The sequence below is a fragment of the Escherichia sp. Marseille-Q3837 genome (assembly GCF_916618735.1).
Taxonomy (GTDB): Bacteria; Pseudomonadota; Gammaproteobacteria; order Enterobacterales; family Enterobacteriaceae; genus Escherichia; species Escherichia ruysiae.
This window is the reverse complement of the sequence record NZ_CAKAKC010000001.1, coordinates 2,129,075-2,186,745: the sequence shown is the minus strand read 5'-3', so window position 1 is coordinate 2,186,745 and position 57,671 is coordinate 2,129,075. Positions and strand designations below refer to the sequence as shown.

The 57,671-nt window shown below is 51.6% G+C and carries 52 protein-coding genes (1 of these 52 cut by a window edge); 18 read left to right on the top strand and 34 right to left on the bottom strand.

The features are described 5' to 3' along the window. Positions 1 to 197: the start of a tRNA (cytosine(32)/uridine(32)-2'-O)-methyltransferase TrmJ gene (gene trmJ / locus LG381_RS10240; RefSeq protein WP_000940019.1), read on the bottom strand. 544 nt of this gene lie to the left of the window's left edge; only the first 197 of its 741 coding nucleotides appear in the window; its start codon is at positions 195 to 197; its stop codon lies beyond the left edge, outside the window. A gap of 118 nt (positions 198 to 315) precedes the next feature. Here trmJ and suhB point away from each other — a divergent pair, with 118 nt between their 5' ends. The 3 genes from suhB to csiE all read left to right on the top strand — a co-directional run bounded on the left by suhB (position 316) and on the right by csiE (position 3,573). Further along, entirely contained in the window at positions 316 to 1,119 is an 804-nt protein-coding gene (suhB, locus tag LG381_RS10235; protein WP_000553455.1) for an inositol-1-monophosphatase, read from the top strand. Positions 1,120 to 1,263: 144 nt separating this feature from the next. Then, complete coding sequence (locus LG381_RS10230) at positions 1,264 to 2,124, top strand: alpha/beta hydrolase (protein WP_225762373.1); 861 nt, start codon at positions 1,264 to 1,266, stop codon at positions 2,122 to 2,124. Between the two features lie 174 nt (positions 2,125 to 2,298). After that, positions 2,299 to 3,573 carry a stationary phase inducible protein CsiE gene (gene csiE, locus LG381_RS10225; RefSeq protein ID WP_000983033.1) on the top strand — a complete coding sequence of 425 codons (1,275 nt, stop codon included), beginning with the start codon at positions 2,299 to 2,301 and terminating at the stop codon, positions 3,571 to 3,573. Here the strand turns inward: csiE and LG381_RS10220 are convergent, their stop codons facing one another. Beyond that, on the bottom strand, positions 3,574 to 4,713 hold the full coding sequence (locus tag LG381_RS10220) for a 3-phenylpropionate MFS transporter (RefSeq protein WP_000244207.1): 1,140 nt from the start codon (positions 4,711 to 4,713) through the stop codon (positions 3,574 to 3,576). Positions 4,714 to 4,969: 256 nt separating this feature from the next. Between LG381_RS10220 and LG381_RS10215 the strand changes: the two genes are divergently transcribed. Beyond that, complete coding sequence (locus tag LG381_RS10215; protein ID WP_085461019.1) at positions 4,970 to 5,392, top strand: DoxX family protein; 423 nt, start codon at positions 4,970 to 4,972, stop codon at positions 5,390 to 5,392. 47 nt (positions 5,393 to 5,439) lie between these two features. Here LG381_RS10215 and LG381_RS10210 read toward each other — a convergent pair whose 3' ends face one another. From LG381_RS10210 to LG381_RS10185, 6 genes are all read right to left on the bottom strand, one after another. Continuing rightward, positions 5,440 to 6,312 carry an aldose 1-epimerase gene (locus tag LG381_RS10210; RefSeq protein ID WP_225762372.1) on the bottom strand — a complete coding sequence of 291 codons (873 nt, stop codon included), beginning with the start codon at positions 6,310 to 6,312 and terminating at the stop codon, positions 5,440 to 5,442. Positions 6,313 to 6,323: 11 nt separating this feature from the next. Beyond that, a complete protein-coding gene (locus LG381_RS10205) occupies positions 6,324 to 7,418 on the bottom strand; it encodes a zinc-binding dehydrogenase (protein WP_225762371.1) in 1,095 nt (364 codons plus the stop codon). A 32-nt stretch (positions 7,419 to 7,450) separates the two neighbouring features. Further along, the gene (locus LG381_RS10200) at positions 7,451 to 8,449 is read right to left on the bottom strand and encodes an ABC transporter permease (protein ID WP_001276660.1); all 999 of its coding nucleotides are present in this window, start codon (positions 8,447 to 8,449) and stop codon (positions 7,451 to 7,453) included. 24 nt (positions 8,450 to 8,473) lie between these two features. Further along, positions 8,474 to 9,985: a sugar ABC transporter ATP-binding protein gene (locus LG381_RS10195; protein WP_225762370.1), complete on the bottom strand. Its 1,512-nt coding sequence runs from the start codon at positions 9,983 to 9,985 to the stop codon at positions 8,474 to 8,476. Positions 9,986 to 10,007: 22 nt separating this feature from the next. Further along, the gene (locus tag LG381_RS10190) at positions 10,008 to 10,991 is read right to left on the bottom strand and encodes a substrate-binding domain-containing protein (protein WP_222680726.1); all 984 of its coding nucleotides are present in this window, start codon (positions 10,989 to 10,991) and stop codon (positions 10,008 to 10,010) included. 96 nt (positions 10,992 to 11,087) lie between these two features. Continuing rightward, on the bottom strand, positions 11,088 to 14,369 hold the full coding sequence (locus LG381_RS10185) for a DUF5107 domain-containing protein (RefSeq protein ID WP_225762369.1): 3,282 nt from the start codon (positions 14,367 to 14,369) through the stop codon (positions 11,088 to 11,090). Between the two features lie 117 nt (positions 14,370 to 14,486). On the opposite strand from LG381_RS10185, the gene LG381_RS10180 reads away from it, so the two are divergent. After that, on the top strand, positions 14,487 to 15,680 hold the full coding sequence (locus LG381_RS10180) for an ROK family protein (RefSeq protein WP_225762368.1): 1,194 nt from the start codon (positions 14,487 to 14,489) through the stop codon (positions 15,678 to 15,680). 63 nt (positions 15,681 to 15,743) lie between these two features. Here the strand turns inward: LG381_RS10180 and glyA are convergent, their stop codons facing one another. After that, a complete protein-coding gene (gene glyA / locus LG381_RS10175) occupies positions 15,744 to 16,997 on the bottom strand; it encodes a serine hydroxymethyltransferase (RefSeq protein WP_000919159.1) in 1,254 nt (417 codons plus the stop codon). Between the two features lie 327 nt (positions 16,998 to 17,324). Here glyA and hmpA point away from each other — a divergent pair, with 327 nt between their 5' ends. Continuing rightward, positions 17,325 to 18,515, top strand: a complete 1,191-nt coding sequence (gene hmpA, locus LG381_RS10170; protein ID WP_225762367.1) for an NO-inducible flavohemoprotein — start codon at positions 17,325 to 17,327, stop codon at positions 18,513 to 18,515. A gap of 43 nt (positions 18,516 to 18,558) precedes the next feature. Here hmpA and glnB read toward each other — a convergent pair whose 3' ends face one another. From glnB to purL, 5 genes are all read right to left on the bottom strand, one after another. Further along, positions 18,559 to 18,897 (bottom strand): nitrogen regulatory protein P-II, encoded by a 339-nt coding sequence (gene glnB, locus LG381_RS10165; protein ID WP_000717694.1) that lies wholly within the window; start codon positions 18,895 to 18,897, stop codon positions 18,559 to 18,561. Positions 18,898 to 18,957: 60 nt separating this feature from the next. Next, on the bottom strand, positions 18,958 to 20,292 hold the full coding sequence (gene glrR, locus LG381_RS10160; protein ID WP_222680722.1) for a two-component system response regulator GlrR: 1,335 nt from the start codon (positions 20,290 to 20,292) through the stop codon (positions 18,958 to 18,960). Further along, on the bottom strand, positions 20,282 to 20,995 hold the full coding sequence (gene qseG, locus LG381_RS10155; protein ID WP_024212404.1) for a two-component system QseEF-associated lipoprotein QseG: 714 nt from the start codon (positions 20,993 to 20,995) through the stop codon (positions 20,282 to 20,284). The genes glrR and qseG overlap by 11 nt, the downstream gene beginning before the upstream one ends. A gap of 164 nt (positions 20,996 to 21,159) precedes the next feature. Then, positions 21,160 to 22,587 (bottom strand): two component system sensor histidine kinase QseE/GlrK, encoded by a 1,428-nt coding sequence (gene qseE / locus LG381_RS10150; protein WP_105290340.1) that lies wholly within the window; start codon positions 22,585 to 22,587, stop codon positions 21,160 to 21,162. A gap of 650 nt (positions 22,588 to 23,237) precedes the next feature. Continuing rightward, positions 23,238 to 27,125, bottom strand: coding sequence for a phosphoribosylformylglycinamidine synthase (gene purL / locus LG381_RS10145; RefSeq protein ID WP_225762366.1), 3,888 nt, complete (start codon positions 27,123 to 27,125; stop codon positions 23,238 to 23,240). Between the two features lie 256 nt (positions 27,126 to 27,381). Here purL and mltF point away from each other — a divergent pair, with 256 nt between their 5' ends. Next, positions 27,382 to 28,938: a membrane-bound lytic murein transglycosylase MltF gene (mltF, locus tag LG381_RS10140; protein WP_085461025.1), complete on the top strand. Its 1,557-nt coding sequence runs from the start codon at positions 27,382 to 27,384 to the stop codon at positions 28,936 to 28,938. On the opposite strand, the gene tadA is transcribed toward mltF, so the two are convergent. Both tadA and yfhb read right to left on the bottom strand, forming a co-directional pair. Further along, complete coding sequence (gene tadA / locus LG381_RS10135) at positions 28,935 to 29,438, bottom strand: tRNA adenosine(34) deaminase TadA (RefSeq protein WP_225762365.1); 504 nt, start codon at positions 29,436 to 29,438, stop codon at positions 28,935 to 28,937. The two genes, mltF and tadA, sit on opposite strands and share 4 nt — an antisense overlap. A 57-nt stretch (positions 29,439 to 29,495) precedes the next feature. Continuing rightward, a complete protein-coding gene (gene yfhb / locus LG381_RS10130) occupies positions 29,496 to 30,131 on the bottom strand; it encodes a phosphatidylglycerophosphatase C (protein WP_225762364.1) in 636 nt (211 codons plus the stop codon). Positions 30,132 to 30,339: 208 nt separating this feature from the next. Here yfhb and LG381_RS10125 point away from each other — a divergent pair, with 208 nt between their 5' ends. Together LG381_RS10125 and yfhL are read left to right on the top strand one after the other, a co-directional pair. After that, complete coding sequence (locus tag LG381_RS10125; RefSeq protein WP_001013782.1) at positions 30,340 to 31,188, top strand: MurR/RpiR family transcriptional regulator; 849 nt, start codon at positions 30,340 to 30,342, stop codon at positions 31,186 to 31,188. Between the two features lie 55 nt (positions 31,189 to 31,243). Next, entirely contained in the window at positions 31,244 to 31,504 is a 261-nt protein-coding gene (gene yfhL, locus LG381_RS10120) for a 4Fe-4S dicluster ferredoxin YfhL (protein WP_001196294.1), read from the top strand. Between the two features lie 193 nt (positions 31,505 to 31,697). Here the strand turns inward: yfhL and shoB are convergent, their stop codons facing one another. From shoB to rseD, 13 genes are all read right to left on the bottom strand, one after another. Next, complete coding sequence (shoB, locus tag LG381_RS10115; RefSeq protein WP_000128779.1) at positions 31,698 to 31,778, bottom strand: type I toxin-antitoxin system toxin ShoB; 81 nt, start codon at positions 31,776 to 31,778, stop codon at positions 31,698 to 31,700. A 441-nt stretch (positions 31,779 to 32,219) separates the two neighbouring features. Beyond that, on the bottom strand, positions 32,220 to 32,600 hold the full coding sequence (gene acpS, locus LG381_RS10110; protein WP_000986026.1) for a holo-ACP synthase: 381 nt from the start codon (positions 32,598 to 32,600) through the stop codon (positions 32,220 to 32,222). Then, positions 32,600 to 33,331, bottom strand: coding sequence for a pyridoxine 5'-phosphate synthase (gene pdxJ / locus LG381_RS10105; RefSeq protein ID WP_001297412.1), 732 nt, complete (start codon positions 33,329 to 33,331; stop codon positions 32,600 to 32,602). Before pdxJ ends, acpS begins: the two co-directional genes overlap by 1 nt. An 11-nt stretch (positions 33,332 to 33,342) precedes the next feature. After that, the gene (gene recO, locus LG381_RS10100; protein ID WP_000399406.1) at positions 33,343 to 34,071 is read right to left on the bottom strand and encodes a DNA repair protein RecO; all 729 of its coding nucleotides are present in this window, start codon (positions 34,069 to 34,071) and stop codon (positions 33,343 to 33,345) included. An 11-nt stretch (positions 34,072 to 34,082) separates the two neighbouring features. Continuing rightward, entirely contained in the window at positions 34,083 to 34,988 is a 906-nt protein-coding gene (era, locus tag LG381_RS10095) for a GTPase Era (RefSeq protein ID WP_000020737.1), read from the bottom strand. Continuing rightward, positions 34,985 to 35,665 (bottom strand): ribonuclease III, encoded by a 681-nt coding sequence (rnc, locus tag LG381_RS10090; protein WP_001068343.1) that lies wholly within the window; start codon positions 35,663 to 35,665, stop codon positions 34,985 to 34,987. Before rnc ends, era begins: the two co-directional genes overlap by 4 nt. A gap of 272 nt (positions 35,666 to 35,937) precedes the next feature. Continuing rightward, positions 35,938 to 36,912 carry a signal peptidase I gene (lepB, locus tag LG381_RS10085; RefSeq protein ID WP_000002532.1) on the bottom strand — a complete coding sequence of 325 codons (975 nt, stop codon included), beginning with the start codon at positions 36,910 to 36,912 and terminating at the stop codon, positions 35,938 to 35,940. A 15-nt stretch (positions 36,913 to 36,927) separates the two neighbouring features. Further along, complete coding sequence (gene lepA / locus LG381_RS10080; RefSeq protein ID WP_000790173.1) at positions 36,928 to 38,727, bottom strand: translation elongation factor 4; 1,800 nt, start codon at positions 38,725 to 38,727, stop codon at positions 36,928 to 36,930. Between the two features lie 197 nt (positions 38,728 to 38,924). After that, positions 38,925 to 39,404, bottom strand: a complete 480-nt coding sequence (rseC, locus tag LG381_RS10075) for a SoxR-reducing system protein RseC (protein ID WP_000589060.1) — start codon at positions 39,402 to 39,404, stop codon at positions 38,925 to 38,927. Beyond that, positions 39,401 to 40,357, bottom strand: a complete 957-nt coding sequence (gene rseB / locus LG381_RS10070) for a sigma-E factor regulatory protein RseB (RefSeq protein WP_000812045.1) — start codon at positions 40,355 to 40,357, stop codon at positions 39,401 to 39,403. The genes rseC and rseB overlap by 4 nt, the downstream gene beginning before the upstream one ends. Further along, positions 40,357 to 41,007 carry an anti-sigma-E factor RseA gene (gene rseA / locus LG381_RS10065; RefSeq protein WP_085461026.1) on the bottom strand — a complete coding sequence of 217 codons (651 nt, stop codon included), beginning with the start codon at positions 41,005 to 41,007 and terminating at the stop codon, positions 40,357 to 40,359. Before rseA ends, rseB begins: the two co-directional genes overlap by 1 nt. A gap of 32 nt (positions 41,008 to 41,039) precedes the next feature. After that, complete coding sequence (rpoE, locus tag LG381_RS10060; RefSeq protein ID WP_001295364.1) at positions 41,040 to 41,615, bottom strand: RNA polymerase sigma factor RpoE; 576 nt, start codon at positions 41,613 to 41,615, stop codon at positions 41,040 to 41,042. Continuing rightward, on the bottom strand, positions 41,612 to 41,767 hold the full coding sequence (gene rseD / locus LG381_RS10055; protein WP_032147913.1) for a rpoE leader peptide RseD: 156 nt from the start codon (positions 41,765 to 41,767) through the stop codon (positions 41,612 to 41,614). The genes rpoE and rseD overlap by 4 nt, the downstream gene beginning before the upstream one ends. A 255-nt stretch (positions 41,768 to 42,022) precedes the next feature. Between rseD and nadB the strand changes: the two genes are divergently transcribed. Then, positions 42,023 to 43,645, top strand: coding sequence for an L-aspartate oxidase (gene nadB / locus LG381_RS10050; RefSeq protein ID WP_001020197.1), 1,623 nt, complete (start codon positions 42,023 to 42,025; stop codon positions 43,643 to 43,645). Here nadB and trmN read toward each other — a convergent pair. After that, on the bottom strand, positions 43,630 to 44,367 hold the full coding sequence (trmN, locus tag LG381_RS10045) for a tRNA(1)(Val) (adenine(37)-N(6))-methyltransferase TrmN (RefSeq protein ID WP_024212358.1): 738 nt from the start codon (positions 44,365 to 44,367) through the stop codon (positions 43,630 to 43,632). The genes nadB and trmN overlap by 16 nt on opposite strands. Before the next feature lie 131 nt (positions 44,368 to 44,498). Here trmN and srmB point away from each other — a divergent pair, with 131 nt between their 5' ends. Further along, positions 44,499 to 45,833 carry an ATP-dependent RNA helicase SrmB gene (gene srmB, locus LG381_RS10040; RefSeq protein WP_000219193.1) on the top strand — a complete coding sequence of 445 codons (1,335 nt, stop codon included), beginning with the start codon at positions 44,499 to 44,501 and terminating at the stop codon, positions 45,831 to 45,833. Positions 45,834 to 46,039: 206 nt separating this feature from the next. On the opposite strand, the gene LG381_RS10035 is transcribed toward srmB, so the two are convergent. Then, complete coding sequence (locus tag LG381_RS10035; protein ID WP_225762363.1) at positions 46,040 to 46,921, bottom strand: LysR family transcriptional regulator; 882 nt, start codon at positions 46,919 to 46,921, stop codon at positions 46,040 to 46,042. Between the two features lie 102 nt (positions 46,922 to 47,023). Between LG381_RS10035 and eamB the strand changes: the two genes are divergently transcribed. Next, positions 47,024 to 47,611 carry a cysteine/O-acetylserine transporter gene (gene eamB / locus LG381_RS10030; RefSeq protein ID WP_225762362.1) on the top strand — a complete coding sequence of 196 codons (588 nt, stop codon included), beginning with the start codon at positions 47,024 to 47,026 and terminating at the stop codon, positions 47,609 to 47,611. Positions 47,612 to 47,671: 60 nt separating this feature from the next. On the opposite strand, the gene grcA is transcribed toward eamB, so the two are convergent. Further along, a complete protein-coding gene (gene grcA, locus LG381_RS10025; RefSeq protein ID WP_000627804.1) occupies positions 47,672 to 48,055 on the bottom strand; it encodes an autonomous glycyl radical cofactor GrcA in 384 nt (127 codons plus the stop codon). Between the two features lie 303 nt (positions 48,056 to 48,358). Here grcA and ung point away from each other — a divergent pair, with 303 nt between their 5' ends. Beyond that, positions 48,359 to 49,048 (top strand): uracil-DNA glycosylase, encoded by a 690-nt coding sequence (gene ung / locus LG381_RS10020; protein ID WP_207516175.1) that lies wholly within the window; start codon positions 48,359 to 48,361, stop codon positions 49,046 to 49,048. A 46-nt stretch (positions 49,049 to 49,094) separates the two neighbouring features. On the opposite strand, the gene LG381_RS10015 is transcribed toward ung, so the two are convergent. Beyond that, on the bottom strand, positions 49,095 to 50,132 hold the full coding sequence (locus tag LG381_RS10015) for a tRNA/rRNA methyltransferase (RefSeq protein ID WP_225762361.1): 1,038 nt from the start codon (positions 50,130 to 50,132) through the stop codon (positions 49,095 to 49,097). A gap of 206 nt (positions 50,133 to 50,338) precedes the next feature. Between LG381_RS10015 and trxC the strand changes: the two genes are divergently transcribed. The 5 genes from trxC (at position 50,339) to LG381_RS09985 (ending at position 56,057) form a co-directional block, all read left to right on the top strand. Next, on the top strand, positions 50,339 to 50,758 hold the full coding sequence (trxC, locus tag LG381_RS10010; RefSeq protein WP_001098726.1) for a thioredoxin TrxC: 420 nt from the start codon (positions 50,339 to 50,341) through the stop codon (positions 50,756 to 50,758). Between the two features lie 70 nt (positions 50,759 to 50,828). Beyond that, the gene (gene tapT / locus LG381_RS10005; RefSeq protein WP_000138186.1) at positions 50,829 to 51,527 is read left to right on the top strand and encodes a tRNA-uridine aminocarboxypropyltransferase; all 699 of its coding nucleotides are present in this window, start codon (positions 50,829 to 50,831) and stop codon (positions 51,525 to 51,527) included. Positions 51,528 to 51,558: 31 nt separating this feature from the next. Then, the gene (gene pat / locus LG381_RS10000) at positions 51,559 to 54,219 is read left to right on the top strand and encodes a protein lysine acetyltransferase (RefSeq protein WP_105290347.1); all 2,661 of its coding nucleotides are present in this window, start codon (positions 51,559 to 51,561) and stop codon (positions 54,217 to 54,219) included. 113 nt (positions 54,220 to 54,332) lie between these two features. Beyond that, positions 54,333 to 55,688: a CDP-diacylglycerol--serine O-phosphatidyltransferase gene (gene pssA, locus LG381_RS09990; RefSeq protein ID WP_225762360.1), complete on the top strand. Its 1,356-nt coding sequence runs from the start codon at positions 54,333 to 54,335 to the stop codon at positions 55,686 to 55,688. 45 nt (positions 55,689 to 55,733) lie between these two features. After that, entirely contained in the window at positions 55,734 to 56,057 is a 324-nt protein-coding gene (locus LG381_RS09985) for a YfiM family lipoprotein (protein ID WP_225762359.1), read from the top strand. On the opposite strand, the gene kgtP is transcribed toward LG381_RS09985, so the two are convergent. Then, positions 56,054 to 57,352, bottom strand: a complete 1,299-nt coding sequence (kgtP, locus tag LG381_RS09980) for an alpha-ketoglutarate permease (protein ID WP_225762358.1) — start codon at positions 57,350 to 57,352, stop codon at positions 56,054 to 56,056. The genes LG381_RS09985 and kgtP overlap by 4 nt on opposite strands. Positions 57,353 to 57,671 lie beyond the last annotated feature (319 nt).

Here is a 57,671-nt window from a genome sequence, read left to right as displayed (position 1 = left end):
AGCGTATCGACGATGTGAGCATTACCAATCACATCGCTGGCCCCTGCTGCCAGGGCAATCGCCTGGGAGTCAGGTTTCACCAGTGGATTAACCAGCCACAGATTGGTTAATCCCATTGTTTTCATGGCACGGGCAACAGAACCCATATTGCCGGTGTGTGACGTCTCCACCAGCACAATTCGAATATTTTGCAGCATTGTCTTTCTTCGTCTAAAGATTATTCGCGCATCTTATCATAAAACGAAGACAGATGCCGATCTCGCTGCTATACTCTGCGCCGTTTTCCCGTTCTTTAACATCCAGTGAGAGAGACCGATGCATCCGATGCTGAACATCGCCGTGCGCGCAGCGCGCAAGGCGGGTAATTTAATTGCCAAAAACTATGAAACCCCAGACGCTGTAGAAGCGAGCCAGAAAGGCAGTAACGACTTCGTGACCAACGTAGATAAAGCTGCCGAAGCGGTGATTATCGACACGATTCGTAAATCTTACCCACAGCACACCATCATCACCGAAGAAAGCGGTGAACTTGAAGGTACTGATCAGGATGTTCAATGGGTTATCGATCCACTGGATGGCACTACCAACTTTATCAAACGTCTGCCGCACTTCGCGGTATCTATCGCCGTTCGTATCAAAGGCCGCACTGAAGTTGCTGTGGTTTACGATCCTATGCGTAACGAACTGTTCACCGCCACTCGCGGTCAGGGCGCACAGCTGAACGGCTACCGTCTGCGCGGCAGCACCGCTCGCGATCTCGACGGTACTATTCTGGCGACCGGCTTCCCTTTCAAAGCGAAACAGTACGCAACCACCTACATCAATATCGTTGGCAAACTGTTTAGCGAATGCGCTGACTTCCGTCGTACCGGTTCTGCGGCGCTGGATCTGGCTTACGTAGCCGCTGGTCGCGTTGACGGTTTCTTCGAAATTGGTCTGCGCCCGTGGGACTTCGCCGCAGGCGAACTGCTGGTTCGTGAAGCAGGCGGTATCGTCAGCGATTTCACCGGTGGTCATAACTACATGCTGACCGGTAACATCGTTGCAGGTAACCCGCGCGTAGTAAAAGCCATGCTGTCAAATATGCGTGACGAGTTAAGCGACGCTCTGAAGCGTTAATGACTCTGGCGGGTGGTATCACTCACCCGCCCTCGCCTTTCAGGCGCTATTCCGAAATACTTCCTCACCACTTTACTTTCTTTCGCCACTCTCCCACCATCTTTCGCCGATTAATGGATTATAAAGAAGTCGCAAGGAAAGGTTATGGCACTGCCCGTGAACAAACGCGTTCTCAAAATTCTGTTTACCCTCTTTGTTGTTGCCTTCTGTATTTATTTAGTACCACGCGTAGCCATCAACTTCTTCTATTATCCTGACGACAAAATTTACGGCCCTGAACCCTGGTCTGCAGAATCCGTCGAATTTACGGCTAAGGACGGTACTCGTCTGCAAGGCTGGTTTATCCCCTCTTCGACGGGTTCCGCTGACAACGCCATCGCAACCATCATTCATGCTCACGGCAATGCCGGAAACATGTCCGCCCACTGGCCGCTGGTCAGTTGGTTACCCGAGCGCAATTTCAATGTTTTTATGTTTGACTATCGCGGGTTTGGTAAATCAAAAGGCACGCCGTCCCAGGCTGGATTACTGGACGATACGCTAAGCGCCATCAGCGTGGTGCGCCATCGCAGTGATGTAAACCCACAACGGCTGGTGCTGTTCGGGCAGAGTATTGGCGGGGCAAATATTCTGGGTGTTATTTGTCAGGGAGAAAGTGAGGGCATACGTGCGGTGATCCTCGACTCCACGTTTGCCTCTTATTCGGCCATCGCCAACCAAATGATCCCTGGCAGTGGCTATTTTCTTGATGAGAGTTATAGCGGCGAAAATTACATCGCCAGCGTCAGCCCGATCCCGCTTTTACTGATTCACGGTAAAGCCGATCATGTTATCCCGTGGCAGCACAGTGAAAAATTGTATGGCCTGGCGAAAGAGCCAAAACGCCTGATTCTGATCCCTGACGGCGAACACATTGATGCCTTTTCGGAACGTCATGGTGATGTTTACCGCGAGCAGATGGTGGATTTTATTCTCAGTGCATTGAATCCCGGGAATTCCCACTAAGAATAAAACAGCAATAAATCACATTAACACATGGTATTAAACTGATCATATCGGTTTAAATCGATAAAAATTCTGTGATGTCTGCCAGCATTTCTGATAATTAGCATTCCATTCACCATTTCCCTAAGCAAACTTTAGCTATTCTTATCAATTATGCTTATGGGAGATCTACAGATGATGCCTACACTTGCTCCACCATCTGTCCTTTCTGCTCCCCAGCGCCGCTGCCAGATCTTGCTGACACTATTTCAGCCGTGGTTGACCGCCACCACGGCCACTCTCAGCGAGCTTAATGGTGTGGATGATAATATTGCGGTTCGCGATATCAGCGAAACAGGACGGGAAATCCTCCGCTATCACCAGCTCACGCTCACCACTGGCTATGACGGTAGCTACCGGGTCGAAGGTACAGTACTTAACCAACGTTTATGTTTATTTCACTGGCTACGACGCGGTTTCCGTTTATGTCCATCATTCATCACTAACCGTTTCACTCCGGCCTTAAAGGAAGAACTGAAGCGCCGTGGGATTGCTCGTAACTTTTACGACGATACCAACCTGCAAGCTTTAGTTAATCTCTGTGCACGACGGTTGCAAAAATGCTTTGAAGCACGTGATGTTCATTTTCTGTGCCTGTATCTGCAATATTGCCTGCTACAACATCACGCCGGGATCTCGCCACATTTTAACCCGCTGCAACGTCGATGGGCTGAGTCCTGTCTTGAGTTTCAGGTAGCGCAGGAAATTGGTCGCCACTGGCAACGCCGGGCACGCCAGCCTGTTCCACCAGATGAACCGTTGTTTATGGCGTTGCTCTTTTCCATGTTGCAAGTTCCCAACCCGCTGCAGGATGCTCATCAGCGCGATCGGCAATTACGTCTGGCCATTGTTCGTTTGGTACAACGTTTTCGTGAGCAGGGAAATGTTCGTTTCTATGATGAACAGGGGTTATGCGATCAGCTTTATACTCATCTCGCTCAGGCATTACGTCGTAGTTTGTTTGCCATCGGTATTGATAACACCTTGCCAGAAGAGTTCAGCCGACTTTACCCACGCCTGGTTCGTACAACTCGCGCGGCGCTAACCGGGTTTGAAAATGAATACAATGTCCGTTTTTCCGATGAGGAAAGTGGCCTGGTAGCGGTGATTTTCGGCGCATGGCTGATGCAAGCAAATGAAATTAACGAAAAAAAGATTATTTTGTTGACGGGCAATGACAGTGAAAGAGAAGCGAATATTGAGCAGCAATTGCGCGAACTTACACTATTGCCACTCAATATTAAGCATATATCGGTGAAGACATTTTTACGAAATGGCGCCCCGAAAAATACGGTGCTGATTATTACCCCTTATACCATCCCTTTGCCGCTCTTTTCGCCGCCGCTGATTCATACGAATCAGATCCTGACCGCACACCAACAGGAGCAGATCCGTAAAATGCTGGAATAATCAGCATGAGGGAACCACTTTCGGGCGCAAAAAAATTGCCGGAAGCGCCACCAGCGCCATCACCCAAAACACGCCATGTCCGAGATATTGATACAGGAAACCGGCGAAGACGGTCATGATAGCGATACTGCCGCCCATCGCGACGGCAGAATAAACCGCCTGTAAACGGATAACCTCGCTTCCCTGACGAGCGGCAATGTAGCGCATGGCGGCCAGGTGGCACACGGTAAAGGTGCCGCAATGCAGAATTTGCACCACTATCAGCCACGGTAGCTCAGTGCTTGCCCCCATAATGCCCCAACGTACTACCCCGCAAATCGCCGAAATCAACAACATATCGCGGGCGCTACAGCGACGGAAAAGTTTGTTACTCAGCGCAAAGATAATGACTTCCGCCACCACACCAAGCGACCATAAATAGCCCACCGCCGAAGCCGAGTAACCCGCCGCCTGCCAGTATATGGCGCTAAAACCGTAATATGCTGCGTGCGCCCCCTGCAATAGACAAACGCAGGCCAGAAAGCGCCAGTTCTGGCGAACCAGCGCCAGCCAGGCCGGCCACCCCGTGCTCTCCTGCTGGCGGCTCTCCCCTTGCGGTTGAATGGTCGGGCGAATCAGAAAACCAAGTAGCATGGATGCCACGCCCAGCGTCAACATCGCGAGAATCACCCGATAATCAAACACGCTGACCAGTTTGCCCGTCAGCGCCGAACCAATGACAAACGCCACTGAGCCCCAAAGTCGCACTTTGCCGTAATCAAGCGGAAACTGCTTTTGCCAGGTATTCGCCAGCGCGTCAGTTAACGGCACCAGCGGTGAGAAAAAGAGGTTAAAACCGACCATCACAAGCATCAGCCACGCCACATGTGCGCCAGCCCAGAAGGCGACGGCAAACAGCAGTGTCAACAACGCCAGTACACGAAGTGCAGAAATCAGGCGAGAAGGATCGCTGACGCGGGGCGCGATGAGCAAACTACCGAGAAAACGGGCAACCAGCCCTGCCCCCAACAACAGGCCGATAGTTTCTGGCGTTAAGCCAATCCCCTTAAGCCAGACGCTCCAGAAAGGTAGAAAAATACCGTAGCTAAAAAAGTATGTGAAATAACCGAGCGCCAGCCAGCGCGTGGATTGCAAAACCATGAGTCCCTCCCGTCAGGAGGCGTAAGTCTGAGGTTAATCGAATGTTGTTGCAAGTTGAAAAATAAGAAAATCAGGGCCACTTCCAGTACACCATTCTGGAAAAAATTATCGTTAATACCGCTAACAAAATATCACCTACAGAAAATGCGCTGGATGCTGACCTGGATAATTACCAAATTTCTCATCTGCTGAGGCGTGGCGAGGTGCGAGTGTGTGTATTACGTTTAAATCACATTATCTTGCAAAGGGATTGGTTATGAACACACTACGTTATTTTGATTTTGGCGCCGCCCGCCCCGTGTTGTTATTAATTGCTCGTATTGCCGTCATCTTAATTTTCATTATTTTTGGTTTTCCCAAAATGATGGGCTTTGACGGTACGGTACAATATATGGCCTCGCTGGGTGCGCCGATGCCAACGCTTGCGGCCCTTATTGCGGTAATTATGGAAGTGCCTGCCGCGATATTAATCGTGCTTGGCTTTTTCACCCGTCCGCTGGCGGTACTGTTTATTTTCTACACGCTGGGCACGGCGGTGATTGGTCACCATTACTGGGATATGACCGGAGATGCGGTCGGACCAAATATGATTAATTTCTGGAAGAATATCAGTATCGCTGGCGCATTCCTGCTGCTGGCAATTACCGGGCCGGGGGCGATTTCTCTCGATCGACGTTAGAAAAGATGCCGGATGCGGCGTGAACGCCTTATCCGGCATCTTATAAATTACAGCAACGCCACCCGCAACGACATCGCTGAGGTTGTCGATTCCCCCGGTGCAAGCGCAATGAGGTCACCACCTTCCTGGCGATGATGGTCATCTGGCGCATGACTCATTGGTTCCAGACAGAAGAAATCAAACGCATAACCTTTATCAAACGCCGGGTCGGAAACAAAGATGAAATAGCATGGCGCAGGTGGCGTCGTTTCCATGATGATGGCGTAACCCTCCTGCGGCTGCTCAATGCATGCCTGACCATTCCAGCCGGCAAAACCATTGTTCACCCACTGGCGCGGCAGCGGCGCGAGCTGGTTGAAATCCAGTTCCTGCGGTAACTGCGCACAAAACTCGCCCGCCAGCCACTGTTCCCGCTCCAGCCAATAACCGCTCGCCTGTGCCTGAATCCGCGTTTGCGGCGACAACGGAAAATAAGGATGCCAGCCCGTACCAAACGGCAAAGATTCTGCCCCTTGATTGGTGACAGAGAGCGTGACCGTCAATGCATCTGCCGTCAAATGAAACGCCTGACTTGCCCGATAGTGATAAATACCACTGCGATGTTCATACACCAGACACAAGCTATCATCACTGCGCGATGCGCATTGCCACTGACCCAGCCAACCATCGCCGTGCAGATAGTGCGCATCCCACTCAACATTCGGTTGCAGTTGATACTCACGCCCCTGCCAGACAAAACGGTTGCCGCTCACCCGGTTTGCAAACGGCACCAGCGGAAAACAGGAGGCATCAGTTGCCACACCGTTTTTTTTACCGGGACGTAGCAGTGGCGTCGTATCGCGCCAGAAACCTTCAATGACACCACCCTGGTCAGAAACGTCCAGCTTTAGCGCCCCGTGAGATAAGGTATAGATGGCCATTCGCTAACTCCTTAATCCGGGAAGTTAATCACGACTTTGCCGCATTTGCCGCTTGCCATCAGCGCATAGGCATCACCAGCCTGTTCCAGCGAGAAGCGGTGGGTAATGGCGTTACGCGGCCATAGTTTCCGGTCGGTCAAATCGTGGGCGCATTTTTCCATATGGAATAAACTGGTTACCCAGGAGCCAATAATCCGCCGTTGATGATGCATCAGGTCGGCGCTAACCTCGAACTCCACTTTTCCGGTTTCTCCGATGTAGACCACGCGTCCCCAGTCGGCAGTGGATTGCAATGCCAGCAAACGACCTGCGGCATTACCGGAACAATCGAGCGCAACATCTGCGCCGCCGTGGGTGAGTTCAGCAATAATCTGCGGCAGACCTTCGGTGGTTGCTAAATAACCGTGATCCATCACGCCTAACTGTTTCGCCATCGCCAGACGTTCCGGCAGCATATCAACGCCGATGATCCGTTTTGCACCGCGACCTTTCGCCAGCATCATCGCCATCATGCCGACAGGCCCCAAACCGACCACCAGCACGTTATCGCTGCCAGAGACTTCGCCGCGCAAGATCCCTTCATACGCCGTGCCAACGCCGCAACTGATAAACGCACCATCTTCGTAGCTCAACGCGTCCGGCAGGAGAATCAGGTCTTTTTCTTCCGCCAGCAGATATTCGGCATGACCACCGTCACGCTGCCAGCCGTAAGCGGCTTTTCCTTCGCCAGTACAAGAAATAGGAAAACCGCGACGGCAGTTCTGGCAAAAACCACAGCCAGAAATGTGATACACCAGCACACGGTCGCCCTCTTTAAAATGGCGGCAACCCTGCCCCATCGCTACAATCTGCCCGCACGGTTCATGACCGTTGATAAATCCCTGGTATAACGGTTTATCGGGCGCCGCCGCCGTGGCGCGGTGTTGATGATAGATATAGTGGACATCGCTCCCGCAAATTCCGGAGGATTTCATTTTGAGCAGTACCTGGTTAATCCCCGGCGTTGGCACCGCAACTTCCCGCAGATCGACGGTGGAATTTCCTGGTAAATAAGCTGCCAGCATCGTTTTCATAAATCCCTCATTAACAATACGATTAATTTTCATCCCTGCCGCACCCGCGCCAGGGGCGTTAAGGTTTAGCGTTTCGCTTTAGTGCTTCGCTGGGTCAGCAAGATATTCGCCAGCACCGCCACCACGATGATTACGCCGCGCACCACCTGCTGGAAAAAGGAGTTAATTCCAAGCAGCACCAGACCGTTACCGATTAGCGTAATCACCAGCACGCCAAGTAGCGTACCGAACAGCGAGCCACGACCGCCGGAAAGTGCCGTACCGCCGACCACGACCGCAGCAATGACATCAAACTCCAGACCGTTTGCGGCGCCTGCGTTACCGGAACCGAGGCGAGCCGCCAGCAAAATCCCGGTGACTGCCGCCAATACTCCCGAAAGAGTAAAGATAAGAATGCGCACCCGACGAACGTTAATGCCGCACAACTGTGCCGCTGTGGCATTACCGCCAACAGCAAACACCGAGCGTCCGAAAGCGGTTTTACGGCTGATGAACACAAACAGCGCAAACAACACCATCATGATCAGCGCGGATACCGGCACGCCGAGAAATTGCCCACCCAGCCAGTCCAGCACCTCGTTTTCATCAATGGGCACGGGCAGTGCGTTCGTCATAAACAAGCCCATCCCGCGCAGGGCGCTCCACAACCCCAGCGTGGCAACGAAACTTGGCACGTTAAATACACCGCGCAGCACCCCGGCCAGCGTCCCCATCAGCGCACCTAACAGCAACACCAGCAGACACGCCACCGCCAGCGGAACGTCAAATTGCAGTAAAAACGCCAGGCACACCGAGACAAAAGCCACCATCGGCCCAACACTGACATCAATTTCACCGGAGATAATAATCAACGTCATCGCCCAGGCAGCGATCCCGATGGTGGCAGCATCGCGCAGAACGTTCATCTGATTATTCAATGAGATAAAGCCAGGCGCGTTCAGGGAGAAGACCAGATAAAGAATGGCAATCACCACCAGCAGACCGATCTCATTAATGTGGCGACTGACAAATTGTTTGAGCGAAACGCTCTTGCCCTGCGGCAATGGTAATGACGAAGCAGACATCTTCAGGTTCCTCGGTAAAATTCATCAGTGCACAGACAGAATGGCGGACATCAGCTCATCCACATTGACCGGTGAGTGAAACTCCTGCGAGAACGTACCGTGCTGTAATAACAAGATGCGGTCGCACACCAGCGGCAATTCCTCCACTTCACTGGAGATAAACACCACGCTTTTCCCTTCGGAGGCCAGCTCGCGGACAATCCGGTAGATCTGCTGTTTGGCTTCGATATCGACGCCGCGCGTTGGCTCGTCGAGCAATAAAATCTGGCTGGCGGCATAGACCCAACGACCAATCACCACTTTTTGCTGATTACCGCCAGAAAGCGTGCCGATGGGCGTTTCGCTACTGGCGGCCTTGACCGTCATCCGCTGCATCACCTCTTCGGTCAGGCGGCGGATGGTGGACCATTGCAGCACACCGTTGGCGCTGATTTTTTGCCGATTGGTCAGCACTGTATTTTCGTCAACGCCCAGCCAGGGAATGATCCCCGCTTCTTTGCGGTTTTCTGGCGTATAGCCAATGCCGCGTTTCAGCATGTCGCCGTAATCGGGGCGCGTGATTTTCTCGCCGTTGATAACAATTTCGCCCTGTTCATACGTCTCCAGCCCAACTATCGCTTTCAACAATTCACTGCGCCCTGCCCCCAGCAGGCCAGCAATGCCGAGCACTTCGCCACGACGCAGGGAAAAACTGATCTCTGTAAGTTTTGGTCTGTGGCGTAACGCGCGAACTTCCAGTACGGTCTGATCCGCAATCTCCTGAGCTGCAACCGGTGCAATATCAACGTGATCGCGCCCGAGCATCAACGACACAATATGGCGAGTTGAGGTGTTTTCGAGCATCACATCGCCCGCCACCTGACCATCGCGCATAACGGTGGCACAGGAGGCAATGCGGCGGATTTCTTCCATCCGGTGGCTGACATAAATCACCGCCACGCCCAGTGCCGACATCTTTTTAACCGCGCTGATCACCAGTTCAACTTCCGCACTGGCAAGCGAACTGGTAGGTTCATCAAGAATGACCACGCGCGGCTCGCCCTTCATCACCCGCGCAATTTCCACCAGTTGCTTTTGCGCCGGGCTTAGCGTTGAAACAAGTTGTTCAGGGCTAACGTCAACGCCCAGCGCCTGTAAGCAACGTTGGGCATCCTGCGCCATTTGCAGGTAATCAATCATGCCGTTGCGGCGAGGCCACTGACCGAGGCAGAGGTTTTCCGCCACCGTCAGCCCTTCAACCAGACTTAATTCCTGATAAACCGCACGTACCCCCAGTTCAGCGGCACGGCGAGTCAGCGTAGCTTCGTCACCTTCCAGTCGCGTCTCGCCAATCCAGATATCACCGCTGTCCGGACGTTCGCTACCGGTAAGCATTCGAATGAGGGTCGATTTGCCCGCGCCGTTTTTACCTAACAGCGCGCGAACTTCGCCTTTATTGAGCGTAAAGTTAACGTTATCCAGCGCAACGACGCCGGGATAACGCTTATTTCCTGCCACCATTTTTGCTACCGGGACTGCCTCTGTTGCCGTGAACATAGGAACCTCTGCGAATCAGCTATTAGGGCAGACCATCAACGTGCGTTGCCAGCCACTGTTTACCGTCTTCCGTTTTGGTATAGAGGTCGATAGGCACCTGAATCACTTTTTCACCGTCGGCTTGTTTATTGATAACTTTCAATGTTTGCGCAAAAACAGCATTGCCCATTTTCTTACCGGAAATATCCACCACCGCTTTCAACACCTGGTTGTTTTCCAGTTCCTGAGCAATTTCAGTGGTCATATCCGAACCGAAAACAGCAATTTTTCCGGTCTGATTTTGATTACGCACCGCTTTTACCGCACCGAGTGTCGCACCGCCCGATTCCCCCATAATGGCGTTCAGATCCGGCGTGGAGATAATCAGTTTTTCACCAACGGAAATCGCTTTATCTAAAACAGTCCCTTCCTGATTAGCGACAATTTGTGCGCCGGGAACCCGGGCTTTTAATACTTCTTCAAATCCTTTACGACGTTGCACACAAACTTCAAAGGCTTCGCAATTGATGACGGCAATTTTCGGCTGGTCAATTTTATTGGCAATAAAATAATCGGCGGCAGCGTTACCCAGTTTTTTACCAAATTCCAGCGGATCACCGACCAGATACGCCGAGACATATTTATCGACACCTTTTTGATTAATACAGGTGTTGTAGCAAATCACCGGAATCCCCGCCTCACTGGCGCGACGAACGGTGCGACTGCTGCCATTTTCAGAAACAGCAGACAAAATAATGGCATCGACATTACGCGCCACAAGCGTATCAACAAAGGTACTTTCTTTCGAAATATCGCCCTGGGCGTTAGTTTCTATTAACTGAACCTGTACTGAAGAATCTTTTGCTGCATCCTGAACACCCTGACGCACACCGGCATAATATCCCTGAGTATCAAGATATATTGCGCCAATGGTCATTTCTTTTTCCTCAGCCCTGGCAAATAGGGCGCTACCTAATAGCGTAGCCATTAAAATTATATTACGGGTTGTTCTCATTTTTTTAGGCATAGAGCCTCCTGTAGGGTTTTTATTTACAACAGCTTATTTTAATTATTTAGTGATGAGCGGCAGCGCGTGCCGCTCAAAGATTACAGTTAATAGGGTTTAGTGAACGTAGTTAAAAATAAAAGGCATCACGGTAGTGAATAATGCTGCTTTCGGCCAGGCCGGATTAATCGCCGTCAATTCAGCGCGAACAGATTCATATTGCGCAATCTCCCCTAATCCCGCTGCCGCCAGCATCGCCACCATCAGGCATTTTTCTTTATGCTGCTGTTGTAAATCGCCATACAGCGACAATAAATCAGGTTGTGAAACAGCGAAGAAATCCGCTTCGATACTGGTTTTCGCCATCTCTTGCGCCCACTGTTTCATTTCAGTAAACAGTTGCTGTGCAGTTTGCTTTTCACCCAGCAGTCGCAGCGCCATCCCTTGCCAGAAGAGATAATCAACTGGCTGATCGTTGTAATAACTGTGGATATTGATGGTGCGATCGCCGGTCGCCGCCAGGCGTAAACAACACGTCGCCTCAACTTCATCACCCTGTGCTTTGGCGCATACTGCCTGCCAGAACCAGATGTCGTTATCAGTTTGCCCCGGTAAACGGCCTTCGCTCAAATTCTCCGGGTAATGCAGCGCGGCATGAAGCAGTTCGCTGGCCTGCTGCGGCTCTCTGGCATCAAGATGTTGCCAGGCGCGTAACAACTGGTTGAGGATAAACTGACTGGTCACCTTCCCTTCCCCACCTTCCCACGGGTGGAATTTGCGCGTGGCGAGAATGTCCGCCGCTTTGTTTGCCTGACCGGTGAGATGCCACAAATTGAGCAGTTCTGCGGTCATGTCGTCGCGTTTCAGGGCAATTGCCAGATTATTTTCCAGACGCGCCAGCCGTTTCTCCGGTGCGGCTCCGATTAACTTATCCAGCATATCCCGTTCGAAAAGCAGACGTGCATCCTGCGGCGCAAGTTGATAAGCATTATCAAGATAACGGGCGGCCTGTTCATAATCATGCTGCTTATTCCACGCATGGATCGCTAACCCGCGCCAGCCGTCGGCAAACTCCGGCGTCATCTCTACGCAACGTTGCCATAACGCTATCGCTTTGCCATAACTGCACTTGTTGTAGTGGAAACAGGCCAGTAAATGACGGGCGAACCAGCACTCTTCAATACTCTCCAGTGCCGCGACTTCTTCCAGCGTATTAGGGAAACGAACAAACTTCGGGAACACGTCAATGGCTTTCGCAATCAATTCGCCGCGCTCAGCTTTCGGCAACAAACTGGCTTGCAGATAAAGCGGCAGCGTTCGCTGGCAGTCCAGAGCGTTCAGCATCTCTGCCGCCAGAGCGGGCATTCCCCAGTTAATCAGTTGCCCGGCGGTCATCAGGGCGTTAACGTCACGCCCCTGACACAGACCACGCCACTGCGTGAGGGCAGACTCGGTACGACCATCGAACCAGTTCAGCCACCACAAGGTGGCGTTCAGCGGGTAATCGCGCAGCAGTTTCTCACGCTGTAAACGCGCATTGTCCTGACGACCGCTTAACACCAGCAGCAGATTATGGAGGCACAGCACTTGCTGATTGGTTGGGCAGGCGCGCAGACTCTGTTGGCAAAAATCCAGCCCTGCATCGAAGTTGCCATTACGCGCCGCCAGCCGTGCCAGACCGTAATAGCCCCCCGCTTTACTGTTGCCGCTCCAGACCGCTCGCCAGAAATCCTCTTCGGCTTGTTGATATTGTCCCTGACGCTCATACGCACTGGCGCGGATCAAACTGGCTTGCCCACACTGCGGGTTTTTGTTCAGCGCATGTGCGCGTTTCAGCGCCTGACTGGCATACGCCACCGCTTGCAGGAAATCGGCACGGTTATATTCCAGCATCGCCAGCGCCAGGTTACAGCGATAATCCAGCGGGTCCAGCGCCACGCCGCGCAGATAGTAATCGAACGGTGAACGGCTGGCGTGATGATATTGCTCCAGATGCTGACCGATAAACCAGGCTTCATCTGTACTGGTAATGTCTTGTGCTGCCAGTGGTGCTTTGGCGACGTCCGGCAGCGGCAACTCTTGTGGCTGATGTTCCTGATAACTCAGTACAATATTGCCATCCGCATCGGAAAGTTCGATGGTCATTCTGTCCGGATCAATACCGTGCAACACACCCTGGATGGCGGTCGCTGGCGTCAGGGCAACGGCATCATCAAGTAACGCCTCGCGCTTGCCTATTTCACGGATCGCCAGTCGGTATCCGTTCAACGGGGAGATGGCATACAGCCCCCACTCAATCCCCCGCTCGCTACGCTGTAATTTAATTACCGCATCGCGGGAGGCGTTTTGCACCATACCTAAAGAATGGTAAGGCAGGAAATACTGCTCGAAACGCTTCTCTTCGTAAGCATCAAGCCAGGTAAAATCGGGCTGGTTATCGGCAAAAATGCCGGTCATCAGCTCGATATACGGGCCGTTATTGTCGGTCAGACTCTTATCCCAGGCCTGACCAAATTCACTGTGTCCCCAGCTCCACTGTTTTTTACCCGGCGCAATGTGGTGGTTGGCAACGTGTAATAAACCGCCATCTTCATCGTGACACCACGCGCCAACAAAATCGTACTGCGATTTTTCAGCCATATATGAGGTAGGAACAGGCACGTTTTTATAACGCGAAATGTCCACGCCGGCGGAGTAGTCCACTTTGTAGTAGGTGCCAGTGGCGATGGGGAAAGCGGAAACTGCGCGTTTGCCGTGATCAAACACCGCTGTCACATCGGGCGGGAAAACGCTCTGATGCCCTTCCCCCCCTTTCACTGCCGGGTTGGCCCACCACAAGAAATGACGCGGCGTGGCGTTGCCGTTATAGACGCGGCTGGCGATTTCCAGCGCCGCACGGTCAGGGCGCAGCGTGAAGCCGGTCATCACCTGTAGACCGTGCATCGGCTCCGTTTCGCCAACCCATACAGTCTGTGCGCCGTCTTCATGGGCTTCGAGAGTGAAATCAACGGGCATAAAGGTCGTCGGGCGATGGTGTTGCGGCCAGTTAAACTCAATCCCGCCGGAAATCCACGGCCCCAGCAGCCCCACCAGCGCAGGTTTAATGACTTCATTGTGATAGACAAAATCGCGCTGTTTCACTTTATCCCACGCGCGATGCACACGACCGCCCAGCTCCGGCAGGATCATCACTTTGATGTAGTCGTTTTCCAGCCACACTGCCTGCCAGGATTTCAGAGTTTTCTGCTCATTCAACGTATCGGTCACGCCGTAGGGATAAACCGCGCCGGACGATCCCTGATAAACGCGATTTTCCAGGAACATGGGATGTATATCCTGCGGCCCGGTTTCATAGGTCGGGATCTCAACGCGCTCTTGCCACACTTTTACTGGAGTCATGGTGCCCTCAATATTAACAAGACATACTGAATTAAAAGATTTGTGGCAGTGTATTGAACAATCTGGCAATGTTTTCGCGGAATAATCACGCAATTAACTAAACAAGGTTTAGTGAAGATGAGAGCCTGCATTAACAATCAACAGATCCGCCACCATAACAAATGCGTGATTCTGGAACTGCTGTACCGGCAAAAACGCGCCAATAAATCGACGCTCGCCCGGCTGGCGCAAATTTCGATTCCGGCGGTCAGTAACATTTTGCAGGAGCTGGAAAACGAAAAGCGGGTGGTGAATATCGACGATGAAAGCCAGACGCGCGGGCATAGTAGCGGCACATGGCTGATTGCGCCGGATGGCGACTGGACGCTGTGCCTGAACGTTACGCCCACCAGCATTGAGTGCCAGGTCGCTAATGCCTGTTTAAGTCCGAAAGGTGTATTTGAATATTTACAGATTGATGCACCGACGCCGCAGGCTCTGCTGTCCGAAATCGAAAAATGCTGGCATCGCCACCGTAAATTGTGGCCGGGTCGTACCATCAATCTGGCGCTGGCAATCCACGGTCAGGTTGATCCAGTGACCGGTGTGTCGCAAACCATGCCGCAAGCGCCGTGGACTACGCCGGTTGAGGTGAAGTATCTGCTGGAAGAGAAGCTCGGCATTCGGGTGATGGTCGATAATGACTGTGTGATGCTGGCGCTGGCGGAGAAATGGCAAAATAATTCGCAGGGACGGGATTTCTGCGTAATCAACGTTGATTACGGCATTGGCTCGTCGTTCGTGATTAACGAGCAAATTTATCGCGGCAGTCTGTATGGCAGCGGACAGATTGGTCACACCATCGTTAACCCGGATGGCGTCGCCTGCGACTGCGGGCGTTATGGCTGTCTGGAAACCGTCGCCTCGTTAAGCGCATTTAAAAAGCAGGCGCGGGTATGGCTAAAATCACAACCGGCTAATACTCAGCTTGATCCCGAAAAACTGACTACCGCGCAATTAATCGCTGCCTGGCAGAGCGGAGAACCGTGGGTCACCAGTTGGGTTGACCGCTCTGCCAACGCTATAGGATTGAGTCTGTATAACTTCCTCAACATCCTCAATATTAATCAGATTTGGTTGTATGGTCGCAGTTGCGCCTTTGGCGAGAACTGGCTTAATACCATAATTCGCCAGACGGGATTTAACCCGTTCGACCGCGACGAAGGGCCGAGCGTAAAAGCGACACAGATTGGCTTCGGGCAATTAAGCCGCGCACAACAGGTGCTGGGGATTGGCTATTTGTATGTTGAGGCGCAGTTACGACAGATTTGATGGCGCGATAACGTAGAAAGGCTTCCCGAAGGAAGCCTTTTTTCAACAGATTAACCGTTTCGCTTATGCGTAAACCGGGTAACGTGCGCAGATGTCGAGAACTTTACCTTTGATACGCTCGATAACGGCTTCATCATTGATGCTGTCCAGCACGTCACACATCCAGCCAGCCAGTTCTTTCGCTTCTGCTTCTTTGAAGCCGCGACGCGTAATCGCCGGAGTACCCACGCGAATACCGGAGGTCACAAACGGGCTCTTCGGATCGTTCGGTACGCTGTTTTTGTTGACGGTGATGTTAGCACGGCCCAGAGCGGCGTCTGCTTCTTTACCGGTCAGGTTTTTATCAACCAGATCAACCAGGAACAGGTGGTTATCAGTGCCGCCGGAAACCACTTTGTAGCCGCGTTCCAGGAACACTTCTACCATCGCTTTAGCGTTTTTAGCGACCTGCTGCTGGTAAGTTTTGAACTCAGGCTCCATCGCTTCTTTCAGAGCAACCGCTTTACCGGCGATTACGTGCATCAACGGACCGCCCTGACCACCAGGGAAAACGGCAGAGTTCAGTTTTTTGTACAGCTCTTCGCTACCACCTTTCGCCAGGATCAGACCGCCGCGCGGACCCGCCAGGGTTTTGTGAGTGGTGGTAGTAACAACGTGAGCATGAGGAACTGGGTTCGGGTAGACGCCAGCAGCAACCAGGCCCGCAACGTGCGCCATATCAACGAACAGGTAAGCACCGATGCTGTCAGCGATTTCACGCATTTTCGCCCAGTCCACCACGCCGGAATATGCAGAGAAGCCACCGATAATCATTTTCGGTTTGTGTTCTTTGGCTTGTTTTTCCAGATCGGCGTAGTCGATATGACCGGTAGCATCGATACCGTAAGGAACGATGTTGTACAGTTTACCGGAGAAGTTAACCGGAGAACCGTGAGTCAGGTGACCGCCATGCGCCAGGTTCATACCCAGAACGGTATCACCTGGTTCCAGCAGCGCGGTGTAGACCGCAAAGTTAGCCTGGGAGCCGGAGTGCGGCTGGACGTTAGCGTAGTCAGCGCCGAACAGTTCTTTCGCACGATCGATCGCCAGTTGTTCAACGATATCAACATACTCGCAACCGCCGTAGTAGCGTTTGCCCGGATAACCTTCAGCATATTTGTTGGTCAGCTGAGAACCCTGCGCCTGCATTACGCGCGGGCTGGTGTAGTTTTCGGAGGCGATCAGTTCGATGTGCTCTTCCTGACGTACTTTTTCCTGCTCCATAGCCTGCCACAGTTCGGCATCATAATCGGCAATGTTCATTTCACGCTTTAACATCCGCATCTCCTGACTCAGCTAACAATAAAATTTTTGGCCTTTATAGGCGGTCCTGTTGGACAACGGCGAACAGTATAACCGAATCATTGTGCGATAACAGGTCTTGACAAAGGAATTTACGCAAACGATTACCTTCAGGCTGCGCAAGGCTTTGGAGAATAAAGAGCTTGCAACCGGAAACGGATTTCTTTTCAGGTTTGTGATGCAAATTTTTCACTTCATCACATTCTTTCTGAAAAACACCAAAGAACCATTTACATTGCAGGGCTATTTTTTATAAGATGCATTTGAGATACATCAATTAAGATGCAAAAAAAGGAAGACCATATGCTTGACGCTCAAACCATCGCTACAGTAAAAGCCACCATCCCTTTACTGGTGGAAACGGGGCCAAAGTTAACCGCCCATTTCTACGACCGTATGTTTACTCATAACCCAGAACTCAAAGAAATTTTTAACATGAGTAACCAGCGTAATGGCGATCAACGTGAAGCCCTGTTTAACGCCATTGCCGCCTACGCCAGTAATATTGAAAACCTGCCTGCGCTGCTGCCAGCCGTAGAAAAAATCGCTCAGAAGCACACCAGCTTCCAGATCAAACCGGAACAGTACAACATCGTCGGTGAACACCTGTTGGCGACCCTGGACGAAATGTTCAGCCCGGGGCAGGAAGTGCTGGACGCGTGGGGGAAAGCCTATGGCGTACTGGCTAATGTATTTATCAATCGCGAGGCGGAAATCTATAACGAAAACGCCAGCAAAGCCGGTGGCTGGGAAGGTACTCGCGATTTCCGCATTGTGGCTAAAACACCGCGCAGCGCGCTTATCACCAGCTTCGAACTGGAGCCGGTCGACGGTGGCGCAGTGGCAGAATACCGTCCGGGGCAATATCTCGGTGTCTGGCTGAAACCGGAAGGTTTCCCGCATCAGGAAATTCGCCAATACTCTTTGACCCGCAAGCCGGATGGCAAAGGCTATCGTATTGCGGTGAAACGCGAAGAGGGTGGGCAGGTATCCAACTGGCTGCACAATCACGCCAATGTTGGCGATGTCGTGAAGCTGGTGGCTCCGGCGGGTGATTTCTTTATGGATGTGACAAATGACACACCGGTAACCTTAATCTCTGCCGGTGTCGGTCAAACGCCAATGCTGGCTATGCTCGATACGCTGGCAAAAGCAGGCCACACAGCACAAGTGAACTGGTTCCATGCGGCAGAAAATGGCGATGTTCACGCCTTTGCTGATGAAGTTAAGGAGTTGGGGCAATCACTGCCGCGCTTTACCGCACACACCTGGTATCGTCAGCCGAGTGAGGCCGATCGCGCGAAAGGTCAGTTTGATAGCGAAGGTCTGATGGATTTGAGCAAACTGGAAGGTGCGTTCAGCGATCCGTCCATGCAGTTCTATCTCTGCGGTCCGGTGGGCTTCATGCAGTTTGCCGCGAAACAGTTAGTGGATCTGGGCGTGAAGCAGGAAAACATTCATTACGAATGCTTTGGCCCGCATAAGGTGCTGTGATTTGATATTGCCGGATGGAAACATCCGGCAACCCTGACGCGGTTTAAATCGCCGCGTCGTCCTCTTCACCGGTACGGATACGAATAACCCGTGCCACGTCAAAGACGAAAATTTTACCGTCACCGATTTTGCCGGTTTGCGCAGTGCGAATAATGGTATCTACACAGGTATCGACAATGTCGTCTGGTACGACAATCTCAATTTTCACCTTCGGCAGAAAATCCACCATATATTCCGCGCCGCGATACAGCTCGGTATGGCCTTTCTGGCGGCCAAAACCTTTCACCTCGGTGACCGTCATGCCGGTAATGCCGACTTCAGCCAGTGCCTCGCGGACATCGTCCAGCTTGAAGGGTTTAATAATCGCATCAATCTTTTTCATGCTATTCCTTGAAAAGGTCGCCTGTCTTCTGATCTGCTAAACGTAACACATTACGCCGATTCATTCCTTGAAATCGTTTGCATCCAGCTCGTGTCGGGAAAGCAGTTTATAAAATTCTGTCCGGTTGCGCCCCGCCATTCTCGCCGCGTGGGTGACGTTGCCTTTAGTGATTTGCAGCAGCTTACGCAAATAGTTGAGTTCAAACTGATTACGCGCCTCAACAAAGGTGGGCAGCGCCGTGTTTTCGCCCTCCAGCGCCTGTTCCACCAGCGCATCACTAATTACCGGGGATGAGGTCAGCGCCACGCACTGTTCAATCACGTTGACCAACTGACGCACATTGCCTGGCCAGCTCGCGGTCATCAGGCGTTTTATTGCATCAGTGGAGAACGCGCGGACAAACGGTTTATGTCGCTCTGCCGCCTGGCGCAACAAGTGATTTGCCAGTAGCGGAATATCTTCCGTGCGCTCCGCCAGTGCCGGAATTTTCAGGCTGACAACGTTGAGGCGGTAATAGAGATCTTCGCGGAACTCCCCGCGCGCCATCGCTTTTGGCAGGTCGCGGTGAGTGGCGGAAATAATCCGCACGTCGATATCAATATCGCGGTTACTGCCCAGCGGACGCACTTTACGCTCCTGCAACACGCGCAGCAGTTTGACCTGCAAAGGCGCGGGCATATCGCCAATCTCATCGAGAAATAACGTACCGCCTTCCGCCGCCTGGAATAAGCCCTCGCGATTGCTGACAGCGCCGGTAAACGCGCCGCGTGCATGACCAAACAGCTCCGACTCCAGCAACTGCTCGGGCAATGCGCCACAGTTAATAGCAATAAATGGTTTGCTGTTGCGCGGGCTTGCGTTGTGGATAGCCTGGGCGAAAATCTCTTTTCCGGTGCCGCTCTGACCGTTAATCAAAACGCTAACATCTGATTGCGCCACCAGCCGCGCCTGTTCCAGCAAACGCAACATCAGTGGACTGCGGGTAACAATCGCCTCACTCCAGCGTTCGTCTGTGGCTGGCGCGGATTGTTCCAATGCATCGTCAATTGCCTGATACAACGCGTCTTTATCAACAGGTTTGGTGAGGAAACTGAACACGCCCTGCTGTGTCGCGGCAACGGCATCGGGAATGGAACCATGCGCGGTAAGAATAATTACTGGCATTCCCGGCTGCACTTTCTGGATTTCAGCAAACAGTTGCATACCGTCCATTTCATCCATCCGCAGGTCGCTGATGACTAAATCTACTTTTTCGCGATTCAGTACCCGTAATCCTTCAGCGCCACTTTCCGCCGTGACCACGCTGTAGCCTTCGCTGGTCAGGCGCAGGCCAAGCAGTTTCAGCAATCCCGGATCGTCATCGACCAATAATAAATGCGCAGGTTTATGGCTCATCAGGGGTGACCTCACTGGTAGATGGTGCGGGCGTTTCGCTCTCGTGCGGTGTGTCCGGCGCGAAATTTCCGGCCGGTTTGCGGGTCGAGAGCTGACGTTCAATATCGGTCAGGTTTTCCAGCTTGCGAGTGGTGAGTTCCAGTTGTTGCTGTAGAAAGTGATGCTGCTGGCGCAAGGTATCCAGTTCGCTGTCGCTGGACTGCTGGAGTTTACTGTAGCGTTGACGCTCTTGTGCCAGTTGCAATTGTAACGCCTGATCGTCGCGCCAGAGTTGATACAGCGGGCGAACCTGCGCCGGGATCTCAGTACTTAACGCGTCTATGCGCGCGACCATCTGGCGACGCTCATACGGCGTAATTTTAGCGTCGGCGAGCAAAATCCCCTGTTTAAAGGTATTTTGCCAGCTGCCATCGCCATACTTACGGGCTTGCTGGCGCGACTGCGCTGGCATTAAACGGTTGGCGCAATCCATCGCCCGTAGCCAGTAAAGAGGATTAGTTTCGGTTGATTTACCTTGCAGCGCCCAGATGTCGCTACATTCGGTAGAAAGATAATCAGCCAGTTGATAAACCGGAATTTTTTCTTGTGCTGACGTATCTATGGCTGGCTTATCGTGACTCTGCACACAACCCAGCAACGCCAGACAAGGCAACCCCGCCAGCCACAGCCGTCGGGGCAATAATCGTTGAAAAATGTGTCGCATATTCACCAGACTTAGAGCCTTTCCCAGTAGGCGTAATCGTTGCAGGCAGTTTGGACACGGACAACGCGGAGAAACCGGAGCGTACACGTAGTACGTGAGGATTTCGAGCACCGCCCGGAGCCAAACTGGCAAATAAAATAGCCTAATGGGATAGGCTCTTAACATTATTTCGTGTTTTTCGACGACGGTAATTCAATGCGGAAACAAACATCTTGCCCGCTCTCGTCGACCAGATACAGTTCCCCCTGCATACGGCGAATACAATCCCTGGCAATGCTTAATCCCAGACCGCTGCCCTTCACCGCCCCTTTTCGCTGGTGGCTTCCCTGAAAAAAGGGTTCGAAGATCATGGCGCGCTCCTCTTGCGGAATGGGCGTGCCTGTATTGATGACATCAATATAAACCCGCGCACCATGTAAACTACTGCGAAGGCAAATGTTACCGGATTCAGCCCCGTAGTGCACCGCATTGGAGTAAAGATTATCCAGTACGCTCATCAGCAACATTGGCGCCGCCAGGCAAGTTGTTGCTTTGAGATCGACGTCGGTATGCATCATTTTAGCCCGTGCTGGCAAGCTGTGAGCGGAAACCACCATCTCTACCAGCGGTGCCAGCTCTACGTTCTCCAGCTCCACCGCGCCGTCCGCCTGTTTACGGTTGTAATCAAGCAGTTGTTCGATCAGTTTTTGCAAATTGCGGCTACTGCTATCAAGAATGCTCACCACCTCTTTTTGCTCTGGCGTAAGCGGCCCGACAACCTGGTCAGCCAGTAATTCCGTGCCCTCGCGCATACTCGCCAGCGGCGTTTTTAATTCATGAGATAAATGACGTAAGAACTGGTGCCGCTGGGATTCCAGCCATGACAGGCGCTCGCTTAACCAAAGAATACGTTGCCCAACCGAGCGTAATTCACTCGGTCCACTGAACGAAACGCTATTGCCCAGTGAGCGCCCCTCCCCCAGACGGTTGATCATCCGTTCAATATTTTTCACCGGGCCGATAATCATCCGCGTGAAAAGCAACACCATCACCAGACTCACCAGAAATAGCACCAGCGACTGCCAACCAAAATATTGCCCACGTTCGGCGATTTCGCGTTGTAACTGCTGCCCGCGAGAGAACACCACAGTGCGAGTGGCTTGTACCATTTCGGTATTGGCACTGGCAAAGGCTTCCAGACGCGCGGCGGCGGCAGCATCAGGACCGCTGTTGTTACACTGAAGTTGAGCCAGATTATTCAAATCCTGACGCAATGCCTGGTAAAGTTTATCGTCCGGCAGCACACCTGCGTGGGCATCGAGCATTTCGCTGTAACGCTTGCGCTGGCTTTGATAAACCTTCGCAAGCGTAGGGTCGTCCAGCACGCAATACTGACGGTAGCTACGCTCCATCTCCAGCGCCGCGTTGGTCATCGCTTCACTGCGCCGGGCATCGATAAGCGTAGTGCGGTTAACCAGCGCCGCCTGATCGCTAAGCGCATTCAGGCTTTGCCAGGCTTGCCATGCCAGTACCAACAGAGGGAGCAAAATGAGCAAGAATGCCAGCATTACCAGTTGTCGTAATGAGCGGGGAAAAACGGGCCAGCGTTTCAAGGTGTTACTCTCGTCAGACGCGAATAGAGTGATGCTAACCGAGGGGACGTTCAGATACAACAAAGCCGGGAATTACCCGGCTTTGTTGTGGAATAAGGCGGTGCCTAACTCGACGTTTCGCCCGATGGTTGATATAGCTAAGCTGATATCAGAAGTTGGACGGCAGGCACCTTGTTGTGCGTCATTCTAATTTTATGTAGCACGTCCCGAAGGGGCTGACATAAGCGGATGAATGAGCCACTGGTTATTATTATGCAGTAACTGTGCCAATAAATAAAATGGTTTGATAACGTACTGATAAAGCGTGAGTTTGATGGATTAATGGCTGCCCCACTGTTTGGCTATAAATCAGCCACCGTGTCGCTTAAAAGAGACACCTGAAGCTAAAATTATTCGTTTTAAATTAAATCAACAAGTTAAGTGTCACCTATAAGCGACACGATAACTCACACATTGTCGTGATTTACAGACACAAAAAAGCTCCCGGAGCTGGGAGCTTATAACTGTTGGCTAAGTGGTTGTGTAATGCCGGATGCGGCGTAAACGCTTTATCCGGCCTACAAAATCTTGCGAATTCAATATATTGCAAACCCATCCGAGCCAACCAGGTAAGCATAGCGCATCAGGCGATGCGCATATTGCCCGATACCTTAACCCAGCTGCTTACGCGCATTGCGGAAAATACGCATCCACGGACCATCCTCGCCCCAGTTTTCCGGATGCCAGGAGTTGCTGACAGTACGGAAAACACGCTCCGGGTGCGGCATCATAATGGTGACACGACCGCTTTCAGTCGTGACCGCCGTAATGCCGTTCGGGGAACCGTTCGGGTTAGCCGGGTAAGTTTCGGTGACCTTGCCGAAGTTATCGACATAGCGCAGTGCCACCAGCCCTTTACTTTCCAGTGCTGCCAGATGCGCCGCATCGCGTACTTCAACACGCCCTTCACCGTGAGAAACGGCAATCGGCATCTGTGAACCCACCATCCCTTGCAACAGCAGCGACGGGCTTTGGGTTACTTCTACCAGGCTGAAACGCGCTTCAAAGCGATCGGAGGTGTTACGCACAAAACGTGGCCACAACTCGCTACCCGGGATCAGTTCACGCAGATTAGACATCATTTGGCAACCGTTACATACCCCCAGCGCCAGCGTTTGCGGACGGTGGAAGAAGGTTGCAAACTCATCGCGTACACGATTATTGAACAGGATAGACTTCGCCCAACCTTCACCGGCACCCAGCACATCACCGTAGGAGAAACCACCGCACGCCACCAGAGCGTGGAAATCCTCCAGGCCAGTGCGTCCAGCCAGCAGGTCGCTCATATGCACGTCGATAGCATCGAAGCCCGCACGGTGGAACGCTGCCGCCATTTCCACATGCGAGTTCACGCCCTGCTCACGCAGTACGGCAACTTTCGGGCGCGCACCAGTGGCAATAAACGGTGCTGCCACATCTTCGTTGATATCGAACGACAATTTCACATTCAGCCCCGGATCGGCGTCATTAGATTTCGCCTGATGCTCCTGATCGGCACACTCCGGGTTGTCACGCAGGCGCTGCATCTGCCAGGTGGTTTCTGCCCACCAGACACGCAACGTAGTGCGGCTTTCGCTGAATACAGTCTGCCCGTTGGCGGTAATCACAAAACGGTCACCGGAAACCGCCTGCCCTACATAATGGACGCAATCCGCAAGCCCATGCTGTGCCAGTACGGACTCGACCGCTTCACGGTCAGCGGCACGTACCTGAATCACCGCACCCAGCTCTTCGTTAAACAACGCCGCCAGGCGATCGTCACCCAGAGTGGCGATATCCGCTTCAATACCGCAATGACCGGCAAACGCCATTTCCGCCAGCGTTACCAGCAGGCCGCCATCAGAGCGGTCGTGATACGCGAGCAACTTACGCTGTGCAACCAGCGCCTGAATCGCGTCATAGAAGCCTTTCAGTTGCGCGACGTCACGTACATCTGCCGGTTTGTCGCCAAGCTGACGATAAACCTGCGCCAGCGCCGTTGCGCCCAGCGCGTTATTGCCTTTGCCCAAATCAATCAGCAGCAGTGCGTTATCTTCGGTAGAAAGCTGCGGCGTGATGGTGTGACGTACATCTTCCACGCGGGCAAATGCGGAAATCACCAGCGACAACGGCGACGTCATTTCGCGCTCTTCGTTACCTTCCTGCCAGCGGGTTTTCATCGACATAGAGTCTTTACCCACCGGGATCGTCAGGCCCAGCGCCGGACAAAGTTCTTCACCCACGGCTTTAACGGCTTCATACAGGCCAGCATCTTCACCAGGGTGGCCTGCCGCCGCCATCCAGTTGGCGGAAAGTTTAATGCGTTTGATATCGCCAATCTGTGTTGCGGCAATATTGGTTAACGCTTCACCGACCGCCAGACGGGCAGAGGCGGCGAAATCCAGCAGCGCAACCGGCGCACGCTCGCCAATTGCCATCGCTTCGCCGTAGTAGCTATCGAGGCTGGCGGTAGTGACCGCGCAGTTAGCGACCGGCACCTGCCACGGACCAACCATCTGATCGCGCGCCACCATGCCGGTTACGCTGCGGTCGCCAATGGTCACAAGGAAGGTTTTCTCTGCCACAGTCGGCAGATGCAGCACGCGTTTCACCGCGTCAGCAATGGTGATCCCTTCACGAGCCAGCGCATCGCCCTTCGCTTTCAGCGTTTGTACATCGCGGGTCATCTTCGGCGTTTTGCCAAGCAGCACGTCCAGCGGCAGATCGATTGGCTGATTATCAAAATGACGATCGTGCAGAGAAAGATGCAGTTCTTCGGTCGCTTCACCAATCACCGCGTATGGCGCACGTTCACGTTTACACAATTCGTCAAACAGCGGTAACTGATCGGCTGCAACCGCCAGCACGTAGCGTTCCTGGGATTCGTTACACCAGATTTCCAGCGGGCTCATGCCCGGTTCATCGCTCAGAATATCGCGCAGTTCGAATTTACCGCCGCGTCCGCCGTCGCTCACCAGTTCCGGCATGGCGTTAGAAAGACCGCCCGCGCCAACGTCATGGATAAACAGAATTGGGTTGGCATCACCCAACTGCCAGCAACGGTCGATCACTTCCTGGCAACGACGCTCCATCTCCGGGTTATCGCGCTGTACGGAAGCAAAATCGAGGTCGGCATCAGACTGACCAGACGCCATGGAAGACGCCGCGCCGCCGCCAAGGCCGATGTTCATTGCCGGGCCGCCGAGAACGACCAGCTTCGCGCCGACGTTGATCTCACCTTTTTGTACGTGATCGGCGCGAATATTGCCGATCCCGCCCGCCAGCATGATCGGTTTGTGATAACCGCGCAGCTCTTCGCCGTTGTGGCTGTTCACTTTTTCTTCATACGTACGGAAATAGCCGTTCAGTGCCGGACGACCAAATTCATTGTTAAACGCCGCGCCGCCCAGCGGGCCTTCGGTCATGATATCCAGTGCAGTAACAATACGTTCAGGCTTACCGAAATCTTCTTCCCACGGCTGTTCAAAGCCAGGGATACGCAGGTTGGATACGGAGAAACCGACCAGGCCGGCTTTCGGCTTCGCGCCGCGTCCGGTTGCGCCTTCATCACGGATTTCGCCGCCAGAACCAGTCGCCGCGCCCGGCCACGGAGAAATCGCCGTCGGGTGGTTGTGGGTTTCTACTTTCATCAGGATGTGCGCCGGTTCCTGATGATAGTCGTAGCGACCTGTTTCGTGGTCAGCAAAGTAGCGGCCCACTTCAGAACCTTCCATTACGGCGGCGTTATCTTTATAAGCAGAGAGAACGTGATCCGGCGTGGTTTCGAAGGTGTTTTTGATCATCTTGAACAGCGATTTCGGTTGCTGTTCACCGTCGATAATCCAGTCGGCGTTAAAAATCTTATGACGGCAGTGCTCAGAGTTCGCCTGGGCGAACATATAAAGCTCTATGTCGTTCGGGTTACGACCAAGCTTCGTGAAAGCATCCTGCAGATAGTCAATTTCATCTTCCGCCAGTGCCAGGCCAAGACGCAGGTTAGCGTCGATTAGCGCCTGACGCCCCTGCCCCAGCAAATCAACGCTGGTAACCGGAGTCGGTTGATGATGAGCAAACAGTTGCTCTGCATCATCTAAAGCGAAAAAGACCGTTTCCATCATGCGGTCGTGCAGTTCAGCGGTAACCTGCTGCCATTGGTCATTGGTCAGCGTACCGGCTTCTACATAGTAAGCAACGCCGCGCTCAAGGCGGTTTACCTGTTGCAGCCCGCAGTTATGGGCGATATCGGTCGCTTTCGAAGACCAGGGAGAGATGGTGCCTGGACGCGGGGTCACCAGCAGGAGTTTACCTTGCGGGGCGTGGCTGGCGAGTGCCGGGCCATATTTCAGCAGGCGTTCAAGTTGTGCGTGCTCATCATCGTTTAACGGCGCATTGAGGTCAGCAAAATGGACATACTCGGCGTAAATAGTGTGAACCGGGAGCCTGGCAGCCTGAAAACGTGCCAGCAGTTTGTTGATTCGGAATGCCGACAATGCAGGCGAACCACGCAGAATTTCCATCATAAGTCTCTCGTCTTCTAAGCTTTCGGTGTACCCAAGGGGGGAAACGGGCGTCATTATAAAGAATCTGATGCGCTGACGAAACCGTTTGCGTGGAAATAAAATCACCATCGTGAATTAGCAACGCGTGCCGCCAATCTCTGTAATAAGTTGCCAACTGGCGCAAGTTTACGCAAAATGCCGCTCATTTATGAGTAAACCTTTCAATAGCATTACGATCTTTCAGGCTGGGACGCGCACGACACAGAGAATTAACTAATTGAAAAAATTAAAGATTAATTATCTGTTCATCGGCATTCTGGCACTGCTTCTCGCGGTCGCTCTCTGGCCATCCATTCCCTGGTTTGGTAAAGCCGACAATCGTATCGCCGCCATTCAAGCGCGGGGAGAGTTGCGCGTGAGCACCATTCATACTCCCCTGACATATAACGAAATCAACGGTAAACCTTTTGGTCTGGATTACGAACTGGCAAAACAGTTTGCCGATTACCTCGGCGTAAAGCTGAAAGTCACCGTACGGCAGAACATCAGCCAGTTGTTTGACGATCTCGATAACGGTGATGCCGATCTGCTGGCGGCGGGACTGGTCTATAACAGCGAAAGGGTTAAAAATTATCAGCCTGGCCCAACCTATTATTCCGTTTCACAGCAACTGGTCTATAAAGTGGGTCAGTATCGACCACGGACGCTGGGCAATCTGACGGCGGAACAGTTGTCCGTCGCTCCCGGGCATGTTGTCATTAACGATCTGCAAAAACTGAAAGAGACTAAGTTCCCGGAATTAAGCTGGAAAGTGGACGACAGAAAAGGTTCTGTGGAGTTAATGGAAGATGTTATCGAAGGTAAGCTGGATTACACCATTGCCGATTCTGTCGCTATCAGCCTGTTTCAGCGCGTTCACCCGGAACTTGCTGTGGCACTGGATATCACCGATGAACAACCGGTAACCTGGTTTAGTCAATTAGATAACGATAATACGCTTTCTGCGGCTCTGCTCGACTTCTTCAATGAAATGAATGAGGACGGCACACTGGCGCGTATTGAAGAGAAATATCTCGGACATGGCGATGATTTTGATTACGTTGATACGCGCACATTTTTACGCGCCGTTGATGCAGTACTGCCGCAGTTAAAGCCGCTGTTTGAGAAATACGCCGAAGAAATTGACTGGCGTTTGCTGGCCGCGATTGCTTATCAGGAATCGCACTGGGATGCACAGGCCACTTCGCCGACCGGTGTACGCGGCATGATGATGTTAACCAAAAATACCGCGCAAAGCCTGGGCATTACCGACCGCACTGATGCCGAACAAAGCATCAGCGGCGGCGCACGTTACTTACAGAATATGATGAGTAAAGTGCCAGAGAGCGTGCCAGAAAATGAGCGGATCTGGTTTGCGCTCGCCGCCTATAATATGGGCTATGCACATATGCTGGACGCCCGCGCCCTGACGGCAAAAACCAAAGGCAATCCTGACAGTTGGGCCGATGTCAAACAGCGTCTGCCTTTACTTAGCCAGAAACCCTATTACAGCAAGCTGACTTACGGCTACGCGCGTGGGCATGAAGCCTATGCTTATGTCGAAAATATTCGTAAGTATCAGATTAGCCTGGTGGGTTATCTGCAAGAGAAAGAGAAGCAGGCTACAGAAGCGGCGATGCAACTGGCGCAGGATTATCCGGCGGTATCACCTGCTGAATTAGGAAAGGGAAAATTTCCCTTTCTCTCGTTTCTTTCGCAGTCGTCATCTAATTATCTGACGCACTCCCCTTCTCTACTGTTTTCCAGGAAGGGAAGTGAAGAGAAACGAAATTAATCTGTAGCGGGTTGCGCTTTTTTCTGCGCTTTGATTTCGTGGCGGCGCATTCGGAAAAAATCGCTGAGTAGCGCCGCGCACTCATCTGCCAGTATTCCTTCCGTAATTTCCACTCGATGATTCATACCTGGATGGTGCAGCACATCCATTAATGATCCGGCGGCACCAGTTTTCGCATCACGAGCGCCAAAGACTACGCGACCAATGCGGCTGTGAATCATCGCTCCGGCGCACATCACGCATGGCTCCAGCGTGACATACAACGTGGCGTCGATCAGGCGATAATTCTGCAACACCAGCCCTCCTTGCCGCAGCGCCATGATTTCTGCATGTGCAGTAGGATCATGACGGCCAATCGGACGATTCCATCCTTCGCCGATTACGCGATTGTTATGCACTAATACCGCGCCGACCGGCACTTCTCGCTCGTCCCAGGCACGTTTCGCCAGCGTCAGCGCATGACGCATCCAGTATTCGTGGCTAAATTCGACTTCAGACAAAAAGAAAACTCCGGTTATAAAAGCGCGGCGCATTATACACGGACGCTATGCTTTACTCTATTCCAGTTGCTGGAGTTCACCGCGAGGCGTTACCCGCCAGCGATGCTGACAAAAATAGAGTAGCGGATTGTCCTGATTACTGTCGCTATAGCCACTGTACAGCCGCAGCGGTGTGCCGATTTTGCGTTCCAGTTGCGCGACTTTTTCATAACCGAGACAGCGCATGGTCAGCACCCAGCCACCATAGCCGCGCTGGATCTGACTGGCGATAAGATTAACGCGTGCCAGCCACGGCGTATCGAAATAAACCGCTTCGACCAAAGCCTGAGGGGAACCGGTAATCAACCAAATATCAGCATCGGAGCTTAGCAGATAGCTGGTCAGACGTTCCTGCACTAGCGGGAAAGCAGTGACATTGTCGCGAAACCAATGCACGAAATCGGCTTGTAACGCCTGTAAACGTGCTTCGCTATGACCAAAGGTACAACCCCATAGCAGCAGACTCATCGGCCAACGTGCCGCTCGCCCCTTGATTAATAATGCAATGACAATGACCGGCAACAGCGGCAGAACAAGTAACGCATTCAGCGGCTGTCGGCGCAGTAAGTAGCGCAGAAAACTGCCAAACATATCCTGTTGATGCAATGTTCCATCTAAGTCAAAAAACACCACACGACGCTCGTGAGTTGCCAAACCACACCCCTCTGGACTGATACATCCTGATTAATTTTCACTACCAGATAGCCTAACAGATAGATCATCACTTTTCCGGCAACAATCTATCGCATAATGGTTGACTGGAATTTTTAATTCATGGCAATTAACTTTGATGGAATATAATATTCTCTCGCTTATGTCTCATATTGCCTGTTGTCGCCATTAATTCATCGCGAGGAAAGATATGAACGGCCTACTTCGTATCCGTCAGCGTTACCAGGGGCTTGCCCAGAGTGATAAAAAGCTGGCGGATTATCTCCTGCTACAACCGGACACTGCCCGCCACCTTAGTTCCCAACAACTGGCCAACGAAGCCGGAGTCAGTCAGTCCAGCGTAGTGAAGTTCGCGCAAAAACTTGGCTATAAAGGTTTTCCGGCACTTAAATTGGCATTAAGCGAAGCTCTGGCAAGCCAACCGGAATCACCTTCCGTACCCATTCATAACCAAATTCGCGGTAATGATCCGTTACGACTGGTTGGCGAAAAACTGATTAAAGAAAACACGGCTGCCATGTACGCAACACTGAACGTCAATAGTGAGGAGAAGCTACATGAATGCGTGTCGATGCTTCGTTCTGCGCGACGGGTTATTCTGACTGGTATCGGCGCTTCCGGTCTGGTGGCGCAGAATTTTGCCTGGAAGCTGATGAAGATTGGTTTTAATGCTGCCGCTGAGCGTGATATGCACGCGTTGCTTGCTACAGTGCAAGCTTCGTCACCGGACGATTTGTTATTAGCCATCTCATACACAGGTGTACGGCGGGAGTTAAACCTGGCAGCAGATGAAATGCTACGAGTGGGTGGAAAAGTGCTGGCAATCACCGGTTTTACCCCCAATGCCCTGCAACAGCGCGCTTCTCATTGCCTGTATACCATTGCCGAAGAACAAGCGACAAACAGTGCTTCGATCTCCGCATGTCATGCTCAGGGAATGTTAACGGATTTGCTGTTCATTGCGCTGATCCAGCAGGATCTGGAACTGGCACCTGAACGTATTCGTCATAGTGAGGCGCTGGTGAAAAAACTGGTTTGAGTAAAGAATGCGCGTATAATGCCCGCCCGGTTTGTGTTGTTTTGAGAGTTTCCTTATGGCGCTGTTAATCACTAAAAAATGCATCAATTGTGATATGTGTGAACCCGAATGCCCGAATGAGGCGATTTCGATGGGTGAACATATCTACGAGATTAACAGCGATAAGTGTACCGAATGCGTAGGTCACTACGAGACGCCAACCTGCCAGAAAGTGTGCCCGATCCCCAATACTATTGTGAAAGATCCGGCGCATGTTGAAACAGAAGAACAGTTGTGGGACAAATTTGTGCTGATGCATCATGCGGATAAGATTTAGTATTTTGCCTCTGAAGCAGGATATTACTTATTCACTCGTGTAAAAACGAAATGATTATATTTATTTTCATGATGTCATTAATAAAAACATTCGTTGAATGAATTTCTATAATATCTGCGCAGACACTTAATTATCATTATTAAAGGCGCGTCAGACTGGTTAAGCCGACGCGCCTTAAGTACGTTTCCTGATGTTATAAGAACAGAAGGATCAGCTGTAAAACAGCAATGACGACTTTAATTACCCGTTTAATAAGGTATCGACAATCAGTCATTCGTTTTTCCTTAAACAAGGAATGCAGCCGTTCAGATTAGCCCTTACATCTCCCCAAAACTGAACGTGCGAGTTATTGAGGGTACATGCTGCACTCCGCACCAGAGCTTTGACGACACCACTCGTTTCAATGGGGGAATTCAGTGATATGGTGTAAAGCACAGCAAAATCTCCAATAACGAAGCCAATTTTAAAGTGCTTATGAATTAGCAGTCACGTTAATCTTTCCATCACTATCGAATTCTTCGTCAAGGCTCGAGTTTTTATGCTAAAGATTGCAAGTTGCTTGTAAAAGATACCCCCCCTGATCCATAATCACTCTCGTTGAGGGTGCGTGCTGCACAATATTATTTAAGTTAAAAAGTAAAACCCCCGTTCCTTACCAGTTCGGGGGTTTTACTTTTTAAAAGAACAGTATTATTTAGGTGTTCGAGAAAGAGTTTTAACTTTCAATTATTACCGTGGCGCAAGCATAGTGGCGTTCATCTGCCAGCGTCACATGCATATGTGCGACACCCAGCTTTTCTGCCAATTTTAACGCCTCGCCCCACAACCGCAACCGTGGCTTGCCGAGTTCATCGTTGAACACTTCAAACTGATTAAATGCCAGGCCATTGCGGATCCCTGTACCAAACGCTTTTGCCGCCGCTTCTTTCACGGCAAAACGCTTCGCCAGAAAACGCACCGGCTGATGGTGCGTTTTCCAGATCTCCCATTCATTATCGCTTAATACGCGTCGTGCCAGGCGATCGCCGGATCGGGCAATCACCGCTTCAATACGGGCGATCTCCACGATATCCGTGCCTAAACCTAATATTGCCATTAGCCACGCGCTTCCAGCATCAGACGCTTCATTTCTGCCACCGCATCTTTCAGTCCGGTCATCACCGCACGACCGATAATGGCATGTCCAATATTCAGTTCGTGCATTTCAGGGATGGCAGCAATGGCTTTCACGTTGTGATAGGTCAGGCCGTGACCGGCATTAACTTTCAGACCGAGGCTTGCGGCAAAGGTCGCGGCTTTGGCGATACGCGCCAGCTCTTGCGCCTGTTCGGCGTCAGTTTTGGCATCAGCGTAACAACCGGTGTGAATCTCAATAAACGGTGCGCCAACCTCAGCGGCAGCTTTAATTTGTTCTTCATCGGCGTCGATAAACAGAGAAACCTGAATCCCGGCATCTGCCAGACGTTTGCAAGCATCGCGCATTTTGTCACGCTGACCTGCAACGTCCAGGCCGCCTTCGGTTGTCACTTCCTGACGCTTTTCCGGCACCAGGCAGCAAAAATGCGGCTTCGTCTCAACGGCAATCGCCAGCATCTCTTCGGTCACCGCCATTTCCAGATTCATGCGGGTATCCAGCGTCTGACGCAGGATTCGCACATCGCGGTCGGTAATGTGGCGGCGATCTTCACGTAAATGCACGGTAATGCCATCCGCGCCCGCCTGCTCGGCAATAAACGCCGCCTGCACCGGATCCGGGTAAGCAGTACCACGCGCATTACGCAGCGTTGCGATATGGTCAATGTTGACGCCTAACAGTAATTCAGCCATGACAATCCTCATCAGTCATTATGTGTTTTCACTGTTCGCTTAGGCATAAACTGCCGGAACAGTTCCCTGCTTTTTAAAGGTTTACCGCCAAGATAAGGCTTAAGCGCCATGCGGGTAAAGCGTTTCGCGGCACGCAATGTGTCGGCGTCAGGAAACTCCCGCTCGTATAACGCTTTCAACTGCCTCCCGGTGAAAGTTTTATTGTCGATAACTACGCTGGCGATAAATCCTTTTTCTTCGCGATAACGATACGTCATGGTGTCATCTACCGGCTCACCGCTACCCGCACAATGGGTAAAGTTGACGCCATAACCCAGATGCCCCAACAACGCCAGCTCAAAGCGACGCAACGCCGGTTCTGGCGTACCAGTAGCACCTGCCAGAGACTGAATGCAGTGCAAGTAATCGAAAAAGAGTTCCGAGAAGCGGGTCTCGTATTCCAGCACGCGGGAGAGAAGTTCGTTGATGTACAGACCGCTGTAAAGCGTAACACCACTTAATGGCAGCGCCAGTGAGACAGCTTCGGCACTGCGCAGAGTTTTGACTTCACCGCGCCCACCAAAACGAAGCAAGAGAGGCGTGAAAGGCTGCAATGCGCCTTTCAGGGTAGAACGTTTTGAACGTGCGCCTTTAGCAACCAGACGCACGCGTCCCGATTCCTCCGTGAAGACGTCCAGCATCAGGCTGGTTTCGCTCCACGGGCGACTATGCAGGACAAATGCGCGCTGCCAGCCTTCCATCGGAGTAACTCTTAGAGATCGTCAACGTAACCGAGACTACGCAGCGCACGTTCGTCATCGGCCCAGCCGGATTTCACTTTCACCCACAGCTCAAGGTGGACAGGCGCTTCGAACATTTCCTGCATGTCTTTACGCGCTTCAATCCCGATGGTTTTGATCTTGGCTCCTTTGTTGCCAATCACCATCTTCTTCTGCCCTTCACGCTCAACGAGAATCAAACCGTTGATGTCATAACCGCCGCGTTCGTTAGAGACGAAACGTTCGATCTCCACGGTCACGGAGTACGGCAGTTCAGCACCGAGGAAACGCATCAGTTTTTCACGGATGATTTCAGACGCCATAAATCGCTGCGAGCGATCGGTGATGTAATCTTCCGGGAAGTGATGGGTCGCTTCAGGCAGATGCTTACGCACGATTGCCGCAATAGTGTCGACATTCAGCCCGGTTTCAGCAGAGATCGGCACGATATCGAGGAAGTTCATCTGGCTTGCCAGGAACTGTAAGTGTGGCAGCAGATCGGCTTTTTCCTGCACGTTGTCCACTTTGTTCACCGCGAGGATCACCGGCGCTTTGCCATCGCGCAGCTTATTGAGCACCATTTCATCGTCCGGCGTCCAGCGGGTGCCTTCAACGACAAAAATCACCAGCTCAACGTCGCCAATGGAGCTGCTCGCCGCTTTGTTCATCAGGCGGTTAATGGCGCGTTTTTCTTCCATATGCAGACCCGGAGTATCGACGTAGATCGCCTGATACGCGCCTTCAGTATGGATACCCACAATGCGGTGACGGGTTGTCTGCGCTTTGCGGGAAGTGATGGAGATTTTCTGCCCCAACAGTTTGTTCAGCAATGTGGATTTGCCAACGTTCGGACGTCCGACGATAGCAATAAATCCGCAGTAACTTTTATCGATGCTCATTCCAGCTCCAGTTTTTTCAACGCCTGTTCGGCGGCAGCCTGTTCAGCCTTACGACGGCTTGAACCTGTGCCAACCACCGGTTCGCTCAGGCCGCTAACCTGGCAGTGGATAGTAAATTCCTGATCGTGCGCTTCGCCACGTACCTGAACTACCAGATAAGTTGGCAGAGGCAGATGGCGCCCCTGCAAATATTCTTGCAAGCGCGTTTTCGGATCTTTTTGTTTATCGCCTGGGCTAATTTCGTCCAGACGGGTTTGATACCAGTTAAGGATTAATTTCTCGACGGTCTGAATATCGCTGTCGAGGAATACGCCGCCAATTAATGCTTCAACGGTGTCAGCAAGAATCGACTCACGACGAAATCCACCGCTTTTAAGTTCACCTGGCCCTAAACGCAAGCACTCACCTAACTCAAATTCACGCGCCAGTTCTGCCAGCGTATTGCCACGAACCAGCGTGGCGCGCATCCGGCTCATATCCCCTTCATCCACACGAGGGAAACGGTGATACAGCGCATTGGCGATAACGTAGCTCAAAATAGAGTCGCCTAAAAATTCTAAACGCTCGTTATGTTTGCTGCTGGCACTACGATGGGTTAATGCCTGCTGCAACAGCTCCTGATGATTAAAAGTGTAGCCCAGCTTCCGTTGAAGCCGATTAATTACGATGGGGTTCATGCGATACCAATAAATAAATGCGTCAACAATTCAGCACACGAAACAGACCTGATATGCAGGGTTCTGCTAACAGCTTTGCAGCAGTTTCAGTTGACCTGTATATGGGGACCAACGCTGTTTCGTGTGCCGTGGCGACCTGGAGGTGCCAACCTTAAACTTCGGGGGAATATTCTATACACAACGACGGGGGATGTCGTTAGTCACGGGAGATTTATCTCATAAATAATTCACGTTGTCGCCATAACGGCGACAACGTGAACGAAGATAAGCTATTAATGGATGCCGCCAATACGACTTAAGCGCACACCAGTCGGCCATTCGCCTTCTTGCTTATCGAAACTCATCCAGATAGCCGTTGCCCGACCGACCAGATTCGCTTCCGGCACAAAGCCCCAGTAACGGCTGTCCGCGCTGTTGTCGCGGTTGTCACCCATCATGAAGTATTGGCCCGGCGGAACAATCCAGGTTGCCAGTTGTTGTCCTGGCTGTTGGTAATACATCCCCACCTGATCCTGCGCAATCGGCACGGTCAGGATACGATGCGTTACATCGCCCAGTGTCTCTTTACGTTCAGAAAGACGAATTCCATTTTCTTTGGTTTCGTTTTTCGGCACCTCAAAGAATCCGCTGGTTGCTTCCCCGCCGTTACGACGCGAGAAGGTCTGAACGAAATCGCTCGGTTCCACGTTTGAGTAGGTGACCGGCAGCGCGTTTTCACACGCCTGACCGGAACTGCATCCCGGTTGAATAGTCACCTCTTTCGCAACCGGATCGTAAGTGACTTTATCGCCCGGTAAACCCACCGCACGCTTGATGTAATCAAGCTTTGGATCTTCCGGGTATTTAAAGACCACGATATCGCCACGTTTCGGATGACCGGTTTCGATCAGCGTTTTCTGGTAGATAGGATCTTTAATGCCGTAAGCAAACTTCTCTACCAGAATAAAGTCACCGATTAACAGAGTCGGCATCATCGAACCTGACGGGATCTGGAACGGTTCATAAATAAACGAACGCACAATCAATACGATAGCCAGCACCGGAAATACAGAAGCGCCGGTTTCGAGCCAACCTGGCTTCGGCGCAACTTTTTTCAGCGTTGCTTTATCCAGTGAGTCCCCGGCAGCTGCTTGTGCTGCTGCCTGACGTTCCCGCCGTTTAGGTGCGAAAAAGAATTTATCCACGCACCACAAAATGCCCGTCACCAGTGTGGCAATCACCAGAATCAGGGCAAACATATTCGCCATGCCAACTCCTAATGGTTATTTGTTGTCTTTGCCGACGTGCAGAATGGCGAGGAACGCTTCCTGCGGCAGTTCGACGTTACCGATCTGCTTCATGCGTTTCTTACCTTCTTTCTGCTTCTGCAGCAGCTTTTTCTTACGGCTGATATCGCCGCCATAACATTTAGCCAGTACGTTTTTACGCAGCTGTTTCACGGTGGAACGCGCAATGATGTGCGTTCCAATCGCAGCCTGAATGGCGATATCAAACTGCTGGCGGGGGATCAGATCTTTCATCTTCTCCACCAGCTCGCGACCACGGTTTTGCGAATTATCACGGTGGGTGATCAACGCCAGCGCATCAACACGTTCACCGTTGATTAAAACGTCAACACGCACCATGTCGGACGCCTGGAAGCGTTTGAAGTTGTAATCCAAAGACGCATAACCACGCGAGGTAGATTTCAGGCGATCGAAGAAGTCGAGTACCACTTCCGCCATAGGGATCTCATACGTCAGTGCCACCTGGTTACCGTGATAAACCATGTTGGTCTGTACGCCGCGTTTTTCTACGCATAGCGTAATGACGTTACCAAGATACGCCTGCGGCAGCAGCATGTGACACTCTGCTATCGGTTCGCGCAATTCATAGATGTTATTCACCGCTGGCAGCTTGGATGGGCTGTCGACGTAGATAACTTCTTTCGCCGTAGTTTCTACTTCATACACTACTGTCGGAGCGGTAGTAATCAGGTCAAGGTCGTACTCGCGTTCCAGACGTTCCTGAATGATCTCCATGTGCAGCAGGCCGAGGAAGCCGCAGCGGAAACCAAAGCCCAGCGCCGTGGAGCTTTCTGGCTCATAGAACAATGAGGCATCGTTCAGGCTAAGTTTGCCCAACGCATCGCGGAAGGCTTCATAGTCGTCAGAACTTACCGGGAACAGACCGGCGTAAACCTGCGGTTTGACTTTTTTAAATCCTGGCAGCGCCTTTTCTGCCGGATTACGCGCCAGCGTTAAGGTGTCACCGACTGGTGCGCCGTGGATATCTTTAATCGCACATACCAACCAGCCTACTTCGCCACATTTCAGTTCTGTACGGTCAACTTGCTTCGGCGTGAAAATACCCAGACGGTCGGCGTTATAAGTCTGCCCGGTACTCATGACTTTCACTTTGTCGCCCTTACGCAGGGTGCCGTTTTTAATACGGATAAGTGAAACAACGCCCAGGTAGTTGTCGAACCAGGAGTCGATAATCAGAGCCTGCAACGGGCCTTCCGGATCGCCTTCCGGCGGTGGGATGTCGCGCACCAGACGTTCAAGAACGTCCTGCACACCAACGCCGGTTTTCGCCGAGCAACGCACTGCGTCGGTGGCGTCGATACCAACGATATCTTCAATTTCTTCCGCCACGCGTTCCGGATCGGCTGCCGGTAAGTCAATCTTATTCAGTACCGGCACCACTTCAAGATCCATTTCCATTGCGGTGTAGCAGTTTGCCAGGGTTTGCGCTTCTACGCCCTGCCCGGCGTCAACCACCAGCAATGCACCTTCACAAGCGGCCAGCGAACGCGATACTTCATAAGAGAAGTCCACATGACCCGGGGTGTCGATAAAGTTAAGTTGATAGGTTTCGCCATCGGACGCTTTATAGTCCAGCGTCACGCTCTGCGCTTTGATAGTTATGCCACGCTCACGCTCAAGATCCATGGAATCGAGAACCTGTGCCTCCATTTCACGGTCAGACAGGCCACCGCAGATCTGGATAATACGGTCAGACAGCGTCGATTTACCGTGGTCAATGTGAGCTATGATCGAAAAGTTACGTATATTCTTCATAAAGTATGATTATTGTGCCTTAATGCCCGGTTAACCAGGCTTTTAGAAGTCGCTGTTCTGAGCTTAACGTCTGTATTAATAGAAACGCCGCATTCTACACTACAACATTGAGGCGAGGAAATGTTCATACCGTATGGATTGTGGTATCTGGAAACGTCCTCGCATTTGTTATGCAAAATACAACAAAGCCAGTGAAATCACTGGCTCGCGTCTTCCGAAGATGTTTCAAATCGCACAAGGCCAGGCGGCAATGCCACACTTAAAATGACAGGTTGCCACTCTGCCCGGGCAGCAAACTTACGTGAGAATCCACGCGCAATGAGGAATCCGCCAACGCCGCCGAGAATCGCACCACATAATGCTGCAATATCTGAAGCAAAGAGTAGCTGAAATAACGAAGCGATGAAGAATAATCCCACCAACGGCGACATATAAACCAGTAATGCGGAGCTGAGCAGGCTGCCTTCGGCGATTCCTAATTCCACTTTTTGCCCCGGCACTAACGGTTCATCACAGGGTACGACGATGGTATGCGTGGTTTGCGGGCCAAGTTTATTTAACACGCGGCTACCGCAACCAGCACGGGAAGCACAGCTGCTACATGAGGCTTTGACATCACAACTGACCAGCGCCTGCCCGTTTTTCCAGGAGACAACAGTGGCCCACTCTTTAATCATTGCCCTGCCCCAAACTTAATATTCTCGGCAATGCGCTTCGCCGTTTGCGGTGGCAGTTCACCAACAATGGTGATTTCGGCGTTATCACGTACGCTGGTACTGACGGTTCTGCGTCCGGTGCGCAACATCTGGTCGGTGCTCGATGGCGTAGCACGGTTTACGTTTACCGAGAAGCTGAATAATCCGTCGGAATAGAGACGTGATTCGATAGGCATGTTGTCCATCGTCGGTAACGGACGCCGACTGCTGGAGACTTCACTAAAGCCCTGCGGCAACCAGGTTGGAGTCCAGTTAAATTTGGCTTTTTCACCCACAGGTACAGAAAGCAGCGGTGGCAAGTTCGCTTTCGCCAGCGTCTGCATACTGCTGCTGATATCCTGATTGACGTTGAAAGCAATCACACGGAATTGTTCCAGCGTTTCACCATCACGATCAAGGAGATCTACCCGCATCGGTAATTTCGATTCGGTATCCATCCATACGATGTAGCTGTAGCGTGTGCCATCACGAGCTACTACGCGGATTACCTCACATAAGCGGTCGGCAATACGCGTACGCCCCACGGAGATAAAGTCGTAGTAAGGAGAAAGACGCTTGAAATCGGTATAGATGAGCGATGGCAGAGAATCAACAATGTAATCGCCATTAAGTGTGAACGGTTCAAGACCCGGTTCAAAATAGCTGATTTCATTGCCGCGCTGTACCACTTCCCGGCGCGGGCCATCCATTTGCAACAACTGTGCAAGAGGACGGTTATCGAGGCGTGCATGTCGATAACGCAGAGACTCAACACCTTGTTTATTGATGCTGATGAATGACAGCTCGTAATTCAGTGACTGGCTAGCCAGGTTCATCTGCTGTAATAACGCCCCGGACGCAGGGGTGGCCGAGGCGTTAGCAGAGAATAACAGGCTACCTGTCACTAATGACATGGCAAACCAAAGTTGCTTCATTACTGCGATTGCGTTCCTAAAGTTTGAATTCCTGGCACCTGTACAGCGGCTTGCTGTGTCTGGGCCTGCTCAAACTGAAGCTGTTCGGAGTGGAGTCGACGTTGCAGTTCGTAATCCTGCAACATGGCATTAATGCGACGACGCTGCTCCTGTACCTGCTGCTGTTGACCATTGTTCGTAGTCGCTTCAGAAGGCACTCCCAGACTTACCGGACTGGCTTTACCCATCATCGGCAGAGTATTAAATACCGGAGTTTCGGGCTGCTGGGACGTTTCAGATTGTCCATTATAGTGCTGGACGCCAACGATAACTGCAAGCGATACACACGCCGCTACGCCCATTTGGGTAAGCTGTGCCGCCCACGGACGGACTTTCTGCCAGAATGGCATTTTCTGCCATTGATGCGGTGCAGGCTGAGCCTCTGGGATCAATGTCGTCGGTTGACGTACTGGCTCTTCTTCAATGGCAGCCATCACGCGGGAAGAGATATCGAAATGAAGTACCTCGGGAGTATCACCCCGCATAGAGTCACGGATTAAGTGATAGTTTTCCCAGGTTTTCTGCATTTCCGGGTTGTGAGCCAGTTCGTTAAGCAGCTCACTATCCAGCGTTTCGCCATCCATTAAAGCGGAAAGTTGTTCTTTCTGCATGCCTAATACCCTTATCCAGTATCCCGCTATCGTCAACGCCTGATAAGCGGTTGAACTTTATTATCAATAGCTTCCCTCGCACGGAAGATACGTGAACGCACCGTACCCACCGGACAATCCATGATAGCGGCTATCTCTTCATAGCTCAGGCCATCCAGCTCCCGCAAGGTTATTGCCATGCGTAAATCTTCCGGGAGGGACTCAATAGTTCGGAAAACTATCTGTCTCAGTTCTTCTGACAACATTAAGTTCTCAGGGTTCGAAATTTCTTTCAGCGCGCCGCCACTTTCGAAGTTTTCAGCTTCAATGGCATCCACATCACTGGAAGGTGGACGACGCCCCTGAGCAACCAGGTAATTTTTTGCCGTATTAACAGCAATCCGATACAGCCATGTATAAAAAGCACTATCTCCCCGGAACGAATCCAGCGCACGATAGGCTTTAATAAAAGCTTCTTGTACCACATCGGGAACATCACCCGACGGCACATAGCGGGAAACCAGACTCGCCACCTTATGCTGATAGCGCACTACCAGTAAGTTAAAGGCTTTCTGATCTCCCTTCTGGACCCGCTCAACCAGGACCTGGTCCGTTAACTGCTCGCTCATCCGAGGTAAAATCTCCCCAAACCAAATTTCCACGCGCTATCGAAACGCCACTCCATTAGCTGCAATTTGAGCAAGCAAAGGGTTAGAGTGTCTCGTTTTTGTAAAGTTCCGTAACGCATCTGTTTTTGTTTGTCATGCTGTAGACGGATCATTATCTATCATTATAAGTCTACAGAATCTGAATAACGCATTATCTGTGTAGAAATGCCCATTTAACTGCCTGAAGAGTAACCCAACGGCCTTTTTATTTCACCACCTAATCCTCCGCCGACGAGCAACTTCTCTTTTTCCCGTCTTCCTGAATCAACATGTTTAGCCCTTGTAACAAACATCAAAATAACAGATGTTTAATTGTACAACATGATGCTATGCTGGCCGAACGGTGTTTAGTAAATTAAACAATCAAAATGAATATTTTCCCTGAACATTCTTGTGATGTGTTGATTATTGGTAGCGGTGCCGCCGGGCTTTCACTGGCGCTACGTCTGGCGGATAAGCATCAAGTCATCGTTCTAAGTAAAGGTCAAGTTACAGAAGGCTCGACGTTTTACGCCCAGGGCGGAATTGCCGCCGTGTTTGATGAAACTGACAGCATCGATTCCCATGTGGAAGATACCTTAATTGCTGGTGCCGGAATTTGCGATCGCCATGCAGTTGAATTTGTTGCCAGCAATGCGCGTTCCTGCGTGCAATGGTTGATCGACCAGGGGGTGTTGTTTGATACCCACGTTCGGCCAAATGGCGAAGAGAGCTACCATCTGACCCGTGAAGGTGGACATAGTCACCGTCGTATTCTTCATGCCGCCGACGCCACTGGTAAAGAAGTAGAAACCACGCTGGTGAGCAAGGCGCAGAACCATCCGAATATTCGCGTGCTGGAACGCAGCAACGCAGTCGATCTGATTATTTCTGACAAAATTGGTCTGCCGGGTACGCGGCGGGTTGTTGGCGCGTGGGTATGGAATCGCAATAAAGAAGCGGTAGAAACCTGCCACGCAAAAGCGGTAGTGCTGGCAACCGGAGGCGCATCGAAAGTTTATCAGTATACCACCAATCCTGATATATCCTCCGGCGATGGTATTGCCATGGCCTGGCGCGCGGGTTGCCGGGTTGCTAATCTTGAATTTAATCAGTTCCACCCTACCGCACTGTATCATCCACAGGCTCGAAATTTCCTGTTAACGGAAGCTTTACGTGGCGAAGGCGCTTATTTGAAACGCCCGGACGGTACACGATTTATGCCCGATTTTGATGATCGCGGCGAACTGGCACCGCGCGATATTGTTGCTCGTGCTATTGATCACGAAATGAAGCGCCTCGGCGCGGATTGTATGTTCCTCGATATCAGCCATAAACCTGCGGATTTTATTCGTCAGCATTTCCCGATGATTTATGAAAAGTTATTGGGACTGGGTATTGATCTCACGAAAGAGCCTGTCCCAATAGTGCCCGCTGCGCACTACACCTGCGGTGGCGTGATGGTAGATGATTATGGGCGTACCGACGTTGATGGCCTGTATGCCATTGGTGAAGTCAGCTATACAGGATTACATGGCGCTAACCGAATGGCCTCTAACTCATTGCTGGAGTGTCTGGTCTACGGCTGGTCGGCAGCGGAAGATATTGCAAAGCGTATGCCCTATGTGCGCGGCGTCAGTACGTTACCGCAGTGGGATGAAAGCCGCGTTGAGAATCCTGATGAACTGGTGGTGATTCAACATAACTGGCATGAGTTACGCCTGTTTATGTGGGATTACGTGGGCATTGTACGCACAACAAAGCGCCTGGAGCGCGCCCTGCGGCGGATCAATATGTTGCAGCAGGAGATAGATGAATATTATGCTCACTTCCGTGTGTCGAATAATTTGCTGGAGCTGCGTAATCTGGTGCAGGTTGCCGAGTTGATTGTTCGCTGCGCGATAATGCGCAAAGAGAGTCGGGGCTTGCATTACACGCTGGATTACCCGGAGCTACTCGCGCATTCCGGTCCGTCGATTCTCACCCCCGGCAATCATTACATAAACAGATAAAAAGCCTGGGTCAGCGCCGTATACGCTTCGGAATAGTTCTGGTCTGGCCCACGAATCACTAAGCGATCGCTAAAACACTCCCCCGCCTGTGGGGAGAATGCCAGCAGCACCCGATGCGGCAGTCGCGCTTCGTTTTCCGCCACATCCGTCCGTAAACGTAAATGCCAGCCCATATTTAACGCCAGTTCAGTAAAACCATTACCGACCTGTTCTGGCAGCACCACGCAGAAAAATCCCTCTTCGGTAATGCATTCTGCCGCGCAAGTGAGCAACGTCTGGTGATCAAGTGTAGTGGTATAGCGCGCCTGCTCCCGCTGTGGTGTTGCGCACTCTACTCCCTGCTGATAATACGGCGGGTTGCTGATAATTAAATCAAAACGCGCAGACTGCTGGGTAATCCACTGCTGAATATCCACCGTATGGACGTTAATCCGCTCTGCCCACGGGGACTGCGCGATATTTTCCTGCGCCTGGGCAGCCGCTTCATTTTCAATTTCAACCGCATCGATTATCACACCATCATCGGTGCGCTGCGCCAGCATCAAAGCCAATAAGCCGCTACCGCTGCCGATATCAAGGCAGCGTTTTACCCCAGCCACAGGAGCCCATGCGCCCAGCAAAATTCCATCCGTTCCCACTTTCATTGCACAGCGATCGTGTGCGACAAAAAACTGTTTAAAAGTAAATCCATTACGACGAAGCACGGATGTAGACTGTGACATGAAAATAAAACCTTGCTGGAAAAACGGCGATAGCGCCGGGTAAGAACAATACCTGAGAAGCGATATCCATACAAACAGATGAAGATTGCAGCCGTAACGTCTATAATCAGCGCCCCACACAGAGGTAGAACATGACTGTAACGACTTTTTCCGAACTTGAACTCGACGAAAGCCTGCTGGAAGCACTCCAGGATAAAGGTTTCACTCGCCCGACCGCCATTCAGGCTGCCGCCATTCCGCCTGCGCTCGATGGCCGTGATGTACTCGGTTCTGCGCCGACAGGCACCGGTAAAACGGCGGCGTATCTGCTGCCAGCGTTGCAGCACCTGCTCGATTTCCCGCGTAAGAAATCCGGTCCGCCGCGTATTTTGATCCTCACCCCAACTCGCGAACTGGCGATGCAGGTGGCCGATCATGCCCGCGAACTGGCGAAACATACGCATCTGGATATTGCCACCATCACCGGTGGCGTGGCTTATATGAACCACGCAGAAGTGTTCAGCGAAAACCAGGACATCGTGGTCGCCACAACTGGTCGTCTGCTGCAGTATATAAAAGAAGAGAACTTCGATTGCCGCGCGGTTGAAACGCTGATCCTCGATGAAGCAGACCGTATGCTGGATATGGGCTTCGCCCAGGATATCGAACATATTGCTGGCGAAACTCGCTGGCGTAAACAAACCCTGCTCTTCTCGGCAACGCTGGAAGGCGATGCTATTCAGGATTTTGCTGAGCGTCTGCTCGAAGATCCGGTGGAAGTTTCTGCGAATCCGTCCACCCGAGAGCGCAAAAAGATTCATCAGTGGTATTACCGCGCCGATGATCTTGAGCATAAAACTGCGTTGCTGGTGCATCTGTTAAAACAGCCGGAAGCGACTCGCTCAATTGTCTTTGTGCGTAAGCGTGAGCGTGTGCATGAACTGGCAAACTGGCTGCGCGAAGCGGGCATCAACAACTGCTATCTCGAAGGTGAGATGGTGCAAGGCAAACGCAACGAAGCGATCAAACGCCTGACCGAAGGCCGCGTTAACGTACTGGTTGCAACTGATGTTGCCGCGCGTGGTATCGACATTCCGGATGTCAGCCACGTCTTTAACTTCGATATGCCGCGCAGTGGCGATACTTATTTGCACCGTATCGGGCGTACCGCTCGCGCTGGCCGTAAAGGCACCGCAATTTCACTGGTTGAAGCTCATGACCATCTGCTGCTGGGCAAAGTTGGTCGTTATATTGAAGAGCCAATTAAAGCTCGCGTAATTGATGAGTTACGCCCGAAAACGCGTGCGCCAAGCGAGAAACAGACCGGCAAGCCATCGAAAAAAGTGTTGGCAAAACGCGCCGAGAAGAAAAAGGCTAAAGAGAAAGAGAAGCCACGGGTGAAAAAACGCCATCGCGATACCAAAAATATTGGTAAGCGCCGCAAACCAAGCGGAACGGGCGTGCCGCCGCAAACGACAGAAGAGTAATCATAATGCCGGGTTTAAGCCCGGTATTAAAAGTGCAGGCAAACGCAAAATTGCCTGATGCGCTACGCTTATCAGGCCTACGAAACTCATGCAATGTATTGAATTTGCACAATTTTGTAGGCCGGATAAGGCGTTCACGCCGCATCCGGCATGAACAAAGCGCATTTGTCGACAAGTTGAATGCCGGGTTTAATCCTGGCATTTTTTTATCCCGCCAAAAAACACTCTTCAACACACTGAATAAAAATGTGCATCGCCGGGCTAACCGCTTTTCCGGCATGGTGAGCGCACATTGCCGTAATGGTCTGCGACGGTTCGCCAAAGGGTAATTCAATTAATTCTCCGCACTCCAGCTCTTTTGCTACCGCAAAGCGCGGTAAGTAGCTGACTCCGATATTTGCTGCGACACATCGCTTGATACTTTCAATGCTTATAAGCTCAATGGTGCTTTCCACCGTGATCCGCCGCTGACGCAGCGTGCTTTCAAATATCTGGCGGAAGACACATTGCGGTTCGTTAATAATAAAGCTACAGGCGTTATGTCTTCCCGGCTCAGTAAAATCGACATCTGTAATTTGCGGTGAAGCCACCAACACCAGTGATTGTTCACCCAACTCTCGTCGGTTCAGAGCATCATCATTCCCTACGCGATAAAAGACACCGATATCGGCCTCATCATTCAGCAATGCATCACGGATCACGTAGCAATTCAGCGACTGCAACGATAAACGTACTTTGGGTGCGCGTTGCCGAAAACGCTGCAACACCTGCGGCATTCGGTAAGAGAGTAGCGTTTCACCTGAAACAACGCGCAGCTCTCCGTCCGGATCCGACTCTTTTTTGGCAGCCTCGCGTAGCGTATCCATCACTCTGGTGAGTTCATAAATGTGCGGCAGCAACTTTTTTCCTTCGCGAGTGAGGCACATCCGTCGGCCAATTTTTTCAAACAACTGAACCGAGAACTCCTGTTCAAGCTGCTGAATATGAAAAGTAACCGTCGATTGTGTACAGCACAATTTTTGCGAAGCTCGCAAAAAGGAACCCTCTTCCACCACGGTTTTAAGCGTAATAAAGCGGCGCAGATCCATAAACCCAAACCTATCGAGATTGTCGAATTTAGAATGTAAAAACATTCATTTTTTTAAATGTTTCATGTCGGGTACTGTCTACCAAAACAGAGGAGATAACAAGTGACACCGACCCTTTTAAGTGCTTTTTGGACCTACACTCTGATTACGGCCCTCACGCCAGGACCGAACAATATTCTCGCTTTGAGTTCAGCCACGTCGCATGGGGTTCGTCAGAGTTCCCGCGTGCTGGCAGGGATGAGTCTGGGATTTTTAATCGTCATGTTGCTGTGTGCGGGAATTTCGTTTTCACTGGCTGTTATCGATCCGGCAGCAGTGCATTTGTTGAGTTGGGCGGGGGCAGCATATATTGTCTGGCTGGCGTGGAAAATCGCTACCAGTCCAACAAAAGAAGACGGACTTCAGGCAAAACCGATCAGTTTTTGGGCCAGCTTTGCTTTGCAGTTTGTGAACGTCAAAATTATTTTGTACGGCATTACGGCACTGTCGACGTTTGTTCTGCCGCAAACACAGGCGTTAAGCTGGGTAGTTGGCGTCAGCGTTTTGCTGGCGATGATTGGGACGTTTGGCAATGTGTGTTGGGCGCTGGCGGGACATCTGTTTCAGCGATTGTTTAACCGCTATGACCGTCAGTTGAATATCGTGCTGGCGCTGTTGCTGGTCTATTGTGCGGTACGCATTTTCTATTGAAAGACAAAAGAAAAGCGGAAGAGCTCACCCTCTTCCGCTTAATAACTTGCTACTTAAGCCTTACAGGCTTTCAGTAAAGGTACGAGCGATAACGTCGCGCTGCTGTTCCGGAGTCAGAGAGTTGAAGCGAACTGCATAACCGGATACACGGATGGTCAGCTGCGGATATTTTTCCGGATGCTTAACTGCATCTTCCAGAGTTTCACGACGCAGAACGTTTACGTTCAGGTGCTGACCACCTTCAACGCGAACTTCTGGTTTAACTTCTACTGGAACTTCACGGTATTCAATGTCACCCAGTTTGCTTACTGCAACCACTTCGTCTTCTGCAAAACCTGCTTTCGCAACGATGCAACGCGCTTCGCCTTTTTCGCTGTCCAGCAGCCAGAAAGAGTTCAGCAGATCGTCATTAGCGGCTTTAGTAATCTGGATACCTGTAATCATGTGATGCCTCCCCGGCAAATTATTTGATTTGATTAGCCTGTCGCGGCCAATTGGTAAAACCATTGTTGCTTGAGTGTATATATACTCCTCAAACACCCTTGATTCTTTGATTTAAATCAATAAAAACCACACATCAAATATGGTCGGAAATGGATTTTATTGTTTTACATCAACTTATGCGAGCGTGAAATTTTACCAATTTACACTTTTTTGCACTCGTTTATGGCTAAAAAATGAGCATGATTTTGTTCTGTAGAAAGAAGCAGTTAAGCTAGGCGGATTGAAGATTCGCAGGAGAGCGAGATGGCTAACGAATTAACCTGGCATGACGTGCTGGCTGAAGAGAAGCAGCAACCCTATTTTCTTAATACCCTTCAGACCGTCGCCAGCGAGCGGCAGTCTGGTGTCACTATCTATCCGCCACAAAAAGATGTCTTTAACGCGTTCCGCTTTACCGAGTTGGGTGACGTCAAAGTCGTGATCCTCGGTCAGGATCCTTATCACGGACCGGGACAGGCGCATGGTCTGGCATTTTCCGTTCGCCCCGGAATCGCCACTCCTCCGTCACTGCTGAATATGTATAAAGAGCTGGAAAATACTATTCCGGGCTTCACCCGCCCTAATCATGGTTATCTTGAAAGCTGGGCGCGTCAGGGCGTTCTGCTACTCAATACTGTGTTGACGGTACGCGCAGGTCAGGCGCATTCCCACGCCAGCCTCGGCTGGGAAACCTTCACCGATAAAGTGATCAGCCTGATTAACCAGCATCGCGAAGGCGTGGTGTTTTTGTTGTGGGGATCGCATGCGCAAAAGAAAGGGGCGATTATAGATAAGCAACGCCATCACGTGCTGAAAGCACCGCATCCGTCACCGCTTTCGGCGCATCGTGGATTCTTTGGCTGCAACCATTTTGTGCTGGCAAATCAGTGGCTGGTACAACGTGGCGAGACGCCGATTGACTGGATGCCAGTATTACCGGCAGAGAGTGAGTAATTGACGGAAAAATACCGGATGGCAGAATTGCCATCCGGCTGATTTATCAGGCTTTATTCTGACGCCACCATTCGCCAAGCAGCACGCCAGTTGCGACAGAGATATTCAGACCAGCAACGTTGCCAGTACCGTCAATCTTCACGCGCAGATCGTTCGGATCGCGTGCGGCATCCGGTAACCCTTCATATTCCTGACCCAGCACCAGCACCATTTTCGCTGGTAGACTGGTTTTGAACAGCGGTTTACCCTGCTCGCTGGAAGTGGTCACGACGGTGTAACCCGCCTGACGGAAATCATCCAGCACGTTAACAATGTTGTCGCCGGTAATCGGCTGAACGTGCTCTGCGCCGCCTTCTGCGGTACGGATTGCCGCACCCGATTCCAGCAACGCCGCATCCTGCACCACAACGCCTGTCACGCCAAAGTGCGCGCAGCTACGCATCATGCCACCCAGGTTATGCGGGTTAGATTCGTTTTCCAGCGCCAGTACGCAATCCTGCGCGCCAGCCTGGCTTACCCACTGCTGTACGGTTGTGCCGTTACGCTTTTTGATCAGGAAGCAAACGCCACCGTGATGTTCCGTGCCTGATGCTTTTGTCAGTTCCGCTTCATCCACTACATGGTACGCTTTGCGGTTTGCCGCCATCCAGCGCAATGCTTCTTTAAAACGTGGCGTTACGCTCTGGATAAACCAGGCGCGAACAATCGCTTCCGGACGACTCTGGAACAGTGCCTGACATGCATTTTCGCCGTAGACGCGGGTTTCTTCCGCACGCTGACGACGCAAAACTTCGGGATCAATAAAACTTTTACCACTGATGCCACCGTGATCGGCCTTTTCTGGTGCCTCATCACCCGGCGCGCGGGAAACGGTGCGCCACGGCGACTCTTCCCACTTGCGGTCACGGGGCTGACTCTGTTTGTCATCGCGGGCGGGGCGACGGCCACCGTCAGCACGAGATTTTCCTGGACGCCCGCCCCCTTTCCCGGTGCGCGGGTTGTGGGTACGTTTATCAGAATCATCATCACTGCGGACATACATCACTTTGACCTTGCCGCTTTTACCTTTCATTTCATCGTTCATGCTTTTCTCCACCAGCGCTGCGCGAAGCGCGCAGATTACCCGAAGTGCGCGCGGTTCGCCATGATTTCGTACCAAAGCCTGCGACTATCATATCTATTGAATAAAACAGATTGTTGTCTGGAACATTGCCTTTGATAATATGTAACATATTAGAAACATACCGGCGTCATTGCCGATAAGTCTCCTTACTCATCCCGAGGTTAGTTATGAATACCGTTTGTACCCATTGTCAGGCCATCAATCGCATTCCCGACGATCGGATCGAAGATGCGGCAAAATGCGGACGCTGCGGTCACGACCTGTTTGACGGAGAGGTGATTAATGCGACCGGTGAAACACTCGACAAATTGCTGAAAGACGATCTGCCTGTAGTGATCGACTTCTGGGCGCCGTGGTGCGGCCCTTGCCGTAACTTCGCGCCGATTTTTGAAGATGTTGCGCAAGAGCGTAGCGGTAAAGTGCGTTTTGTAAAAGTGAATACCGAAGCCGAACGTGAATTAAGCAGCCGCTTTGGTATTCGTAGCATTCCGACGATCATGATTTTCAAAAATGGTCAGGTTGTTGACATGCTTAACGGCGCTGTGCCGAAAGCGCCGTTCGATAGCTGGTTGAACGAATCTCTTTAATCTTGCCGGGGCGCATCTTGTGCCCCGTTTTCTCCTCTGCGACAATGGCGGTTTTTCGACGCTCTCTCTCATGACCGAAAACGCTGTTCTCCAGTTACGCGCCGAACGTATTGCACGCGCAACGCGTCCTTTTCTTGCCCGTGGTAATCGCGTTCGTCGTTGCCAACGCTGTCTTTTGCCAGAGAAACTTTGCCTCTGTTCGACAATCACCCCAACTGAAGCAAAAAGCCGTTTTTGTTTGCTGATGTTCGATACCGAGCCAATGAAGCCCAGCAATACCGGACGTTTAATTGCTGATATCTTGCCGGATACTGTCGCGTTTCAATGGTCGCGTACCGAACCCTCGCAAGATTTGCTGGATCTGGTACAAAACCCGGATTATCAGCCAATGGTGGTTTTTCCTGCCTCGTATGCCGGCGAGCAACGGGAAGTCATCTTCTCGCCGCCTTCCGGTAAGCCGCCGCTGTTTATTATGCTCGATGGCACCTGGCCGGAAGCACGCAAGATGTTTCGTAAAAGTCCGTATCTGGATAATTTCCCGGTTATTTCCGTCGATCTTTCCCGGCTTTCTGCCTATCGCCTGCGTGAAGCCCAGGCCGAAGGCCAATATTGTACTGCCGAAGTAGCCATCGCACTTTTAGATATGGCAGGCGATACCGAAGCAGCAACGGGCTTAGGCGAGCATTTCACTCGTTTTAAAACGCGCTATCTGGCAGGAAAAACGCAACATCTGGGTAGCATCACAGCAGAACTGTTAGAAAGCGTTTAAAATCATTCGGTCACTTCTGCGGGAGACCGGTATGAGTCAGCGAGGACTGGAAGCACTACTGCGACCAAAATCGATTGCGGTAATTGGCGCATCGATGAAACCCAATCGCGCAGGTTACCTGATGATGCGTAACCTGCTGGCGGGAGGCTTTAACGGACCGGTACTCCCGGTGACGCCAGCCTGGAAAGCGGTGTTGGGTGTGTTGGCCTGGCCGGATATTGCCAGCTTACCCTTTACACCCGACCTTGCGGTTTTATGTACCAATGCCAGCCGTAATCTTGCTCTTCTGGAAGAGCTCGGCGAGAAAGGCTGTAAAACCTGCATTATTCTTTCTGCACCGGCATCTCAACACGAAGATCTCCGCGCCTGCGCCTTGCGCCATAACATGCGCCTGCTAGGACCAAACAGTCTGGGCTTACTGGCTCCCTGGCAAGGGTTGAATGCCAGCTTTTCGCCTGTGCCGATTAAACGCGGCAAGCTGGCGTTTATTTCGCAATCGGCTGCCGTCTCCAACACCATCCTCGACTGGGCGCAACAGCGTGAGATGGGCTTTTCCTACTTTATTGCGCTCGGCGACAGCCTGGATATCGACGTTGATGAATTGCTCGACTATCTGGCGCGGGACAGTAAAACCAGCGCCATCCTGCTCTATCTCGAACAGTTAAGCGACGCGCGACGCTTTGTTTCGGCTGCCCGTAGTGCCTCGCGCAATAAACCGATTCTGGTGATTAAAAGCGGACGTAGCCCGGCGGCTCAACGTCTGTTGAACACCACGGCAGGAATGGATCCGGCGTGGGATGCGGCTATTCAGCGTGCAGGTTTATTACGAGTGCAGGACACTCACGAACTGTTTTCGGCGGTAGAAACCCTTAGCCATATGCGCCCGCTACGTGGCGACCGGCTGATGATTATCAGCAACGGTGCCGCGCCTGCCGCGCTGGCGCTGGATGCCTTATGGTCGCGCAATGGCAAGCTGGCAACGCTAAGTGAAGAGATTTGCCAGAAACTGCGCGATGCGCTGCCAGAACATGTTGCTATCTCTAACCCGCTCGATCTGCGCGATGACGCCAGCAGCGAGCATTATGTCAAAACGCTGGATATTCTTTTTCACAGCCAGGATTTTGATGCGCTGATGGTTATTCATTCGCCCAGCGCCGCAGCGCCCGCAACAGAAAGTGCGCAAGCATTAATTGAAGCGGTGAAACATCATCCCCGCAGCAAGTATGTGTCTCTGCTGACGAACTGGTGTGGCGAGCACTCTTCGCAAGAGGCACGACGTTTATTCAGCGAAGCCGGGCTGCCGACCTATCGAACGCCGGAAGGAACCATCACTGCTTTTATGCATATGGTGGAGTACCGGCGTAATCAGAAGCAACTACGCGAAACGCCGGCGCTGCCCAGCAATCTGACCTCTAATACCGCAGAAGCGCATATTCTGCTACAGCAAGCCATTGCTGAAGGAGCGACATCACTCGATACCCATGAAGTTCAGCCCATCCTGCAAGCGTACGGCATGAACACGCTTCCCACCTGGATTGCCACTGACAGCACCGAAGCTGTACATATTGCCGAACAGATTGGTTATCCGGTGGCGCTGAAGTTGCGCTCGCCGGATATTCCGCATAAATCAGAAGTTCAGGGCGTGATGCTCTATTTGCGTACGGCTAGTGAAGTCCAGCAAGCCGCGAACGCTATTTTCGATCGGGTAAAAATGGCCTGGCCGCAGGCGCGTATTCACGGCCTTTTAGTGCAAAGTATGGCTAACCGTGCAGGTGCTCAGGAGTTGCGCGTAGTCGTCGAGCACGATCCGGTTTTCGGGCCGTTGATCATGCTGGGTGAAGGCGGTGTGGAGTGGCGTCCTGAAGATCAAGCCGTCGTCGCACTGCCGCCGCTGAATATGAACCTGGCTCGCTATCTGGTCATTCAGGGAATCAAAAGTAAAAAAATTCGTGCTCGCAGTGCACTGCGTCCACTCGACGTCGCGGGCTTAAGCCAGTTACTGGTGCAGGTTTCCAACCTGATTGTCGATTGCCCGGAAATTCAGCGTCTGGATATTCATCCTTTGCTGGCTTCCGGCAGTGAATTTACCGCGCTGGATGTCACGCTGGATATTGCGCCTTTTGAAGGCGATAACGAGAGTCGGCTGGCTGTGCGCCCTTATCCGCATCAGCTGGAAGAGTGGGTAGAATTGAAAAACGGCGAACGCTGCTTGTTCCGCCCGATTTTGCCAGAAGATGAGCCACAGCTTCAGCAATTCATTTCGCGAGTCACCAAAGAAGATCTTTATTACCGCTACTTTAGCGAGATCAACGAATTTACCCATGAAGATTTAGCCAACATGACGCAGATCGACTACGATCGAGAAATGGCTTTTGTGGCGGTACGACGTATTGATCAAACAGAAGAGATCCTCGGTGTCACACGAGCGATCTCCGACCCAGATAACATCGATGCCGAATTTGCCGTACTGGTTCGATCGGATCTCAAAGGATTAGGCTTAGGCCGCCGCTTAATGGAAAAGTTGATTACCTATACGCGAGATCACGGACTGCAACGCCTGAATGGTATTACGATGCCAAACAATCGTGGCATGGTGGCGCTGGCTCGCAAGCTCGGGTTTAACGTTGATATCCAGCTCGAAGAGGGGATCGTTGGGCTTACGCTAAATCTTGCCCAGCGCGAGGAATCATGAGTAAGGTACTGGAAATGTTGACCACTTAATCGGGACTGGTGTTATTATTGCTCGCTTATGTCGTCTGCATTGCACAGAGGACCCTTCAATGAACAGAGAAGAAATGCACTGTGATGTTGTCAAAATTTAAGCGTAATAAACATCAACAACACCTTGCCCAACTACCCAAGATTTCTCAATCAGTTGATGATGTCGATTTCTTTTACGCTCCCGCCGACTTCCGGGAGACGCTGCTGGAAAAAATAGCCAGCGCGAAGCAGCGCATTTGCATTGTCGCCCTGTATCTCGAACAGGATGACGGTGGCAAAGGCATTCTGAACGCGTTGTATGAGGCTAAAAGGCAGCGTCCGGAACTGGATGTGCGGGTGCTGGTCGACTGGCATCGTGCACAGCGTGGACGCATTGGCGCTGCGGCATCTAACACTAACGCTGACTGGTACTGCCGCATGGCGCAGGAAAATCCGGGCGTAGATGTTCCGGTTTATGGCGTTCCAATCAATACCCGTGAAGCCCTTGGTGTTCTGCACTTTAAAGGCTTTATCATCGACGATAGCGTACTTTATAGCGGTGCCAGCCTGAACGATGTTTACCTGCATCAGCACGATAAATATCGCTACGACCGTTATCATCTGATCCGTAACCGTAAGATGTCAGACATTATGTTTGAATGGGTTACACAGAATATTATGAATGGTCGCGGCGTTAATCGTCTGGATGATGTTAATCGCCCAAAAAGTCCGGAAATCAAGAACGACATTCGCCTGTTCCGCCAGGAGCTGCGTGATGCCGCTTATCATTTCCAGGGCGATGCCGACAACGATCAGCTTTCCGTAACGCCGCTAGTGGGGCTGGGGAAATCGAGTCTGTTGAATAAGACCATTTTCCATCTTATGCCTTGTGCCGAGCAGAAACTAACCATCTGCACCCCCTACTTCAACTTGCCAGCAATCCTTGTGCGCAATATCATCCAGTTGCTGCGCGAAGGGAAAAAGGTCGAAATTATTGTTGGTGATAAAACCGCGAATGACTTCTACATTCCGGAAGATGAACCTTTCAAGATAATTGGCGCACTGCCTTATCTTTATGAGATCAATCTGCGTCGCTTCCTGAGCCGTTTGCAGTATTACGTCAATACTGACCAGTTAGTGGTTCGGTTATGGAAAGATGACGACAACACCTATCACCTGAAAGGGATGTGGGTTGATGATAAGTGGATGCTGGTAACCGGTAATAACCTGAACCCACGCGCCTGGCGTCTGGATCTGGAAAACGCCATTTTGATCCACGATCCGCAACTGGAGCTTGCACCACAGCGTGAGAAAGAACTGGAGCTGATCCGCGAGCATACCACCATCGTTAAGCACTACCGCGATCTGCAAAGTATTGGCGATTATCCGGTGAAAGTTCGCAAACTTATCCGCCGTTTGCGCCGTATCCGCATCGACCGATTAATTAGCCGCATCCTGTAATCACAACCCCGTCCTGTACGGGGTTTGTTTTTTGGAGGCCACGTTTTGCGTATTCTTTTTGTCTGTTCGCTATTGTTACTTTCTGGATGCAGCCACATGGCTAACGATAGCTGGAGCGGGCAGGATAAAGCTCAACACTTTATCGCCTCGGCGATGCTTTCTGCCGCCGGAAATGAATACGCACAGCATCAGGGAATGAGCTCTGACCGTAGCGCCACGTTCGGGCTGATGTTCTCTGTAGGGCTGGGCGCGTCAAAAGAACTTTGGGATAGCCGCCCTGAAGGGAGCGGCTGGAGCTGGAAAGATTTTGCCTGGGATGTCGCCGGTGCAACTACCGGCTATACCATCTGGCAACTGGCGCATCACTAAAGACGCATTCCCTTCCCTTTGCGATGCAATGTTAGTGAAACCAGAAATGCAATAACTGACATAAAGGTGACATACCAGAAGAAGGCTGTTTCCATTCCTACCGATTTCAACGATAACGCTACATACTCTGCGGAGCCACCAAATATAGCATTAGCTACCGCATATGACAGACCAACGCCTAATGCGCGAACCTGTGCCGGGAACATCTCAGCCTTCAGTATTCCACTGATTGAAGTATAAAAACTCACTATCAGCAGGGCGCACATCACCAGACCAAAAGCGGTATAAGGAGAGGAAACGTTCTGCAATGCTGAAAGAATCGGAACGGTAAAAATGGCTGCCAGAGAACCGAAACATAACATTGAAGTTCGGCGGCCAATCTTATCCGACAGTGCCCCAATGAGCGGCTGGATGAGCATAAATACAAACAGTGCTGCTGTCATAATGCCGCTTGCTACGTTTGCGTGCATTCCCGCAGTATTCACCAGATACTTCTGCATGTAAGTGGTGAAGGTATAGAAACAAAGGGAGCCCGCAGCGGTAAAACCGAGAACCATGATGAATGCTCGGCGATTGCGCCATAATCCTTTCAGAGATCCAGCTTCTTTTAAAGCGCGTGTTTCTTGTTGTGAAGTTTCATCCAATTGACGGCGTAACCACAACGCCACAACAGCTAACACAGCTCCTAACGCAAAAGGAATACGCCATCCCCACTCTCTGAGTGCAGCGTCTTCCATGGTGTGTTGTAAAACCACGACAACCAGTAGAGCTAGCAGTTGTCCGCCGATCAACGTGACATACTGAAATGAGGCATAAAAACCTTTACGACCTTCTACTGCGACTTCACTCATATAGGTGGCGCTAGTGCCATATTCTCCGCCAACGGATAATCCCTGAAATAAACGCGCGAGAAGCAATAATGCCGGAGCCCACGTACCGATTGTTTCATAACCAGGCAAACAGGCGATAACCAGTGAGCCGAAACACATCATACACACCGATAACAGCATCGATTTTTTGCGACCATGCTTATCGGCAATTCGACCAAATAACCAGCCGCCTATTGGGCGCATCAAGAATCCTGCTGCAAAAACACCGGCTGTTTGCAGTAGTTGAGTGGTCGTGTTACCAGAAGGGAAGAAGATGTGGGCGAAGTAGAGGGAACAAAACGAGTAGACGTAGAAATCAAACCATTCGACCAGGTTGCCTGAAGAGGCCCCTACAATTGCCCAGATGCGGCGACGAGTATCACTACTTGTCAGTTTGCCGTCTGCCGTTACAGTGCTTTCTGCCATGCCACTATTTCTCCTGCCATAATCCGATGCTTTGTCGGTTGCTGTTGTTTATTTTTTAGTAAAGTAAATGTTATACATTTGTTTCGTAAGGTTATTGTTGCGTAAGGTTATGCAACCTTAACAGTGACTTTAGTTAGCATGAGAACGGTTATTAAGGCGCTTCAGAAGAGATTTCTGGTAAGGAGAACGCATGGAAGTGGGGAAATTGATGAAACCGTATCCATTGCTGAATCTGGCGTATATGGGGGAATAATGCGCGGTTTCCCCCTACCGTGCCTGCGTAGACCGGACAAGACGCGCCAGCGTCGCATCCGGCATT

What these genes read in the sequence shown, in the direction of transcription:
- suhB (WP_000553455.1), top strand. Translation starts at nt 316, where the DNA reads ATGCATCCGATGCTGAACATCGCCGTGCGCGCAGCGCGCAAGGCGGGT.
- LG381_RS10230 (WP_225762373.1), top strand. Translation starts at nt 1,264, where the DNA reads ATGGCACTGCCCGTGAACAAACGCGTTCTCAAAATTCTGTTTACCCTC.
- csiE (WP_000983033.1), top strand. Translation starts at nt 2,299, where the DNA reads ATGATGCCTACACTTGCTCCACCATCTGTCCTTTCTGCTCCCCAGCGC.
- LG381_RS10220 (WP_000244207.1), bottom strand. Translation starts at nt 4,713, where the DNA reads ATGGTTTTGCAATCCACGCGCTGGCTGGCGCTCGGTTATTTCACATAC.
- LG381_RS10215 (WP_085461019.1), top strand. Translation starts at nt 4,970, where the DNA reads ATGAACACACTACGTTATTTTGATTTTGGCGCCGCCCGCCCCGTGTTG.
- LG381_RS10210 (WP_225762372.1), bottom strand. Translation starts at nt 6,312, where the DNA reads ATGGCCATCTATACCTTATCTCACGGGGCGCTAAAGCTGGACGTTTCT.
- LG381_RS10205 (WP_225762371.1), bottom strand. Translation starts at nt 7,418, where the DNA reads ATGAAAATTAATCGTATTGTTAATGAGGGATTTATGAAAACGATGCTG.
- LG381_RS10200 (WP_001276660.1), bottom strand. Translation starts at nt 8,449, where the DNA reads ATGTCTGCTTCGTCATTACCATTGCCGCAGGGCAAGAGCGTTTCGCTC.
- LG381_RS10195 (WP_225762370.1), bottom strand. Translation starts at nt 9,985, where the DNA reads ATGTTCACGGCAACAGAGGCAGTCCCGGTAGCAAAAATGGTGGCAGGA.
- LG381_RS10190 (WP_222680726.1), bottom strand. Translation starts at nt 10,991, where the DNA reads ATGCCTAAAAAAATGAGAACAACCCGTAATATAATTTTAATGGCTACG.
- LG381_RS10185 (WP_225762369.1), bottom strand. Translation starts at nt 14,369, where the DNA reads ATGACTCCAGTAAAAGTGTGGCAAGAGCGCGTTGAGATCCCGACCTAT.
- LG381_RS10180 (WP_225762368.1), top strand. Translation starts at nt 14,487, where the DNA reads ATGAGAGCCTGCATTAACAATCAACAGATCCGCCACCATAACAAATGC.
- glyA (WP_000919159.1), bottom strand. Translation starts at nt 16,997, where the DNA reads ATGTTAAAGCGTGAAATGAACATTGCCGATTATGATGCCGAACTGTGG.
- hmpA (WP_225762367.1), top strand. Translation starts at nt 17,325, where the DNA reads ATGCTTGACGCTCAAACCATCGCTACAGTAAAAGCCACCATCCCTTTA.
- glnB (WP_000717694.1), bottom strand. Translation starts at nt 18,897, where the DNA reads ATGAAAAAGATTGATGCGATTATTAAACCCTTCAAGCTGGACGATGTC.
- glrR (WP_222680722.1), bottom strand. Translation starts at nt 20,292, where the DNA reads ATGAGCCATAAACCTGCGCATTTATTATTGGTCGATGACGATCCGGGA.
- qseG (WP_024212404.1), bottom strand. Translation starts at nt 20,995, where the DNA reads ATGCGACACATTTTTCAACGATTATTGCCCCGACGGCTGTGGCTGGCG.
- purL (WP_225762366.1), bottom strand. Translation starts at nt 27,125, where the DNA reads ATGATGGAAATTCTGCGTGGTTCGCCTGCATTGTCGGCATTCCGAATC.
- LG381_RS10125 (WP_001013782.1), top strand. Translation starts at nt 30,340, where the DNA reads ATGAACGGCCTACTTCGTATCCGTCAGCGTTACCAGGGGCTTGCCCAG.
- yfhL (WP_001196294.1), top strand. Translation starts at nt 31,244, where the DNA reads ATGGCGCTGTTAATCACTAAAAAATGCATCAATTGTGATATGTGTGAA.
- shoB (WP_000128779.1), bottom strand. Translation starts at nt 31,778, where the DNA reads ATGACTGATTGTCGATACCTTATTAAACGGGTAATTAAAGTCGTCATT.
- acpS (WP_000986026.1), bottom strand. Translation starts at nt 32,600, where the DNA reads ATGGCAATATTAGGTTTAGGCACGGATATCGTGGAGATCGCCCGTATT.
- pdxJ (WP_001297412.1), bottom strand. Translation starts at nt 33,331, where the DNA reads ATGGCTGAATTACTGTTAGGCGTCAACATTGACCATATCGCAACGCTG.
- recO (WP_000399406.1), bottom strand. Translation starts at nt 34,071, where the DNA reads ATGGAAGGCTGGCAGCGCGCATTTGTCCTGCATAGTCGCCCGTGGAGC.
- era (WP_000020737.1), bottom strand. Translation starts at nt 34,988, where the DNA reads ATGAGCATCGATAAAAGTTACTGCGGATTTATTGCTATCGTCGGACGT.
- rnc (WP_001068343.1), bottom strand. Translation starts at nt 35,665, where the DNA reads ATGAACCCCATCGTAATTAATCGGCTTCAACGGAAGCTGGGCTACACT.
- lepB (WP_000002532.1), bottom strand. Translation starts at nt 36,912, where the DNA reads ATGGCGAATATGTTTGCCCTGATTCTGGTGATTGCCACACTGGTGACG.
- lepA (WP_000790173.1), bottom strand. Translation starts at nt 38,727, where the DNA reads ATGAAGAATATACGTAACTTTTCGATCATAGCTCACATTGACCACGGT.
- rseC (WP_000589060.1), bottom strand. Translation starts at nt 39,404, where the DNA reads ATGATTAAAGAGTGGGCCACTGTTGTCTCCTGGAAAAACGGGCAGGCG.
- rseB (WP_000812045.1), bottom strand. Translation starts at nt 40,357, where the DNA reads ATGAAGCAACTTTGGTTTGCCATGTCATTAGTGACAGGTAGCCTGTTA.
- rseA (WP_085461026.1), bottom strand. Translation starts at nt 41,007, where the DNA reads ATGCAGAAAGAACAACTTTCCGCTTTAATGGATGGCGAAACGCTGGAT.
- rpoE (WP_001295364.1), bottom strand. Translation starts at nt 41,615, where the DNA reads ATGAGCGAGCAGTTAACGGACCAGGTCCTGGTTGAGCGGGTCCAGAAG.
- rseD (WP_032147913.1), bottom strand. Translation starts at nt 41,767, where the DNA reads ATGATCCGTCTACAGCATGACAAACAAAAACAGATGCGTTACGGAACT.
- nadB (WP_001020197.1), top strand. Translation starts at nt 42,023, where the DNA reads ATGAATATTTTCCCTGAACATTCTTGTGATGTGTTGATTATTGGTAGC.
- trmN (WP_024212358.1), bottom strand. Translation starts at nt 44,367, where the DNA reads ATGTCACAGTCTACATCCGTGCTTCGTCGTAATGGATTTACTTTTAAA.
- srmB (WP_000219193.1), top strand. Translation starts at nt 44,499, where the DNA reads ATGACTGTAACGACTTTTTCCGAACTTGAACTCGACGAAAGCCTGCTG.
- LG381_RS10035 (WP_225762363.1), bottom strand. Translation starts at nt 46,921, where the DNA reads ATGGATCTGCGCCGCTTTATTACGCTTAAAACCGTGGTGGAAGAGGGT.
- grcA (WP_000627804.1), bottom strand. Translation starts at nt 48,055, where the DNA reads ATGATTACAGGTATCCAGATTACTAAAGCCGCTAATGACGATCTGCTG.
- ung (WP_207516175.1), top strand. Translation starts at nt 48,359, where the DNA reads ATGGCTAACGAATTAACCTGGCATGACGTGCTGGCTGAAGAGAAGCAG.
- LG381_RS10015 (WP_225762361.1), bottom strand. Translation starts at nt 50,132, where the DNA reads ATGAACGATGAAATGAAAGGTAAAAGCGGCAAGGTCAAAGTGATGTAT.
- trxC (WP_001098726.1), top strand. Translation starts at nt 50,339, where the DNA reads ATGAATACCGTTTGTACCCATTGTCAGGCCATCAATCGCATTCCCGAC.
- tapT (WP_000138186.1), top strand. Translation starts at nt 50,829, where the DNA reads ATGACCGAAAACGCTGTTCTCCAGTTACGCGCCGAACGTATTGCACGC.
- pat (WP_105290347.1), top strand. Translation starts at nt 51,559, where the DNA reads ATGAGTCAGCGAGGACTGGAAGCACTACTGCGACCAAAATCGATTGCG.
- pssA (WP_225762360.1), top strand. Translation starts at nt 54,333, where the DNA reads ATGTTGTCAAAATTTAAGCGTAATAAACATCAACAACACCTTGCCCAA.
- kgtP (WP_225762358.1), bottom strand. Translation starts at nt 57,352, where the DNA reads ATGGCAGAAAGCACTGTAACGGCAGACGGCAAACTGACAAGTAGTGAT.